The sequence below is a fragment of the Lentzea rhizosphaerae genome, assembly GCF_042649515.1.
Taxonomy (GTDB): Bacteria; Actinomycetota; Actinomycetes; order Mycobacteriales; family Pseudonocardiaceae; genus Lentzea; species Lentzea aerocolonigenes.
Genome location: NZ_JBHRZI010000024.1, coordinates 1 through 54,990 on the forward strand (window position 1 = coordinate 1; position 54,990 = coordinate 54,990).

A 54,990-nucleotide genomic window follows, 5' to 3' on the forward strand; every position below is an offset into this window, starting at 1 on the left:
TGGTGGTGCTCACGGTCCTGCTGGCCGCGGGATGTACCGGGCCGGCCGTCACGAACGCGCCCGAAAGCACCCGGACGCCGCTGGAACAGCTCGCGCCCGAAGATCCCAGGCAGAAGTCGGGGCCGAGCACCGCCACGGTGGCCGATCCGGACGTCGTGCCGATCAGCGACGCGGTCGTGCCGGACCTGCCGGCGACCGTCACCGACGCCCAGGGCACCGATGTCACGGTGACCAGCGTCGACCGGATCCTCGCCTTCGACCGGCACGGCACGCTCGGCGCGACGGTGTTCGGGCTGGGGCTCGGAGACCGGATGGCCGGACGCGACATCTCGACCGGATTTCCCGCCGCGGCACGGCTTCCGCTCATCACGGCGAGCGGGCACCAGCTCGACGCCGACGCGATCACGAGGCTGCGGCCGACGGTCGTGCTCACGGACACGTCGCTCGGGCCGTGGGACGTGGTGCAGCGGCTCCGGGACTCCGGCGTTCCCGTCGTCGTCACGGATTCCAGGCGTGCCATCAACAACGTCGCCACGCTGATCCACCAGGTCGCCGACGCGCTCGGTGTCCCGGCGGAGGGGAGGAAGCTCGCCGGTCGCACGAACCTGGAGATCGAGAAGACCAAGATCGCGGCGCAGAAGCTCTCGGACGACTCGGAGCCGCGGATCGTGTTCCTCTACCTGCGCGGCGGGGAAGGGGTCCACCAGATCCTGGGCGAGGGCACCGGCGCGGACGAGCTCATCACCGCGGTCGGCGGGGTGGACGCGGCGTCCGAGACAGGGCTGCGGGGAGCGGTGCCGATCGATCCGGAGGCGCTGGGGAAGGCGGCGCCGGACGTCATCCTGGTGATGTCCGGTGGGCTCCGGTCCGTCGGCGGGGTCGAGGGTCTGGAGGCAGTTCCCGGTGTCGCGCGGACGCCGGCCTGGCAGAAGCGCCGGGTCGTCGACATGGACGACCACCAGGTGCTGAGCTTCGGGCCGCTGACCGCCTCGGTGATCGACGGCCTCGCTCGGGCGCTGTACACGTGAGCTGCGGCGTTGTGCGTGCCACGGCGACTTCACCCGGACGGCGGACTTGATCACTATGATGGGTGAGTGCCCCTGAGTCGTCGCCCTCCCGCGTTACTCGCTGCGCTGGCGCTGGTCAGCGCCGTCACGGCGTGCACGAACGCGGCGGCCGGCGACCCGTCCGGGGTTCCTCCGGAGCAGGTGGCGCCCACCTCGACGAAGAAGACGCCGGCACCGGTACCGCCACGGGACAAGATCACTCTCGCCACCGAGAACGGGCGGCAGAGCTCCGGAACGGTGCTGGCGGGGGCGGGGGACGCGCCGTATAACTACGCGCCCGCCGTGATGCTCGACAACGGCCGTGTGCGCGCGTGGTGGTGCAGCCAGCTGAGCGCGGCGCCGCCCGGCGGTGACGACATCCTCTACAGCGAGGGTCCCAGCGCCGACGGGCCGTTCAGCACGGCCGTCCCGGTGTTCTCGGGCAGCGGGACCAGCTTCGACGCGATGCACACGTGCGACCCGTCGCTGATCAAGATCGGCGACACCTACTACATGTATTACACCGGCGCGTCGCGGGACAACCACGCGAACGGCAGCTCGGTCGGCGTCGCGTCCAGCAAGGACGGTATGAGCTGGACCAGGGAGAACGGCGGCCAGTCGATCGTCGCCCCCGCCGGTGACAACATCCGCGAGAACACCTACGGCGCAGGTCAGCAGTCGGCCGTCTACGTCGACGGCTGGGTGTACCTGATGTTCACCGACACCACCGGTCTCGCCTCGCACCAGAACGGCGCCGGCCAGTACGTGCTGCGCTCGAAGGACCCCGCGTTCACCAAGGGCGTCGAGGCGCTCGGCACGCAGGGTTTCAAGCCCGTGACCTCGAACAACCAGCCGCGCACCCGGTCGGTGGTCGAGGCGTTCAGCGCCGACTGGATGTGGATCGAGGCGGTGTCCTCGTTCGCCATCGCCCACGAGACCGACAACGGCACGACCATCACGTTCTGGAACAAGGACTTCACCCGCCACCCGTTCGAACCGGTGCTGATCCCCGGCAGCTGGAAGGAAGGCCCGGGCCTCGTGCGCACGCCGGAGGGGCACGCGGCCGTCGACCCCAAGGACCCGTGCGGCCGGGTGGCGCTGGACGTGCTGCGCGGCACGATCGAGGGGCCGGCGGGGCCGACGAACATCTCCCACTTCGGCCTCGACGCGGTCGGGATCAAGGGGTGCGCCACCGCGGCCGAGGCCAAGGCGCTCAACGGCTTCGCGGTGCCGTCGCCGGAACGCACGCTCGACGTCGTGGTGAACGGCACGGTGATGCGGTTCGAGCGCCGCTCGGTGGCCGCCAAGTTCGCGCGCGGTGTGCTCGGCACCCGGCCGCAGGGCGTCGACTCGCTGAAGCTCGCGGTCAGGGTCCCCGCCGGCGCCCCCGCCGTGATGAACCCGGACAACGTGGTCGGCCTGGTGCTCGACGACAAGCTCTGGGTGGTCGGATCAGCCGAGGTCGCGACGCTCAACTCCTCCACGATCACCCCGGTGTCCGCTGAGCAGTGGGCGCGCTACCAACGCCTGCCGGACCTCGCGAAACGCTGACCGGTACGTTCTCCCCCGAGTTCGACATCGGGGGGACGGACAGGTGACGGCGACGATCGAACGGCCGAAAGCGCTCGCGGAGAGCGTGATCCCGCTGCCCGCCGAGCCCCCGCACGAGCGGGCGTGGTTCGGCATGCTGGCCGGGTTCCTCGGCTCGGTGGCGTTCCTGCTGCTCATCCCGCCCGGCTGGGCCCGGCTCGACCACCTGTGGGCCGAGGACGGCGCCAGGTTCGCAGTCGACGCGATCCGCTCCCCCGCGCTCGGCAACCTCGTCGAGCCCTACGGCGGTTACCTGCACACGCTGCCGCGCCTGGTCGCGCAGGTCGTCGCGCTGCTGCCGATCGAGTGGACCGCCGCCGGGTTCGCGATCGCCGCGGCGGTCCTGCGGGCGCTGGTCGCGTTGATCACATTCGCGGCCTCCAAGGCCTACCTGCGGTCGACGCCCATGCGGTTCGCGCTGGCCTCGCTGGTCATCGTGCTGCCCGCGGGCAACTCCGAGACGTTGAACAACATGGCGAACCTGCACTGGTTCCTGCTCTACGGCGTCTTCTGGGCGTTGTTGTGGCGCAACGCCCCACGTGTGCCGGTCGCGTTGTTCGTGTTCCTCGCCGCCGTGTCCAGCCCGCTGGTGTTCGTGCTGGCGCCGATCGCGCTCGTGCGGCTCTTCCTGTCCCGCAGGGAGGTGCCGATCGCGTTCCTCGCCGGGCTGGTCGTCCAGGGCCTGGTCGTGCTGTTCGCGACGCGGACGCCGTACTCGCACGACGAGGTCGATCCCGTGCAGGTGCTGCTGGCGAGCCTGCTGCGGGTGCCGGTGGTGGCGTTCACCGGGTCCGAGCGGGTCAGCGAGTTCTACCCGGCCAACGGCAACCTGGTGATCCTGGCCGCCCTGCTGGTCGCGGCCCTGCCGATCGTGGCGGGCCTGCGGTTCGGCGACCGGGCCGAACGGACGCTGGCGCTGGCTGCGGCCGCGTACAGCGTGATCGTCATCGTGGCGTGCCTGGTGCTGAACTGGACGCAGGCCCTGCAGGTGCAGGCGCCCGAGATCGTGATGGCCGGGCAGCGCTACAGCATCGCGCCGTGCCTGTTCCTGTTCACGGCGATCTTCGTGGGCCTCGACGCGACCCCGTCGAAGACCTGGGAACGCGCGGTGGTGGGCGGCAGCCGCTACCTGATCGGGATGGCCGTGGTCGTGAGCGTCTTCACGCACCTGCAGGAGCCCAGGGCCGTGCTGAAGGGCGTTCCGTGGGACGAGAGCCTGGCGCGGGCCCGTGCGGCGTGTGCGGGCGGTGCACCTGAGGCCAGGCTGGAGCACGAGCCGAAGGACTGGTTCTTCGTCGTGCCGTGCGGTTCAGTCGGCCGGTGAGTGCCCGCTGTCGAAAACGGCCGTGCTCGTTCGACGTGTGTGCATGACGACGATTGAGACACGCAACCTCGACCAGTACGGCAACACCGCCCTGCCGTGGAGCCAGGCGCAGGACCTCCTCGCCACCGAGTCCGCGTCGAAGGACGTGCCGTTCTTCCTGAACACCGTGCGCCCGGACGGCCGGCCGCGCTCGGCAGGCATCGGCGCCGTCTGGTTCGAGGACGCCCTGCACTTCGTGAGCGGGCCGGGCACCCGCAAGTCGCGCAACCTCGCGGAGAACCCGGCCTGCACGGTGTCGGTGCGGCTGACCGGAATGGACCTCGTGCTGGAGGGTGACGCGCACCGGATCACCGACGAGTCCACTTTGGACAGGATCGCCGCGCGGTACCGGGAGTCCGGCTGGCCCGCCCAGCGCGACGGCCAGGCGTTCACCGCGCCCTACACCGCGCCGAGCGGTGGTCCTCCGCCCTGGCACGTCTACCGGATCACGTTGCGGGCCGCGCACGCCGTGGCCACTGTGGAACCGGGTGGCGCTACCCGATGGACGTTCGGCTGACGAAGTCCCGGAACGATCGCGCCGGCCTTCCCGTCACGTCCTCGACGGTGGAGGTCACGCGGTCCTCCGCGCCGCCGCGGATGTCCTCGTCGAGCCCGGCGAGGATCGCGGCGAACTCCCCCGGCAACGACGCGGCAAGCCGTTCGGCCAGCTCCCCGGTGCTGACCGAACGGTGCCGCACGGGCCTCCCGGTGACCTCGGTGATGATCGCGGCGGCATCGGCGTAACTCAGCGCCTGCGGGCCGGTGATCACGTGATCCGTGTTGTGCGGCACCGGATCCGTCAACGCCCGTGCCGCCACGGCGGCGATGTCGGCGGCGTCGACGAACGCCACGCGGCCGTCACCGGTGGCTGTGACGATCTCGCCGTCGCGAACGCCCGCCGCGACCACGTGGTCACCGGTGAAGTTCTGCATGAACCACGACGGCCGCAGCACCGCCCACCCCGGCATCGTCCGCACCAGCGCCGGGAGAGCGCCCATTCCCGTGGCGCTCTCCGGCACCGCGGACGAGCTCAGCAGCACCACCCGCCGCACCTGCCGCGCGCGAGCGAGAAACGACTCGACCACCGGCACGGGATCGACGACGCCGAGGGGCGGGATGAGGTAGACGCGGTCGACGCCTTCGAGGGCGCTCCCGTACGTCGCCAGGACCTCCCAGTCGAACCGGACGTGGTTGTCGCGCAACGGTTTCCTGGTGCCGATGCGAGCGTCGGGAAGCAGGTTCGCGAGCAGGCCACCCGTGGTGCCGGTGCCGCCGATGACCAGCGTGCTCACGCCCTCCACTCCTGCAGCTGCAGCGGGTTCCAGTAGTCGCGGTAGTTCACGATCTCGCCGTCGCGGGTCGCGATGACCACGATGTACGAGGACCGGTACGGCTCGCCGGTCGGCACCACGACGCCCTCGGCGTCGAATTCGACGATGGCGACGTCCGGGTCAGTGGTCCGGTGCACGACCTTCTTGGGGAAGGCCTTGATGTCGAGCGTCTTCGCGTAGTCGCGCACGTAGTCCTCGACCGCGGAACGGCCCTCCAGCCTGGAGGGCCAGCCGGGCGGGGCGAACGGGAACTCCGCCACACCGTCCTCCGCCCACAGGCCGGCGAACCCGATCATGTCCTTGTCCAACAGCAGTTGCAACGCCCTCTGGATGACATCCACGGATGTTCCTCCGATTGAAATGGACGAGACGGTCCCGTCCCGTCCACAACGTTAGGCGGGACGGGACCGTCTCGTCCAGTCCTATGATGTGCGTCATGACCAAGCGCACCCCGACCGGCGCCGCCGTCCTGCAGCCGCAGGTGACCCGGGCGATCACCGACGCCGTGCTGGACGAGCTCGCTCTGCACGGTTACGGCCGGCTGTCGATGGAGGCGGTGGCCAAACGCGCAGAGGTCGGCAAGAGCGCGCTGTACCGGCGCTGGCCGTCCAAACAGGACATGGTGGTCGCGGCGCTGTCGGAGTTCTCCGTGCCACTGGCAGAAGTTCCGGACACCGGGTCGTTGCGCGGCGATCTGCTCGCGACCGTGCGGGCCGTGCACGACTGGCTGACCCACCCCCGGTTCGCCACGATCCTGCCGGACCTCACCGCGGAGGCCGTCCGCACGCCCGCGCTGGCGGAGGCGATCGCGGCGACTATCGGGGAACCGCGCCGCGCACTGGGCGCCGCGACGCTCAAGCGAGCGGTCGAACGGGGCGAGCTACCGGCGGACTTCGACGTGGAGATCGCGCTCGACCTGGTCGCCGCGCCCGTCTACTGGCGACTGTCGGTGCGCCGCGCCGACGTCGAGCCCGACTACCTGGAACGGCTCGTCGACCACCTGATGCGTGCGCTTCAGTGCTGGTAGCTGGGGTAGTCGACGTAGCCGGCCTCGGTCTGGAACCACGTCTCGCGGTCGGTGCTCACGAGCGGCAGGCCCAGCCGGAACCGTTCGACGAGGTCGGGGTTGCCGAGGTACGCGCGGCCGTAGCTGATCAGGTCGGCGCCGTTGGCGAGCCAGCGTTCGCCCTGCTCGCGCGTGCTCTCGTGCGGCCCGATCTGGCCGCCCGGGTTGAGGATGAACGCCGTGGGCCACGCCTTGCGCAGTCCCATCAGGACTTCGTCGTCGGCCGTCGCGAGCACGTGGAGGTAAGCGATGTCCGGCAACGCTTTCAGCAACGCGTCGTAGAGCGCGGACATCTCGGATTCGACGATGTCCTGCACCTGACCGCCGGGTGAGAGCCGGATGCCGACGCGGTCCGCGCCGATGGCGTCGACCGCCGCCTCGACCGCCTCGACGGCGAACCGGATCCGGCCGGTGATCGAGCCGCCGTAGCCGTCGGTGCGCTGGTTCGCGTTGGAGGACAGGAACTGCTGGATGAGGTAGCCGTTCGCGCCGTGCAGCTCGACGCCGTCGAACCCGGCCTCGACCGCGCACCTCGCCGCGTCGCCGAACGCCCGGGCCTCGTCGCGGACCTCACCGGTCGCCAACGCGCGCGGCACCGGTGCGGGCGCCATGCCGGTGGACGTGAAGACCTCGCTGTCGGCCGCGATCGCCGACGGACCGACGGGCTGATGCCCCGCGACCGCGAAGTGCCCGATGCGGCCGCCGTGCATGAGCTGGGCGAAGATCCGGCCGCCGTTGGCGTGCACGGCGTCCGTGACGACTCGCCAGGCCGCGACCTGGTCGTCGGTGTGGATGCCGGGCATGGACGGACCGGCCTGGCCGACCGCGTTCGGGTGGACGCCTTCGGTGACGATGAGCCCGGCGGTGGCGCGTTGGGCGTAGTAGGTGGCCGTCGCTGCGGTCGGTTTGCCGTCCACGGCTCGTGCGCGGGTCATGGGCGCCATGACGAGACGGTTCGGGAGGGTCAGGTTTCCGAGCTGGTAGCTGGTGAGAAGCATGAGAGCTACGCTAGAAACCTGACGTTGACGTCAGAGGTAACTTTTGTGGCGGAGGTCTCATGCGCATCGGTGAGCTGGCGGAACGCACGGGCGTCAGCGTGCGCGCGTTGCGCTACTACGAGGAGCAGGGCCTTCTCACGTCCGAACGCAGCGAGAGCGGGCAACGCCACTACGGCGACAAGGCTGTCGACCGGGTGCGGCTGATCCAGCACCTCTACGCCGCGGGCATCTCCAGCGCGTCGATCCTGGAGATGCTGCCGTGCGTGGTCACCGGTGAGGCGTCCCCGCACGTCCTGACCAAGCTGCACGAACACCGGTCGTCGGTGGTGCGGCAGATCGAGGACCTGCGGGAGACGCTTCACCAGCTCGACTCGGTCATCGCCGGAGCCGTCAAGGCTCACGAGTCCGGCGTGCCGTGCCCACCGGCCTGAGGCTCAGATCGTGGCGGTGTCGATCACGAACCGGTACCGCACGTCGCTCGACTGCACGCGGTCGTAGGCGACGTTGATCTGGTCGGCGTCGATCAGCTCGATCTCCGCGCCCAGGCCGTGCTCGGCGCAGAAGTCCAGCATCTCCTGGGTCTCCGCGATGCCGCCGATCATCGAACCGGCGAGCGTCTTGCGGCCCACGATCAGGCTGAACAGGTTCACCGAGATGGACTCCTCGGGAGCGCCGACGTTGACCATCGCGCCCTCGGTCCTGAGCAACGACAGGTAGGCGCTGAAGTCCAGCGGCGCGGACACCGTGGAGACGATCACGTCGAACTTGCCCGCCAGCTCCCGGAACGTCTCCGGGTCGTTGGTGGCGCGGTAGTCGTGGGCGCCGAGCTTCAGGCCGTCGTCCTTCTTGCGCAACGACTGCGACAGCACGGTCACCTCGGCGCCGAGCGCGCGGGCGATCTTGACGCCCATGTGGCCGAGCCCGCCGAGGCCGACGATCGCGACCTTCTTGCCCGGTGCGACGCCCCAGTGCTTGAGCGGCGCGTACAGCGTGATGCCTGCGCACAGCAGCGGCGCCGCGACGTCCAGCGGCAGCGCGTCGGGGATCCGCACCACGTAGTTCTCGTCGACGACGATCTGCTTCGAGTAGCCGCCGTAGGTGACGTCACCGTTGTGGTCGACGGCGTTGTAGGTCTGGATGTTGCCCTTGGCGCAGTACTGCTCCAGCCCGCGCAGGCAGTACTCGCACTCGCGGCACGAGTCGACCATGCAGCCGACGCCGACCCGGTCGCCGACGGCGTACTTCGTCACCTCGGAACCGACCTCGGCGACCACACCCGCGATCTCGTGACCGGGGACCATCGGGAAGATGCCCTCGCCCCAGCCCTCGTTGACCTGGTGGATGTCGGAGTGGCAGATGCCCGCGAACTTGATGTCGATCAGAACGTCGTGCGCGCCGACCGCGCGACGCTCGATGGTGGTGCGCTCCAGCGGTGCCTTGGGTGCGGGAGCGGCGTAGGCAGCGACGGTGCTCATCAGGGTTTCTCCTCGTTCGTCGTGTCGCTTGACGACACTGCTCCTGATCGAGGGGTCTACCCAGACACCTGGTTTTCGTACGTCTGACGTGCCTACCACTGGCAGTAGCAGGCACGACGTGCCTGGTCAGGGGATACTCGGCCCCATGACCGATCCGCGCACCGAGCTGAGCGAGTTCCTGCGCAGCCGCCGGGCGCGGCTGTCCCCAGACGACGTCGGGCTGCCCCAGTACGGCCGCACTCGCCGTGTGCCAGGTCTGCGCCGTGAGGAGCTCGCGCAACTCGCGGGCGTGTCTGTGGCGTACTACACACGGCTGGAGCAGGGCAACGGTCGCAACGTCTCCACCGAGGTGCTCGACTCGATCGCGCGCGCGTTGCGACTCAACGACGCCGAGCGCGCGCACCTGCACAACCTCGCGCACAGCAAGCCCGGCAAGAAGAAAACCGTGCGGTCACAGATCCGGCCGGCGTTGAAGAACCTGCTCGACAACGTCGGCGTGCCCGCGTACATCGGTGGCCGCCGCTCGGACATCCACGCGTGGAACCCGATGGCCGCGGCGTTGTTCGGCGACTGGGGCGAACTGGAGCCGCGCGAACGGAACTGGGCCCGCCTGATCTTCCTGCGACCGTCCTACCAGGACCTCTTCGTGGACTGGCAGAGCAAGGCCGCGGACGTCGTCGCGTTCCTGCGGATGGACGCGGGCTGCTACCCCGACGACCCCGAGCTGGCCGCGCTGGTCGGCGAGCTGTCGGTGAAGAGCGAGATGTTCCGGCAGCTGTGGGCCAGGCACGACGTCAAGGAAAAGGCCTTCGGCACCAAGAAGGTGCGCCACCCGCTCGTCGGCGACATGACGTTGTCGTGGGAGACGCTGCGGATGCCCAGCGAGCCCGACCTGTTCTTCACCACCTACCACGCCGAACCCGGCACCGCGTCAGCCGAGGCGTTGCAGCTGCTGGCCAGCTGGGGCAAGGACGCGACCCGCGCGGGGTCCTCTGCTAGGACTCAGGCATGAGAACGCCGCGTCTGGAGATCGAGTACTGCACCCAGTGCCGGTGGCTGTTGCGTGCGGGGTGGACCGCGCAGGAGCTGCTGACCACGTTCACGACCGAGCTCGGTGAGGTCGCGCTGATCCCCGGCACCGGTGGCGTGTTCGACGTCCGGCTCGACGGCGAGACGGTGTGGTCGCGCAAGGAGCAGGAGGGGTTTCCCGACCTCGCGGTGCTCAAGCAGCTGGTGCGCGACCGGGTGGCGCCGGAGAAGTCGTTGGGCCACACCGACCGCAAGCACTCAGCCGACGCCTGAGGACGCTACCGCCGTGTGATCTCGGCGGCGAGGAAGTCGTGCAGCCCGGTGAGGAACTCCGGCAACGTCGCCGCCACGACCTGGGCGCGGGAATCGTGGTTGTCGTACACACCGGCGCGGTCGAGCGCGCTCGGCGGCAACCGGTACACCGGTGCCCCGTCCGGCAACCCGAGCGCGAACAACGTCCCACCGCCGTCCGCGGCGAACGTCACGACGTCGACGGCCTCCGGCCCGTCGATCCGGACCGGCTGCCTGCCGTCACGCCCGCTCACGGTGTGCCGCGCGCCGGTGATGAAGACACCGGTGTGCAGATCCGGCAGCGACACCTCCTCCACGTGCCGGAAGAACTCCACGAGCGGCGTCGGCAGGTCCTCCGCCCCCTCGGGGAGGGGGCCTGCCGCGGGCGTCACCTCGTTCTTGCCGGGCGGATAGCCGAACTTCTCCCGGAAACCGGAGGTCAGCGCGGCCGACAGCTCGTTCATCGACGTCAGCCAACGCTCGTGGTCGAAGCCGTTCACGACATGCACCTTGTTGTCAGCGCACCACGTCGTAGACCAGCTTCTGGATGCCGTTCGAGTAGGACTCGCTCTCGACGACCTTCAGCATCTGCTTGTCCTTGTCGGTCTCGCTGAACAGCCGCTTGCCCGCGCCGAGCAGCACCGGGAACACCAGCAGGTGGTAGCGGTCGATCAGGCCTGCGTCGGACAGGTTGCGGTTGAGCGTCGCGCTGCCGTGGATGGAGATCGGCCCGCCCTCGGTCTCCTTCAGGGCGGCCACGTCGTCGAGCGAGCGCAGGATCGTGATGTCGCCCCAGTTGTCGACGAGCTGGTCCTCCTTGAGCGTGCTGGAGACCACGTACTTCGGCATCACGTTGTAGCGCGGGAAGTAGTCGAGGGTCGGCCACACCGGGGAGAACGCCTCGTAGCTGACGCGGCCCATCATCATCGCCGCGGCTTCCTCCTGCTCACGGCCCTTGATCTCGTAGGCGGCCTCGTCGAACTCGATGTCCTTGAAGGTCCAGCCGGAGCTGCGGTGACCGGGCTCGCCGCCAGGGGCTTCGACGACGCCGTCGAGCGAGACGAACGCGGTGGCGATGAGGGTGCGCATCGGGGTTCTCCTTGGTTTCGCACTTGCTGTCATGAGTGCGTCGAACGGTAGATGCCGGGATCGACAACTCGCCCGGAGAAATTTTCCGACACGTGTGACGGCGGCGCTGAACACCCCACCGAGTCCAGCGCCGCCGGCGTGCTCGGGAGTCTTCCCGTCCGCGCGCCGCACTACATGGGGGCCGAGCCCCCAATTAACGGCCGGGCGTAGGAGATGAGGTCCGCACGGGTCGTTCTGCCGGTGCGGGCCTTGAGGCTCGCGACGTGACGTTCGACCGTTCGGGGGGACAGGAACAGCTGTTCGGCGATCTCGGCGTTGCCGTACCTGTCCACGACCAGCCGCAGCACCTCGTGCTCACGGACCGTGACGCCGAGTTTGCGCAGCTCGGCGGGCACGGTGTCGTGGTCGCGCCAGCGTCGCTGGCGGGGTGCGCCCGCCTCCCGCAGCACCGCGCGGCACGCGGCGGCGACGGCGGGCACGCCGAGCCGGTGGAAGTACTCCTCGGCCTCCCGCACCCACTCCAGCGGGTCGCCCCAGCCGTCGGCGAGCGCGGCCGGACCGGCGAGCCGGAGCCCGAGGTAGCGAGGAAGGCCGAGTCCGGTGCCCAGTTCCAGCGCTTCCGCCGCCGCCTCTCCCGCCTCGTCCGCGCGACCGTCGCGGCCGAGCAGGACGGCGCGGCTCCACGCCAGGTAGACGCGGTGCAGCAGCACCTGGGCGAGGTGGGACTCGGCGAGCCGCTCGTACTCGGGCCAGCCCGCGAGGCCGTGCGCGACCCGCACCAGCAGCCGCGGCCCCTGGTAGAAGGTGCCGCGCAGGATCCGCGGTTCCGTGACGGCCCGCTCGACCTCCTCGAACTCGGCGAGCGCGCGGTCGTACCGCTCCTCCATCAACGCGCAGACCGCCGAGCTGTACGACCAGATCTCCTCCGACCCGCCGTTCTCGCGCAGCCGGGCCAACGCCTGGTCGGTCTCCTTGCGCCGTCCGTGCATCGCGGCGATGCCCGCCTCGACGGCCACCGCGAGCAGCTGCAACGCGTCCAGGCCCAGCTTCCCGGCCGCTTCCGCCGCGCTGGCACCGCACCGGGCGGCCTCGTCGTACTCCCCGCGGACCAGGTAGGTCGACGCCAGGTGCAGATCGGCGGCGATGAGGATGACGATCGCACCGGCGTCGAGCGCCGCCCGTCTGGCGGCCAGCAGCGTCGTGACGTCGATGGACAGGTACTTGTCCGCGACGCCCAGCTCCAGCAACGCGCGCAGCCGCCAGGCCGCCAAGCCGTGCTGTTCGGCCACCTGCTGCCAGCGCCGGACGTGTTGCCGCGCCTCGGCCAGGTCCTGTCCCCTGGTGCACCGGGTGAGCACTTCCAGCGCCTCGCAGACGATCTCCGGGGTGCCGGTGGCGGCCGCGCGTTCGGCGAGCTCGCGCGCCTTGGGCAGGAGGTCGAGCTGGTTGAGCCCGAACAGCAACGTCGCCTTGACGACGTCGACCGCTGCGTCGGTCTCCTTGGCCGACGCGATCAGGTCGAGCCCGCGTTCCCACTGACCGGCGACGGCGGCGACGCGGGCCTGGGCGAGGCGGACCGCCGCCCGGCGTCCCGGCTCGGCTCCGGCCGCGGTGAGGGCCTGCTGAAGTCGTTCTCCCAGCGCGAAAGCACGGGCGCCGTTGTCCGCGGGCACGACGACCGCGGCGAGCGGGAGCACGGTGGCGAGCGCGTCGAGCAGGTCCGCGGTGAGGTCCGGGTCGCTGGTCATCGCCTGGCCGCGTTCGAGCAGCTCGACGGCGGTCTCGAACCGGCCGAGGGCGGCGGCGTGCTTTCCGGCGCGCACCAGCGAGTGCACGGCCCCGGCGGTGTCGCCGGCGGCCTCCCACAGCTCGGCGACGAGCTCCAGTTCGTTGGGCCGCAACACTTCCGTGGTTCGCGCGGCCTTCCTGGCGAGCGACGCACGTGCCGTCGGCGTCATCCGGCCTCTGATCGCGTCGGCGGTCAGCGCGTGCCGGAACCTGTCGCCGTGGACGAGCTGCGCGCGTTCGGCCTCCTGCAACAACTTCGTCGCGTCCGCGACCTCCGCGACCGCCGCCACGACGTCGAGCGGGAACACCGGTCCGAAGATCGCGGCGGCTTCGAGCAGCGCGACGCACGCGGGTCCCAGCGCGTCGACCCGGTGGAGGGTGGCCGCCGCGACGGTGGGAGGCACAGCCCGGAGGTCACCGTTGAGCAGCTCCTCCACGACGAACGGCACGCCGTCAGCGATCTTGGTGAGCTGGGCCAGCACGTCGGCGGGCAGCGGCTCGCCGAGGAGGCGGCAGGCCAGTTCGGCGACCTCGGCGTCCCGCAGTCCGGTGAGCCGCAACGCGAACGCCACCCTGCGCGCGACGGCCGAGTCCGCGAGTCGTTGCGCGCCATCGGGATGCGGCCGCAGCGTGGCGAGGAGAAGGACGGGTTCGCCCGCGAGGTTGTCGAGCAGGTAGTCCACGATCGCGAGCGTCTCGCCGTCCGCGTCGTGCAGGTCCTCAAGCACCACAACGGTTTTCTCGGCGGTGAACAGCCGCAGCACCGCCTCGGCCCTGACCACGGCCGGGTCCGGCACCCCGGCGGGCGCGTCCGGTGTCATCCTCAGCACCACGGGCAGGTACGCGCCGAGCTGCTGCTCGTCCGGAGCCTTGCGAAAGGCCGAGAGCACCGCCTCGCACAGCGCCCGCAACGGCACCGCGCGACTCGCCCGGCCCCTGAGCACGCGGAACCCGCGGTCCGCGGCGTGCGCGGCGAGCTCGGACGCCAGCCGCGACTTGCCGATCCCCGGCTCCCCCACCAGGAACACCGCGCCACCGCGACCCTGCCCGGCCCGTGCCACCGCGGCCCGCAGCGCTGAGGTCTCCTCGCTCCGGCCCACCAGCACCGGGGACTGGAACTGCATGGCGCAGGACAGTACCGGTCAGGAATCGAGAAGCACGGCCGAGCCTCCCGCTCCTACCGTTGTCCCCAACGCCAGCGAACAACCGGAAGGACAGGAAAGATGAGCAGCACCAAGGGGATCCGCCAGTTCCACCGCGTGGTCAGCATGGTCTTCATGGCCACCGTCGTGTTCACGGCGGTCGCGCTGACCGTGGACAACTCCGTGGTGTGGGTGTCGTACGTGCCGCTGCTGCCGTTGTTCGTGCTCATGGGCACCGGCGTCTACATGTGGTTCCTGCCGACCATCGCCCGGCGCCGTGCGGCCCGTCGCGCCGCCGCCTAACCGTTGAGCCGGTCCTCCAGGTGCGTCAGGGTGGCGTTCAACGCCACCCCGTACACCGCGATCCGGCACGCCAACCACCACAGCGTCGCGTCCGTCGGGGCGACGACCAGGCCGATCACCAGCTCCCGCACGAGCCGCCGGGTCTGCGCGACCAGCACCCCGACGCTCTGGACGATCTCCGCGAAACCCGCAGAGACCGAGCTCAGCCCTCTGATCGCCTCGATGTTGTGCCCCATCAACCGCACGTGCTCGCCGGCACCGTCCCAGCCCGGCACGTCGGACGCGATGAAGGCCTCGAGTTCCGCAGCCATGTCCCGCTGCTCGACCGCGATGTTGTACCAGGTCACGGCATGTGCGGCGATGACCTCCGGCAGCCCGGTGAGCTCGTCCAGCACCTCCTTGAGCGGCCCGATCTGCTCCATCGCCCCGCGCGCGGGCGGCTCGGCCGGTGCGACGAGCGAGGGCAGGGCGGCTTCGCGCACCGGGTCCGGCACCGGCCGTTTCTCGCCCGCGAGGTCGCACAACCCGGCCACGATCAGGCGCAGGTTCTCCTCGACGTACGCGACCAGCTCGTCCTGCCTCGCGTGCTTCTCCAGGACGGCGTCGACGACCCACCGGCACAGCCGCCCGTACACGGTCTCGTCGCCGACGACGACCGCGCTCGCCCGGTGGACGGCCGCGAACCGCACGCGCACCGCCTCGATCTGGTCGGCGTGACGGACGATCTGGCCGGGCACGTGCCCCATCGTAGATCGGGAGTCCGGGCTTGACCTTGCACCAACGTGCAGGGTCCATCGTGATCGCCATGCAGACCTCAGTGACCCGGTGGGGCAGAGCGGGCGCCCTCTACGACCTCGTGGCGAGCGCCGCCTTCCTCACGCCGTGGACCGCCGTGTTGATGCTCGACCTGATCGGCGCTCCCCGTCCCGATGTGATGGCTCTCCTCTTCGCGACGTTGTTCGGCACGGTGGTCGTGATGTGGTCCATCGCGCGGTGGCGTCGCCCCGAACCGTTGCTCATCGGCATCGACACGGTCGGCCGGGCGCTGTTCAGCCTGTGGTTCGTGTGGGCGTTGTGGCACGGGCAGACGCCGGTCCTGGCGGTGTTCCTGGTGCTGGAGCTGTTCTGGGGCGCGGCCCAGCTGCGCGCGCTGGTGCGGAGGTAGTTTCCGGTGGTGCGCATATCCGAACTGGCCCGCGCCGCCGGGGTGGGCATCAGCACCGTCCGGTTCTACGAGCGGCGCGGGCTCGTGCACCCGACCGCCCGCACCGGCGGCGGCTACCGGCACTACGACCAGGAAGCCCTGCGGCGCCTGAAGTTCATCCGCCGCGCCCAACGCCTCGGCTTCACCCTCACCGAGGTCGAGCAGATCCTGGCCCTCTCCGACGCGCCCGAGCTCGACGACCTGGGCGGCGTCATCGCGGAGAAGGTCGCCGAGATCGAGCAACGGCAGCGCGACCTCGACCGCGTTCGGCTGGCGTTGCTCGACGTCGCCGCGAACGGCGTGCGGGAGCAGTGCCCGGTGATCGCGGCCCTCAACTCGTAGGCTGTCACCGACGACGAACGGGAGGTCTGACGTGACGGTGGCCGAGGTCATGGCGGAGCTGGCCGCACTGGAGGACCCGAAGGCACGCGCGGTCAACGAGAAGCACGGCGACGACCACGGCGTGAACCTCGGCAAGCTGCGTGCCGTCGCCAAAAGGCTGAAGACGCAACAGGAACTGTCGGTACAGCTGTGGCGGACCGGCGACACCGCCGCCCGGCTGCTGGCGTTGCTGATCTGCCGCCCCAAGGCCTTCTCCCGCGACGAGCTCGACGCCATGCTGCGCGAGGCGCGGCGGCCCAAGGTGCACGACTGGCTCGTGAACTACGTCGTGAAGAAGAGCCCGCACGCCGAAGACCTGCGCGTCAGCTGGTTCGCCGACGCCGATCCCGTAGTCGCGAGTGCCGGCTGGGCGCTGACCACGGACCGCGTGGCCCGCAAGCCGGAGGGGCTCGACCTCGCCGGGCTGCTCGACGTGATCGAGAAGGAGATGAAGGACGCCCCGGAACGCCTGCAGTGGGCGATGAACCACTGCCTGGCGCAGATCGGGATCGAACACCCCTCGCTGCGGGCCCGTGCGATCGGCATCGGCGAGCGCCTGGAAGTGCTGAAGGACTACCCGACGCCGCCGAACTGCACGTCGCCGTTCGCACCGATCTGGATCACCGAGATGGTGCGCCGCCAGCCCGTCGGGTAGCTACTTCCGGTAGAAGTGCACGTTGCGCCACTGGTGTTCGGCGCTCGCGGTCTTCAACGTGCCGTAGACGCCGTACTTGAAGTAGTGGTCGCCCTTGGGGCCGTTGTTGGTGTGCACGAGCTTGCCGTTGATGAAGATGGAGTAGCTGCCGCCCGTGGCAGTGGCGTTGTGCGTGACGTTGATGCGCACCCACTTGCCGTAGATGTTGCTGACCAGGTCCTTGCCGCCACCGCGCAGCGTGCCGCCGTTCTTGGCGTACGACCTGATCATGAGGGTGGTGGCGCCGTCGCCGTCGTTGCCGAAGATCTGCATGGCGCTCTCGTCGTCGGTGCCCGCGGTGACCTTGAGCTCGCCCTCGAACTGCCGCTGACCCGTCCGGTAGTTGTCCTGGATCCGGGCCTCGACGCGGTTGGAGCCGTTGTTGAAGAGCCGGAACGTCTGCACCCCGCCGGAGCGCAGGTAGGAACCACCCGGCCCGGACGCGCTGGTGGTGCTGCTGGGGTAGCTCGTGATCTCGCCGCGGCTCTGGATCTGGATGTTCCACGCGGGTTTGTGTTCCTGCCACCCGCTCCCGACAGGCCCGGCGAAAGCAGTCGGCTGGACTGCGGTGAACGTGAGAACAGCGGTGCCGATGATTGCGGCAATTCGTCGCATGAGACGCAGTCTCATCTCTGCGGCACATTTCCGCGAGCACCGAAATTTCGACGCCGAAAAGGTGGGCAGCGTCGCCGCTGCCCACCCGGATCAAATCAGTTCAAGCGTTTCGATCAGTCGCCGTAGGGGTTCTGGATCGAGACGTGCACGTGGTCGTAGTGACCACCGGTGACACCGCTGCCCGAGTAGTTGCGCCAGCCCTCGGACGCGCGGGCGACGCTCCAGATCTTGCCCTGCCAGATCACGTACCGGACGTCGAGCTTGACCGCGTACTTCTGCAGCCAGTAGGCGAGCTTCCAGCCCTGGGCCTTCTGCGCGGGGGTCGGGTAACGACCGATCGCGTCGGAGATCGTGCAGTCCAGCGCGTTGCCGGTGTTGTGGTTGCTGGTCGACGGCTCGCCCGGACGGTAGTCGCCGACGTAGCACTGACGCTCACCGGTCAGCGAGGAGATCTGGCCGCGCACGAACGCCGTGCGCTTGGAGGCCTGCGGCGCGCGAACGGCCTGGGACGGCTCGTTGTTGGTGGCCGGGGCCGGGTACGGGGCGCCGGGGCTCGGGTCCGGGTCGCCACCGGCGTCACCGATGCGGTGCGAGGCGTTCTCGTTCTTGAGCTCGGCCTTCAGGTTGCCTTTGGCCCCGGCCGCGAACGTCTGCTTCGCGCCGCCGTAGTTGCTGTTGTAGAAGACCGTGACCGACTTGCTGGTGCGGTTCCAGACGGAGGCGGCGTTGTTCTTCACGCACAGGCCCTTGCCGTTGCCCTCGCCCTTGAACTCGTAGCAGCCCGGCTGGTCGTCGCCGTAGTCCGCGACCGACTCGGCGAAGTCGGACACCGAGCCCGCCTCGTCGCTGTTGTAGTACAGGCAGAACTCGCCCGACTCGCACGTACCGTTGCGGTCGGTCGCCGCGTTGGCGACACCGGCACCGAAGGACGCGCTCACCAGCGCACCCATCAATGCCACGAAAATCGTTTTCTTCAACACGTTATGCCCTTTTCGTTTCCGCGGATCCGACATGGCACGCCGTCCCCCGATCGGCGCTGTCAGAACCGCGCTAACGCAGGGGAAGCAATGTTGCGCCGGAAGCATCTCGGCCGCCGCTGACATTCCACTGACACCAGCAGCAACCGATTTGTCAGGGCCGTGGAAACTCGTCGAGGCGCACCGACTGGGCCCTCGGGTACTTCCTTCCCGGCATCGGAGCCGGTGATCCGGTGAAAGAAACGGGCGTGCCCGCCAGCAACAGGGTCAGCCCGTCCGGCAGGTCGTCTCGGGAGACGAACCACGACCCGCCGCGGGTGTCGGTGATGAACCCGTGCGACTGCCCGGACTTCCAGGTCGTCACGGTCCCCCGCCTGCGGCCGCGAGGCGAGCCCACCGGTGAGGCGACGGCCTCCGACGAACGCACGAACGGGCTGTGCAACGGGTAGTCCGGCTGGTCGGCCGGGGCGAACAGCGCGTCGAAGCCGGGCGTGAACGGGGTCGCGGCCCGCAACGGCGCCGCGGTGCGCGGGGTCCAGGCGGGTGCCTTGTCGATCGTCCGCACGTCGACGACCGGCACGACCACGTGCACGCCCCGTGCGGCCAGCCTCGTGACGAGCGGGGCGAAGTCGGCGTCACCGGTGAGCAGCACTACCCACTGCAACGGCGCGGAGACCGCGCGGTCCCACGCCTCCAGTGCGAGGTGGACGTCGACGCCCTTCTCCTTGCCACCGTGCAGAGGCAGGTCGTGCCGGGTGATGCCGGCGGCGGTCAGGGCCGCGTCGAACGAGACGGCCGGGGTGTCGATGCGGCCGCGGGCGTAGTGCGCCTCCGCGACCACGCACTCGTCGAGCGAACGGCCGGTCTCCGCGTGGACGAACCAGCGCAGCGCGTCGTGCAGGCCGTCGAGCGAGATCCGCGCGGCCCTCCGGTGCGCGGTCGCGTAGAAGTCGCTCAGGTACGCGAACCACGTGCCGTCGTAGAACACTCCGATGCGGACGATCTTCCCCACCGCGCGGACACTACCCGGTGGACTCGGGGAAGTCGCAGCTCACGGCACGTCGCAGCGCCCAAAACCGGTGGCGCGGGTGCGCGATGATGGTGTCGATGTCGATCCAACTGGCTTTCGGGGTGACCGCCGGACCGGGGTTGAGCTGCTGGCTCCCCTCGTCGGGCGGTGCTGCCGCGCCCGGACTCGCCGAGGCGCGGGTCGGCGCGCACCCGCCGGGGTCGCCCGTGGCCGTGGGACCGGCCGACGCGGACCCGGCGGAGGCGACCCGGCAGCTCACCCTGCTGGTCGCCGGCGGACCGGAGGCGGCCGGCGCGGGCGTCGACCTCGGCGGCGGCTTCACCTCGGCGCGACTGTCCGGCGCCCGCGGTGACCGGCGGGACGCGGTGCTCGCCGCGCTGCGGGTCCTCGGCGCCGACGGTGCGCACCGGCTGGGCGACCGGACCGCCGTCCTGGTGGCGCTGTTCGGGCCGGCGGCGACCAAGCGGGTCGGCGCCGCCACGAACACGGCCGTCGCAGAACGGCGCTGGGCCGCACTGGAACTGGCCTCGGCCGCCTCGGAGCTCCTCGGGCCGGAGCAGCTGGAACGCGTGCTCGACCTCCGCACGCCGGAGGGCATCGACCCGTTCCCGCGCGGTGCGGCGTCCACGCTCGCCGACCACCTGTCCCGCGTGCTGTCGCGCTACCAGCGGCCGCGCCGGCTGTCGTTGATCATCAGCCTGTGGGACCACGTGTGCGCCGAGCTGGCCGCACGGCGGCGCGTGGCACGACGGGCCGCGACGCAGACCCGCGCGGACCGGGTGGACAAGCTCCGCGAACGTCACCGCGTCCACTTCGACGAGACGGTGCTGCAACAGCTGAGGTGGGCGGTCGGCGAGACACCGACGCTCGCCGAGGCCGCCCGCTGGCGTCCGCCGCCGTACTGGACCTCGTGGGAGCTCGGGCGTCTGCTGCGCGACGCGATCGCGGCGACCGCGCTGCTGCGGTTCGCCAGGACGTTGTCCGACGAAGGCATCGCGGTCGCCGCGGAGAGGCACCGCGCCGAGCTGGTCGCGGCCGACGAGTGCCTCACCGAGGAACAGCGGGCCGACGCCGCGCGCCGTCCCGAAGGCGCCTACAGCCATCCGGCGCGGCCCGGTTGCTACGTCCACCACCTGGTGCAGTCGCTGAGCCCGGACCGGCCGATCAGCGCGAAGACCGAGAACCAGGTGAAGACCCGCGTCGCCATGGCCCGCAACTACGGCGTGGTCGTCTTCGACGCCGTGACGCACCTGCTCGGCGAGCTCGGCGAGCCGCTGCAGAACTGCTGGGACGCCTGCAAACCGTGGCACGTGCCGGCGCTGCGGCAGTGGCGCACCGCGGTCGGGTACGTGCGGCCGCCGCAGAGCTGGGAACAGCCGCCGCTGTCCGACGCGCACGCGGACAGCCCGGACCTGCCGCTGGCGCAACGGATCGGCACCGCGGACCCGGCCGAGGTCGAAGCACCGCACGACCTGCTCTGGCTCGCCGACCTCGCCGACGCCCTGGCACCGTTCCACGGCAGCGACACCGCCACCGTTCGCCACGAACGCCCCCACCCGGCCCTGACCTACGACGCGCCGCCACGTCCGGTGCCGGGCAGGCCGCGCGCCGACTCCGTCCCCCTCGCGGCCGCCGCGGTCGCGCAGCTCGTGATGTTCGGCGCCACACCGCCACCTCGGTGCGGCAGCTGGGCTGAGCTGGTGGCCGGGGTCAGCGCGGACGCCGTGGTCGCGGAGGCGAGTGTCGGCGTCTTCCCGATCCCGCCGGAACTGTCCGCAATGGACGGACAGGTCGTCGCGGGGCTGACCGTGGAACTGGGCCACGAGCCGAGGCAGCTCGCCGGCTGGTCGAGCTACATGGGCAACTGCATCGGTGAGTCCTGGTACGCGGACAAGGCGCGCCGCGGCCTGTGCGTGCTGATGGCGTTGCGCGACCCCGCCGACGGTCGCGTCGCCGCGAACCTCGACATCCGCCGGCACACCGGCGGCTGGCACGTCTACGAACTGCGCGCCCGGTTCAACGACGACGTCACCCCGGCGCTGGAAAAGCACGTCAAGCGGTGGGTGGACGGCATCCCGGTCCCCGCGCCGCCCGAGCCGGAACCGCTCGTGCCCGTGCCCCCGGTGCGCGCGCGAGGCGGACGCCGTCCCGCGGCAACGCGCCTGCCGTCCGAACTCGTCACCGCACTGACGAAGGCGGTCGAACGAGAACTGTCGTCGCCCCCGGCCGTGTCCGCGCGGCGGACCTACGCCGCGCTGGCGAGCGCACTGGGACGACCGGGCAGGCCTGCCGACTTCGAACCCGACGCGGCGGTGATCGCGTTGAAGCGCCGGCCCGGCCACACCGACCTGGTCCGCACCGCCCTCGACACGGGCCTGAGCGCCCAAGCCCTGTGGCAGGCGACCCGAGTCCGCCCGCTCACCGCCGCGGTGGAGAGCCTGCGCGAGAACGAACGACTCGGCGCTCTCACGAACGGCTCACCGCTGCCGCGAACGTTGCGCGCGCTCACCCGCCTGCCGGACATCGCACCGGCCCACGCGATGGACGTGGTGGCCAGGGCAGTCCGCGCGGCCATGGGCGACCTGGTCGGCGACGACGCACTGGCGCGGTCGGTGGCACGCCGCCCGTCGACCGAACTGGTGTGCGCGCTGGCGATCGCGACCACCTGCACGGCAGGCTCCCACGGCACGGTTCAGGTGGCGGGAGCTCGAAGGACCGCGGTTCCGGGCTTTCCCGCCAGCGATCTGTCCGGTGAGGGCGGTCCGTGGCGGGCAGCGATGACCGCCGCCGCCGAGCTCGGGGCCCCCGTGGACGTGTTCTGGGAGCGCATCGCCGAACACGGCCTGGTGGTACCCGCCGCGCTGGTGGGTGACAGCGGGTGGCCGGCGCTCTGGAGCCGGGCCCACCGCTGAGCGGAGCCCACCGGGCACGCGTCTGACCTGGGTGCTCGCACATTCCGCCGCCGCGTGGGAAAATGGCCGCCCCAGAACGCGGCACCGCGCCCAGGAGGCCTCGCGAACCGGACGCCCGGCTGCTTCGATGTTTCGAACCTGCTCCATCCCGTGTAGCCCCTGGCCACTGGACGGACCTGCCGTGAGCTCGGTGCTCAGGCCCACGAGCCCCGCATGGAGGCATAACCGCATGACGAAGACCGCGAAGAAGAAGAACGAAGTCGAGGTCCGCGAGCCTCGGCCCAAGCCGCGCCGGGACGTCTCCCACGTGCCGTGGCGGGTCTGGGTCGTCGTGTGGAGCGCCATCTCCGCGGTCACGAGCCTGGCGGGCCGGGGCAAGAAGCACTGACAGCGGTCATTCAGCGGGCAGCGCCGCGGCCAGCCAGGCCACGGACGCGCCCGCGACGACGTGGATCGCGCTGGTGAGCCAGGAGTCCGGCAACGGCGCCGCCAGCGCGAGCACGGGCAGTGCGACCGCGTACGCCACCGCGGGCACCACGGGATGCGTCCGCGCCCTCACCATCGCGATCCCGAACAGCACCGCACCGACGGCGAACACCACCGCGCTGCCCAGCAACGCGAACCTCGTCGGCCCGGCGAGCACCGGCTGGTCGACGTAGAACAACGCCACGTTGAGCGTGAACGCGGCGCCACCGAACAGGCCGAGCCCGATGACGTTCGCGGTGAAGGCCAGGGCGCCGAACCCGCCACCGCCCTGCCGCAGGTGCAACGCGGTGAGCAGCGGGAGCGCCAGCGCGGGAGCGATGCCGAGCACGAAGCTCGTGGCCGCGATCTCGCCCGTGACGACCTCGACCGCGGCGGGCAGGCTGATGCACAGCCCGGCGAGCACACCGGTCCACCGCGCCAAACCATCCAGTCTCATGCGTGTTCTCCTTGTGCGACAACGGGTTCGCGACGGACGCTACGAGCGCGGGTGATCACGCCGGAAGTGCCGTGCGGCCAGGACCGGGCGGCCGGAGGTCATGTGCCTTCCGGCTCATGACACGGAGACCGCACGCGCCGTAGCCTCGGCGGCGTGACGAGCATCAGGTCCGGCGTGCCGTGGGTGTCCGGTGCGGTCTACGGGATCGTGTTGCTGGCCGGGCTGTACTACGCGCTCGCCGGCCTGGGCGACGGTGACGTGGCGAGGCTCGCCGGGTTCGTCGCCGGGCTCGCGGCGGTCGCGGCGCTGGACGAGGTGGAACGGCGGCTCGGCCGTGCGCCGGCGGCGTTCCTCGTGGCACGGCTGGCGTTGTTCTTCGCGGTGGCGGCGCTGGACGAGTCGGGGTTGTCGCGGGTTTTGTTCGTGCTGGTGCCGTTCACGGCGTACCTCACGTTCGGCAGGAGGGCAGGCCTGGTCCTCGGCGGGCTGTGCCTGGCGCTGCTCGTCGCGGGCTTCGCCGTGCGGGTGCCGGACTGGTACCGGGACGTGGAGTACCTGTCGGACCTGCTGATGTTCGGCACGGGACTCGTGCTCGCGATCGCGATGGCGGAGGTGGCGACGAGGGAACGCCGCGCGTCGGCCAAGGTCGCGGAGCTCTCGGCGGCGACCGAGCGCAACCGGCTGGCGCGCGACATCCACGACGGCCTCGGGCACCACCTGACGGCGATCGCGATCCAGCTGGAGAAGGCCACCGCGTTCCGCGACCGCGACCCGCAGGCCGCCGAGCAGGCGCTGACAGACGCCCGCGAGTCCGCCGCCCGCGCGCTGCGGGACGTCCGCACGTCGGTCGGAACCCTGCGCGCGGCACCGGTCTCGCTGCGGGCCGCGCTCACCGAACTGGCCGAGCGGGACGACGTGGTCACGGTCCGGATCGACGGCGACGAACCCGACCTCGACCAGGCCGCGGTCACCACGTTGCACCGCGCCGCGCAGGAGGCGGTCACGAACGCCCGCAGGCACGGCCGCGCCACGTCGGTGCGGGTCGCGGTGACGTTCGGCGCGACCGGCACCCGCCTGGTCGTGACCGACGACGGCCGGGGCTTCGACCTCACGGCCTGCCGCACCGGCTTCGGCCTGCTGGGCCTGCGCGAACGAGCCGCGCTGGTCGGCGGCGAGTGCACTGTGGACAGCGAGCCCGGCGCGGGCACGTCGGTGACGGTGACGGTCCCGTGACGGCGGTGCGCGTGCTGGTGGTCGACGACCAGCGGCTGGTCAGGGAAGGAATCGCGTCCCTGCTGGACATCCAGCCGGGCGTCGAGGTGATCGGAACCGCGGCGGACGGCCGGGAGGCGGTCGAGCAGACGCTCGCGCTGTCCCCCGACGTGGTGTTGATGGACGTGCGCATGCCCGGAATGGACGGCGTGGACGCGATGGCGGTGCTCGCGAAACGCGCCCCCGGCTGCCGGGTGGTCATGCTGACCACGTTCGACGACGAGGAGTACGTGGTGCAGGCGTTGCGCGCGGGCGCGGCGGGCTACCTGCTCAAGGACCTGCCCGCGGCCGAGCTGGCGGAGGCGGTCCGCCTGGCGCACGCGGGCGTGACCCAGCTCGACGACGCGGCGGCCAGGCACGTGGCGGCGGCGCTGAAGCCGCGGTCCACCGGCACGCTCACCGACCGCGAGACCGAGGTGCTGCGCCTGATCGCGGCCGGCGCCACGAACCGGGAGATCGCCGGCCGGCTGTTCCTGAGCGAGGGCACGGTGAAGAACCACATCTCCCGCATCCTGAGTCGCCTGGGCCTGCGCGACCGCACCCAGGCCGCGTTGTACGCGCGCGACCACGGCGTGCTCTGAACCTCACCGCCCCAGGCCACCGTCAGGTCCCGGTGGCCACCAGCACGAGGGCGCGGCGATCCGGGACGAGGTAGGCCTTCGCGCCCCACTCGTCGTGGCCGAACGCCCGATCGAGGCGTTCGCCGGTCAGGAACGGCCCGCCGGGCAGCTCGGCGCGCAGCCCGTCGACGACCTCAGGGGTCTTGCCGGCGGACTCGGGGACGTGGGCGGTCCTGAGTTCGTCGATCTTGCTCTCGGGCAGCGTGATCACGGCGTCGATCCAGTAGGTCGACGGGCCGGGTGCCCGATCAGAGCCGAAGGTGCCCGACATCCACCGGGCCTGCTCGGCGTCGGCCAGCGCCGGAAACCGCTTGGTGAGCGGTTCGAGGTCGGTGCGCAGCTCGCCGGTACCGGACTTCTCCGCGGGTGCGGCGGTGTGTCCGTCACCCCACGCCTGACAGCCGGCGGTCAACACCGCGGCCATCAGCACGGCGATCAGCCTGGTGAACCTCACCGACGCTCCCTGAAGTCAGCCGGGACGGGTTCCCGGTCGCGGCTCGTTCCGCGAGCGTCACGATTCTCGCCCAGCGGCCCGGCTTCCCTGGCACGCAACGCCAAAACGGTCAGCGCCACCGTGACGGCGACCACCGCCGCGGCTGCCAGCAACGTCCGGACGTCCGGGTTCACCACGGACTGCCCGCGCATCGCCTGCCAGGTCAGGATCGCGAACACGCCCGTGTACCCGAACACCGCGATCCGGACCACCCAGCGCCGCCGCACGTCGGAGCGCAGCAGCGGATACCGGCGTGCCAGCACGATCAGACCGAGCGCGATCAACGGCAGCACCTGGATGGCGTGGATTCCCACGAAGTGCGGGATGCGGAGGTCCCCGCCCTGAGTGCTCCAGCCGAGCAGCGGCAGGCCCGGCCCGCCGTCGGACGCGCCGACCGAGTGCGCCCCGAACGTCGGCGGCTTCTTCCCCTCCTGCAACACCGCGTGCTGCTCGGGCGTCGGGCTGAACATCAGCATCGCCACGGCCATGCCCGCCAGCGACAGGCCGGTCCCCCACCGCAGCGCCGAGTTCAGCGCGCGGTCCGGCATCCGCTGGAACAGCAGCAGTACCACGACGGCGGCGATGGAGAGCCAGGCGAGGTACGCGCCGCCGGCGACGACGTTGTTGATCGCGATGTCCGCCGGCGTCGCCTTGTTGAAGTGCAGCTGCCGGCCGCGGAAGATCATCTGGAAGACGATGAGCGCCATGTCGGTGCCGATCCCGACGGTGAACAGCGTCCCGAGCCACCAGCCGACCCGGCTTCCCCGTCGCACCCTGGTCAGCAGCAGCGCCAACGTGATCGCGTACGACCCGATCGAGACCGTGAACTTGAACGGCTTGAGCCAGATCGGCGCGTTGACGATCGTGCGGCCGTCGACGAGCAGACCTACCAGCGCCACCACGCAGAGCACTGCCATCGCACCGGTGAGCACCACGAGCGGGCGGTGCAGGGACCGCAGGCTGATTCCGTTGTCCGACATGGCGTCGAGCCTGGCCGAGCGACCCGCGCCGGACACTGGTGCGAGCAGTGGTCTCCGGGGTGGGGACAGCCCTACCGCGTCACGGCCGGCTCTGCAGCCCGATCCGGTAGCGGTGGTGGTAATGCCTGCCGGTGACCCACAACTCGCCCGCCGTGTCCGGCACCGCCGCGATGCCCCCGATCACCTGGTCGCGGCCCGTCGGCACTTCGGCGATGGTGATGGCGGTGAGGTCGGCGTCCGCGACGACGGCGCCGGTGGCGAGGTCCACGCGGATCATCCAGTCCGTGCCGGTGACCGCCGCCCACACCTGCGGGCGGCCGTCGACGCTCACGCAGTGGAGCTCACCGAGCCGTGCGGTGGACCATTCACGGGTGACGACAGGCAGCTCGCGGACCAACGCGGCGGTGTCGCGATCGCGCAGCAGCAGTCTGGTGGTGCCGTCCGACTGGACGAGATTCGTCCCGTCGTAGCACAGTCCCCCGCTCTCGTCCTCGATCGTCACACGGCGTCGTTCCGCCAGTGACCGCGGATCCAGCAGCACCGCGGCACCTGCGCCGGTGCGCCACAGGCCGGCCGGTGTGAGTGCGATTCCGTTGCCCGGCGGCACGTTCCGCTGGGCTTGGACCTCACCGGTGAGAGGTGCCACCGCGCGGATCACCGGCCCCGTGTCCTCCACCAGGAGATCACCCACCAGTTCCAGGCCGCGTGCATCGGCCCGGTCGGTGGGGACGCGCGCGAGCACCTGGGCGCGGAAATGTCTTGAGGCAGAACGCAGGGCGGGCGGCGCGGGACTGGCCGTGGTCGCCGGTGCCGGGCTCACGTGGGCGACCCGCTGAGGAGCCGAACAGGCGGTGAGAGCCAGCAGTGCCGCAGCCACCGGGCAGAGAATTCTGTTGATGCGCAACGGTTTCACCGCGCCGATCATCGTGCCGCGCCGGCCGCCGTGCTTCCGCCGTCGCAGGTGAGCCCGCTGGGCCCGTTCACCCGCCAGGGGTGAGGCCGCCCTTGCCGTGTGCGGCCAAGCTGGGCGGACGATCCACTTTGGAGGCTGCCGTGACCGATGTGACAGTGCCGGCGGGACAACGACTGCTGGCCCGGCTCGCCTTCGTGACGGCGGGAACGGCCGTCGTGGTCGTGCTGGTCGCGGCAGGGGTGCGCGCCGGTCTCGGGCTGGTGCTGGTCGGTGGCGCGGGAACGGTGGTCGCACTGGTGGCCACCTGGTGGTTCCTCGCCCACCGCAGCCCGGTGCGCTGGCTGGCGGGGATCCTGATGCTGCTCGCACCCCTGACCGTGATCGTCCTGTACGTGCAGGCTCGCTTGGCTTGGGTGGTCGTGGTGTGTGCTCTGCTGTGGTCGGCGGCGCTGGCTTGTGGACGGCGCGCGCTCGCTCTGAGCGGTGGGCCGGGCCGTCCGGTCGAACTCGAGGTACCACCTCCCCGGCGGCCGTACCTGATCATGAACCCGAAGTCGGGCGGCGGGAAGGTCGGGCGGTTCGGTCTCGCACAACTGGCCAGGGGGCTCGGGGCGGAGGTCTGTGTGCTCGACGGACCACAGGACGTCTCCGTGCTCGCCCATCGGGCCGTCGACAACGGTGCCGACCTGCTCGGAGTGGCCGGGGGTGACGGCACCCAGGCGATCGTGGCGGGCATCGCGGCGGAACGCGGGGTGCCCTTCATGGTCATCTCCGCGGGCACCCGCAACCACTTCGCACTCGACCTCGGCCTGGACCGGAACGATCCCCGCCGCTGTCTCGACGCGCTCACCGACGGCACCGAGGTGCGGGTGGATCTCGGTGTGGCCGGGGACCGCGTCTTCGTCAACAACGCGTCGTTCGGCGCGTACGCCGAGGTTGTGCAGGACCCCGCCTACCGCGACGGCAAGACCCGGACGACGCTCAACCTGTTGCCCGGCCTGTTGACGGGGCCGCGGGCGGCGGTGCTGCGGGTGCAGGCGGACGAGGCCGGGCTCGCCGGGGCGCAGGCGGTGCTGGTCAGCAACAACCCGTACGGGTCGAGCGACTTGGCCGGGCTGGGACGCAGGCCGCGGTTGGACGGCGGCGTGCTGGGCGTGCTCGCGGTGACGGTGCGCAACGCGGCCGAAGCCGCCGGCCTGGTGCGCGGCCGGCGGCGGTCGAGTGCCGTGTTCCAGCGGACTGCGACGGAGGTCGTCATCACGGCGGACACACCGTCGTTGCCGGTCGGGCTGGACGGCGAGGCGGTCACGCTGCCGGCTCCCGTGCGGTGTGTGGTCAGGCCGGGTGCGCTGCGGGTGCGGGTGCCGCGCCACCGGCCCGGGGTGCCGTCGCACCGGCCGGAGCTGGACTGGGCGCGGCTGCGCGAACTGGCCCTGTCCTAGAGGTCTTGTCAGCGCCAGGACACTCGCCGAGCCGTGCGCCGGGCTACCCGGCGTGTTCCGAACATCCCGGGAACTGCCTCTGCTCGCCGTGCCGTGCGTCGTGCGGTGCGGCGGGCCACGCGGCGTGATCCGAACACGTCTGCCTCCTCATGAAGTCGATCCTGCTGTTTCCAGGTCGTGCAGTTGCCTGGCCTCCTCCGCGTTCACCAACCCGATCGCGATCAGGTCGAAGGGGCTGATGAAGCCGTCGGAGATGCGGAAGCCCCCGGCACGGGCGACGGCGTCGCGCAACGGCACGGCCCAGTGGTGTTCGATGAGCAGAAGCGCCGCCGCGCTGTCGTTGGGAATGTCGGCGAGCACGTCCCACGCGTCCGCGTCGTCGAACGGGTGCACGCCGCCTTTCTCTGCCGCAGACTCGGCTCCCACGACCGCACCGGCCTCCGCACCCGCCTCCCCCGCGGCGCCGAGACCGATCAGCGCGCCGATCTTGCCGCCCAGCTCGACCGCTTCCGCGGGCGACAGGGTGCTCAGGCGCTCGACCGCGATGTTGCCTCGCGGGTCCTTGTGGACGGCGAGAGCGTCGATCACCCGGATGGAGTCGGTCTTGCGCAGCTTCTCCAGTTCGGCGATCACCTCACCGCGGAAGTCCGGGTGTGTGAAGCCCAGCACGATCAGTTGGATCGGCCCGATGGCCATGCGACCCCTCCTCGACTCGATCAGTTGTCTCATCGTCGGGGCGCCCAGGCCTCGGTCACCTCATCCGCTGCGGGTGGAACGCACGGCGAACACGGTCACCGCACCGGGCTCGGCCGGGTCCGCGGCAGGAACGCGGCCGCCACCACGCCGCCCAGTGCGATCACCGCCAGCACGATCAGCGCCAGCGCGTACGAGCGTTCGGGTGTTCTGGTGATGCCGGCGACGAGGATGGTGCCCGCGATCGCGGCGCCGAGTGAGGACCCGAGGTTCGACACACTGCGGGACAGACCGGAGATCTCGCCCTGCAGTGCGTCCGGGAAGCTCGACTGCACGACGTTCACCGACGGGGTCAGCATCGCGCCGATGCCGAGCCCGATCAGGAAGAGGCCCGGCAGGAACGTCCACACCTGCGGCGAGATCGCGAGCAGGGCGAGGAAGAGCCCGATGCCCGCGACCGTGACGGCGAACCCGGTCAGGACGAGGCTGCGCTGCGTGTGCCGTTCCGCGAGGCGCTCGGCCAGCAACGACGCGAGCAGCACGCCCACCGTCGCCGCCGTGAGGATCAGGCCGGTCTGGATCGCGTTGTAGCCGCGCACCACCTGGAGGTAGGCCGAGACCACGAACGAGATGCCCATGAGCACGAGCCACTGCACGTTCTGGGTGACCAGGCCGAGGTTGGAGGTGCGGCTGCGGAACAACGCGGTCGACAGCAACGGCTCGACGCCCGCGCGTTCCTTGGCGCGCACCGAGTGGAAGAACCACACCAGGGTGAGAGAGCCGGCGACGAGCAACCCGGCCATCAGCCAGAGGTTGTCGTCCGCCGCCAGCACACCGGACACGACCAGGACGAGCCCCGTCGACGACAGCACGGCGCCGCGCACGTCGAACGGACGGGCCGGGTCCGGCGGCCCGGGATCCCTGACGTACCTGCGGCTCAGCACGAAGATCACCACGATCACCAGCGCCTGGAACAGGAACGCGACCCGCCAGCTGAGTGCCGTCGTGATGAGCCCGCCGATCAACGGTCCGGTGGCCGCGCCGATGCCCGCCATGCCGTTGATCGCACCGAACGCGCGGGCCCGCGCGGTGACGCCGCTGAACAGCATCGTCGCCAGGATGTAGACGGGCGGGATCAGCAGCGCGGTGCCGACACCTTCGAAGATCGAGTTGCCGAGGACGAGGACCGGCAGACCGGGTGCGAGCGCGCTCAACACGGCGCCGACACCGTACACGGCGAGGCCGGCGGTGAGACATCGCTTGCGGCCGTACCGGTCGGTGAGTTTGCCGCCGGGGATCATCAGCGCCGCCATGACCAGCAGGAAGATCGTGATCGCGAGTTGAACGCCGTGGACGGTGGTGTCCAGGTCACTGCTGATGTCGTTGATCATCACGTTCATGTTGGAGCCGGCGAAGCTGCAGATGAACTGGGCGAGGGCGAGAGGGACGAGCGCTTTGCGCAAGGCCTTGGAGTCCACCTGCGCAGACTCCAACGGCCACGTCCTGGCCGCTTCACCCGCCGCGAATGAGGCACCTCACCGGTGCTCCACCGCGGCGGGTGGTGTGCCGCCGGCCGCAAAGCTGTTGCGTCACAGGTGAACCGGAGCCACCGGTTCCGGTACGGCCGGATGCCGGCCTCGCCGTTCGCGTTCTTCCGCGGCGCGGCAGCGGTGATGGCCGGCGACCTCGCGAAGATCCCGTTCTCCGGTCTGACCTGCCAGCTCAGCGGAGACGCACACGTGAGCAACTTCGGGGTCTTCGCCTCCCCGGAGCGGCAACTGGTGTTCGACCTCGACGACTTCGACGAGACATCTCCCGGCCCGTGGGAGTGGGACGTCAAGCGCCTCGCGGCCAGCCTCGCCGTCGGCCGGTACCGCTCGGCGATGATCCGCTTCGCCGAGCAGGGTCATCTCGAGGTGTGGTACGCGCACGCCGGTGTCGACGAGGTGGAGATCCTCCTCGAGGAACACGGAGACAAGGCCAAGAAGCGCCGTTTCGCGCAGGAGCAAGCGAAAGCCCGCGCGCGGGTCAGCCTGCAGGCCTGCCGCAAGCTGACCTCCGTTGTCGACGGACGTCGGCGCATCGCCGCGGACCCGCCGCTCCTGGTGCCGCTGGGCCACCTGCTTCCCGACACCGACCGGGCGGATCTGGAGCTCCTGGTCCAGGACCTCCTCGCCGGCTACACCGCCACTCTGTCCGTCGATCGGCGTCATCTGATGAACGGGTTCCAGTTCGTCGACATGGCGCGCAAGGTCGTCGGAGTCGGCAGTGTCGGGACCCGGTGCTGGGTCGTGCTGCTGCACGGGCGTGACGAGAACGATCCGCTTTTCCTGCAGGTGAAAGAGGCGTCGCGATCAGTTCTCGCGGACCACCTGCCCACCGTCGCGAGCGCGAACCACTCCAGCGACGGCGAGCGGGTCGTGACCGGGCAGCGGCTGATGCAGGCCGTCAGCGACATCTTCCTGGGCTGGCGGACCGCCGCAGGCATCGACGGACTCACCAGGGACTTCTACGTCCGGCAGTTGCGCGACTGGAAGGGCTCGGCCTCGGTCGAGACCATGGACGCGGCCGGTCTGCGGCTGTACGGCGCGCTGTGCGGGTGGACGTTGGCCAGAGCGCACGCGCGCACCGGCGACCGGATCGCGATGGCCGCGTACCTCGACGACGGCAAGGCCTTCGACATCGCGCTGGCCGAGTTCGCCGAGAGCTACGCGGATCGCAACGAGCAGGACTACCGGCTGCTGGTGCAGGCAGCGAAGTCAGGACGCACAACTGTACGAAGTGGACTGTGATGATCCCCGCCAGGAACCGCACTCCGTCCTAGGAGACCAAGAATGTGCCGATGGCTCGCGTACTCCGGTCCCCCTGTCCTGCTGGAGGAGCTCCTCTACGTTCCGGCGAACTCGCTCGTCGCGCAGAGCAAGCACTCCCGGCTGGGAGTGGAGACCACCAACGGTGACGGCTTCGGCGTCGGCTGGTACGCGACCGCGCCGGCGCCGGGTCTGTTCCTCAGCACGGAACCCGCTTGGAACAACCGCAACCTGCGCGAGCTCGCGGCGCAGATCACGGCGGGTGTCGTCTTCGCGCACATCCGCGCGTCCACCGGCACAGCGATCCAGCAGACGAACTGCCACCCCTTCCGGCACGGTCGCCGGCTGTGGATGCACAACGGCCTCATCGCCGAGTTCCCCTTGGTGCGCAGGGAACTCGCGTTGGTGGTCGATCCCTCGCTCTACGCCGGGACAGCACCGACATCACGACGCTGCAACAGCAGTACCCGGACAACCCCGCACTGCACTCGCTCTCCGCCGACACGCGGCTCGTGGTGTCCGAGCCGCTGGGCGATCTGCACGGCGTCTGGCGCGAGATGCCCGAGTCGACCTGCGTCGTCACGCGCGACGGCGTCCAGGAACTCCTCGAGTTCCGGCCTCGCCACTGACCTGATCACCGCACCCGCTAGTTGGCTCTCACACGTCTGGTGTCGTACGCCCACATCGCGATCTCCACGCGGTTGCGTGCGCCGAGCTTGGTCATCAACGACGCGACGTGGTACTTGACCGTGCTCAGGCCGACGAAGAGCTCGGTGGCGATCTCGGCGTTGGTCCGGCCCCGTGCCACCAGCGCGAGCACCTCCTCCTCGCGCTCGGTGAGCGGGTCGACGGGCTGGACCGGTACCGCCGGCGCCTGGTCGGCGAAGATCGCCAGCAACCGACCGGTGACGTTGGGGGCGATCAACGCGTCCCCGTTGGCCGCCGCGTGGATGGCCTGCACGAGCAGCGCCGGACCGGCGTCCTTGAGCAGGAAGCCGCGGGCGCCGGCGCGCAGGGCGCCGAGGACGTACTCGTCGAGGTCGAAGGTGGTGATCACGACGACCGCCATCGGGTCCGTCACGGCCGATCCGGCCAGGCGCCGCGTCACTTCGACGCCGTCGAGCCCAGGCATCCGGATGTCGATGAGGAGGACGTCGGGACGCAGCCGGGTCGCCAGGTCGAGCGCTGCGAGTCCGTCCGCCGCCTCCCCCACGACCTCGATGTCGGGTTGCGCGCCGAGGATCATCACCAGCCCGGTCCGGACCAGGTCCTGGTCGTCGGCCACGACAACACGGATGCTCACGCCACCACCTCCGCCGGCAGCACGGCCTCGACCACCCAGCCACCCTCGGACCCCGGCCCGGCAGAAAGCGATCCGCCGAGGAGCTGGGCGCGCTCGGCCATGCCCAGCAAGCCGAACCCGGCCTCCGGAGCCGGCCCCGGCTCGGTCCGTCCGTCGTCGCTGACACGCAGCCTGACGGCGTCACCCTCCCTGAGCACGTCGATCTCGACGCGGGTCGCGCTCCGGGCGTGCCGCACGGCGTTGGTCAGCGACTCCTGCGCGAGCCGGTACAGCGCGGCGTCCACGGGTCGTGCCAGCCGGGTCAGCGAACCGTGCAGCGAGACCTCGACGGTGAGCGTCGCGTCGGCGCGCGCCAGAGCAGGCAGATCCGCCACCCCCAGCTGCGGCGAGTAGGCGACGGTTTCCTCGTCCCGCAGCACCCGCACCATGGATCTCATCTCCGCCAGAGTCCGCGACGCCTCGGACTCGATCGCGGCCAGGACCTCGGCAGCCTTCTCGGGCTGAATGCCGGCGACCACGCCACCCGCCTGCGCCTGCACCGCGATGGCCGACACGTGGTGGGCGACTGTGTCGTGCAGCTCCCGCGCCAGCGCCACCCGCTCCTGATTGCGGATCTCGCGCTGTTGGCGGTGCCAGAGGTCCGCGCGGTAGCGGAACACCGCCGCGAGGGCGACGACCAACAGCAAGAGGACACACCCGCCGAAGAAGTCGGCCCAGCCCGCGGAGGAGACGTACATCCCCAGCGCGACGACGACTGTCACGAACGCCGTCCCCCAGACCATCTCCCGTCCCGAGCCCCACCGCACCAGGGAGTAGAGCAGGATCAGGACGGCCGTCGTGGAGTAGAGGCCGAGATCCCCGGTGCGCGCAGCCAGCTGGAGAACCGAGAGCAGCCCGACGACGCCCCACCCGACCACAGCGGCCACCAGAGGACGACCCCGCCGCCAGAGCAGCGCAGGCGTCAGCGTCAGGGCGAGCACCGTGACGAGGGGTTGCCAGGCCAACCCCGGCCGAGCGATGCCCTCGACCAGGGTGGCAGCCACGAACACGCCCACCAGCAGCCAGTCGAGCCGACCGACGGGTGGCGCGTCAGCAGGCCGCGGCTCACGAGAGATGGAGCGCCAGACAGTGACCACCGCTCCAGCCTAGGGATCTGCGCGCCTCGGCGGACCAGCCGAAAGAACAGGACGGAGACCGTGCCATCGGCCAGGCGAACCCAAGCCTCCGGGCCGGGGTGCCCGCCGCCGGGCTCAGCGATCGTGAACCCACCGATCTTCACCACAACAACGGAGCCCACGATGAGAACACGACCCAACGCCACACTGGAAGACCAGCGGATCCCGGTGAGAGCCAAGCTCGCCGCAACGTGGACCAGCTTCATGTTCCTGTACGCCTACGTGGACATTCTCAACTTCTACACGCCCGGCGTCATCGAAGACATCCTCAACGGCAAGGTCTTCAAGTTCGACCTCTCCCAGACCTTCTCGACCACGGCGCTGACCCTCATGGCCATCCCGATCCTCATGGTCGTCCTGTCGATGACGCTGCCCGCCCGGGCGAACCGCATCACCAACCTCACCGTCGCCTCGCTCTACGCCCCCGTCACGGCGTTCAACGCGACGGGCGAATCCTGGCTGTACTTCTACGGCCTCGGCGTCGCCCTGGAACTGGCCCTTCTCGCCCTCATCGTGCGGTATGCCTGGACCTGGCCCCGCACCACACCGTCGGCGACTGGCCCGGACCGTGAAACCGTTCGCGCTCAACAACAAGCGTGAACCCAAGCGCGGCAACGTCCTGACCCCGCCGGAACCTGCAGCACGCCGCATCTCCGGACCACTTGCGGCGTAACAAATCCACCGCCCCTCGCACCATCGGAGGGAGGGGCGCGACGGCCGCCGAAGGTCAACCCCAGAACAGCAAGAAACCCGCCTGACCAGCGGAATTCGCTCGGTCAGACGGGTTCTACCTACAAGTGGAGCTGAGGGGACTCGAACCCCTGACCCTCACACTGCCAGTGTGATGCGCTACCAGCTGCGCCACAGCCCCTTGAAGGTCCACGTTTCCGGGAGGTTTCCCTCTCGTTCTCGTGTGGCAATACCGTACATCACCCGTGCCACAAGATAAAAATCGGGGGTACCCGAACCGCATTCGGCCTGGTAGGGCCGGGTGATACCCACCGGAGCCCCGCCGACCCGAAGATCGAGTGCATGGACCCCGAGGCCCGTCGCGAGCTGCGCAAACGCCGCCGCAGAGACCTTGCAGGCCGCCTCTTGAGCACCAACAGCTTCCGGGCGCCAGGCGGAGAGAAGTTGGAGTGACGCGCGGCACAGCCGTCGAGTCCACACAGGACATCACGAAGAACACAGCGCCTGGCCCAATACGAACAGGGCCAGGCGCTGATCGACAGGCTTACTTGGTCAGGTCGGACAGCCAGTTCTTGTTGTCCAGGTCGACGAGCTTGCCGTTCGCGGCAACGCTCGGCGTCCCGCGGAAGCGACCGGTGTCCGCGTCCTTCAGCACAGGATCGTTGCTGGTCTTGGACATCAGCTCGTCGAGCTGCGCCTTGTAGGTCTGGTTCTGCACGCAGGACTCGAAGCCGGCCGACGTGACGCCGAGGTCCTTGCCCAGCTTGATGAGCTGGTCCTTGGTGTAGCCGGCTTCGCCTTCCTCCGGCTGCGCGCCGAACAGCGCCGCGTGGAACTCGTTGAACTTGCCGCCGTCGGCCACGCACAGCGCGGCGTTGGCCGACTCGGTCGAGTAGCCCTCGGGCTTCGAGAGGCGGTTCAGCATCGGCAGGATGTTGTAGCGGACCTTGACCTTGCCGTCCTCGACCGCCTTCTTGATGTCCGAGCCGTAGGTCTTCTCGAACGTGCCGCAGATCGGGCAGAGGAAGTCCTCGTACACGTCGATCGTCACGGTCGCGGTGTCCTTGCCGACCAGCACGGAGCTGCCGTCGCGGACCGCGGGCGCCGAGATGATGTGGTCCGGGGACGTCTGCGGGATCGCGCCGTCGGACGCTGGGTTCGAGGACTTCGTCGACTGGAACACGACGTAGCCGATGACGGCGATGGCCAGCACCGCTACGACGGCCACGCCTGCGATGATCTTGGTTCGGTCCGAACCGCCCGTCGAACGGGCCTGGGCCACCGCACGCGCGGCCTGCTTCTTCTTCCGCGCACTGCGCTCTGCTCCACCCACGGCGACGAGGGTAGCGACACAAACTAAAGGAAAGCTGAGTACCCGATCACGCTTCCGGGTGGCGTGGCTTGCCGCCGACCCGTTCGCCGGTCGGGATCTCGGCGCTCTCGTCGAGGCAGCCGCACTCGGGAGCAACGGCCTCGGCCGTGTGCTCCTCCTCGTGCGTGGGCAGGGTCTCGGGGGCGACGAACCAGAAGCCGACGGCCAGCAGGAGCGACGCGCCGGTGATGGCGAACGAGGCTTCGAAGCCGAACGAGTCGGCCAGCAGACCGGCGCACATCGGGCCGATGATCGCGCCCAGGTCGGTCACCATCTGGAAGCCCGCCAGGACCGGGCCGCCCTTGCCCTTGGCGCCGATCACGTCGGCGACCACGGCGTTCTGCGGCGGGTTCAGCAGGCCGGCGCCCATACCCGCGATCAGCGACGCGGCCATGAACATCCACATGTCACCGGTGAAGCCCATCCAGATCGTCGCGAGGCCGCTCACCACCAGGCCGGCGACGGCGACGGGTTTGCGGCCGCGGGTGTCGGCGATCTTGCCGGACAGGAACAGCATCGACGCGTTGCCGGCGGCGAACACCGACATCGAGATGCCCGCCACGGCCGCGCTGTGGTGCAACGCCTCGATGACGAACACCGGCACCAACGAGATCCGCACGCCGAACACGGCCCAGCCGTTCGCGAACCCGGACGCGAGCGCCGCCCGGTACGCCCGGTGCCGCACCGCCTCGCGGACCGTCATCGGGACGTCTTTGTTGGTCTTGTCGAGAGCGGCGAGAGTCGAACGGCGCAGGAAGAACCAGACCACGAACGCAGCGAGGCACAGCAACAGGCCGTACGACACGAACGGCACCCACACGCCGAACGGCACGAGGCCGGCACCGACGATCGGGCCGCACACGTTGCCGACGAGGAAGCCCGCCGCCCACAGCCCGGACGCCCGCCCCCGCATCGGCGCCGGCGTGATGCGGATCAACAGGCCCAGCGCGGCCACCGTGAACATCGTCGACCCGATGCCGGCCAGCGCGCGCCACCCCAGCATCTCGGGATAGCTCGACGAGAAGCCCGACAGCGCGGTGCCGACGGCCACGATGAGGATGCCGACGATGTAGACGTGCGGTTCGCCGAACTTGTTGACGAGTCGGCCGCTCATCGGCGCGAACGCCAGTCGCACGAACGCGAACGTGCTGATCAGAGCCGCGACAGCGGTGTGACCGACGCCGAACGACGCGGCGTACACCGGCAGCACCGGTGCCACGATCCCGAACCCGATGGCGATGATGAAGCTCGCCGCGACCAGAACCCACACCTCGACCGGTAACCGCTCGCGCACACAGCCTCCTTTAGCCCTGCTAAGGATATGTCACGCGGCAACTAAATAACTCAGTCGAGCAGCTCATCCACTCTGCGTACATATGCCGTCACGGGATAGGCGGCCATGAACCCGCACGCCTCGGCGAACCGCTCCCCCGGACCCTCGTCCACCTGCGACGCGACCAGATGAGCACCAGCCGAACGCAGCGCCGCAGCAGCAGACACCACCAACGAGCGCCCAACGCCACGCCGCCGCCGTGCCGGACGCACGACGCACTGCTCGACCAACCCCACACCGCGTTCGGCGAACCCCGACACGAACCCGCCGATCCGGTCGCCGTCGTCCACCACCAACAACGAACAACGCGGATCGTCCAATCGATGCCCGAGCCACCGCGTCAACCTGTCCCGGTTGCCGACCAGCTCGTCCGACAGCAGCTCGACGATCCCCGGCAGGTCCCCGTCGACAGCCCGCCTGACCTCGGACGCCACCGAAGCAGGCCCGCGATGAACCACGGTCAACAACTCCTCGACCGCGTACCAGCCGGAGTCGTCGGCGATCCCCTCGATCTCGTCCACGGTCGTCGGCGACGCGTACACCACCGCCTCGGCACGTCCCACGTCCGCGAACGTCTGCTCCAGCTGCAACAACGTGGACGCGACCTCGACCGACGAGCCGTCCAGCGCGCAGCCGAAGTTCCCGGACGGCAGCGGGTTCTCGCGGTTGATCACGACCGCCGCGCACCCGACCCTGCCGACCTTGCCGTAGCGCACCGCACCGGACGCGAGCCGCGCTCCCTCCACCAGGATCGCGAGCGACCGCGCCTGGTACGGGTCCAGCAGCTCCGGGTCGTCGGGATCGCGCAACGGGTCAACCATGGCTTCACCCTGACACACTCAACGATGTGCACCTGCCTGATCTCCCGGTGAAGTCGGTCCTGCCCGAACTCCTCAAAACGCTCGACGACCACGGAGCAGCCGTGCTCGTCGCCCCACCGGGCACCGGCAAGACCACGCTCGTCCCGCTCGCCCTCGAAGGCAAGATCGTCGTCGCCGAGCCGCGCAGAATCGCCGCGAGAGCAGCCGCCGCACGCATGGCGAGCCTCCTCGGCGAACCCGTGGGCCACACCGTCGGCTACTCGGTCCGCGGCGACCGCAAGACCAGCAGGCACACCCGGATCGAGGTCGTGACCAGCGGGCTTCTCGTCCGCAGGCTCCAGCACGACCAGGAGCTCGAGGGCGTGGGCACCGTCCTGCTCGACGAGTGCCACGAACGCCACCTCGACGCCGACCTGCTCCTCACGCTCCTCCTGGACGCCAAGGCGGGCCTGCGCCCTGACCTCAAGCTCCTGGCCACGAGCGCGACCGTTGCCGCGCAGCGGCTCTCCGACCTGCTCAACGCACCGGTCCTGCACAGCGAGTCGCGCATGTACCCGACGGAGATGACCTACGTCCCGCCGGCGCGCAACGAGCACATCGAGAACACCGTCGCCAGGGCCATCAACAGGGCCCTGTCCGAAGTGGACGGCGACGTCCTCGCGTTCCTGCCCGGTGTGAGAGAAATCAACCGGACGGCGAGCCTGCTCAACGCCGACACCGTGATCCTGCACGGCCAGCTCAACGCCCAGACGCAGGACGCCGCCCTGAAACCCGGCAGCCGCCAACGGGTCGTGCTCGCCACGAGCATCGCCGAGTCGAGCCTCACCGTCCCCGGCGTGCGCGCGGTCGTCGACGCCGGCCTCGCCCGCGTGCCCAGGGTCGACCACCGGCGGGGTCTCGCCGGGCTCACCACGATCCGCGTCTCCCAGGCCGTGGCCGACCAGCGCGCTGGACGAGCGGGACGTGAAGCCCCCGGCCGCGTCTACCGCTGCTGGCCCGAGCACGAGCACTCGACGCTGCCCCGCTACCCGGAGCCGGAGATCCGCACGGCCGACCTGACCAGGCTCGCCCTGGAACTCGCGGTGTGGGGCACGCCGGACGGCACCGGTCTGAACTGGTGGGACGCCCCGCCGGAGGGTGCGCTCAAGGCCGCGCAGGAGACCCTGAACGCGCTCGGCGCACTCGAACCGGACCGCCGTGACCGCATCGCGAACGTCGGCCTGCACCCCCGGCTCGGCCGCGCGCTCATCGACGGCAGCGCGCTGGCGGGCAACCGCACGGCAGCCGAGGTCGTGGCCCTGCTCGACGACAGCACCCACCCCGGTACGACGGACCTGGCGACCGCGTTGAAAGCCCCCGGCAAGTGGCGCAAGGAAGCCAAGAAGCTCGAGAAGCTCGGCAGCAACCCGGCGGGCAACGGCGACCCGGCGCTCGTCGTGGCACTCGCCTACCCGGAACGGCTGGCGAAACGCCGGTCCAAGAACAGCACCGTCTACCTGATGGCCAACGGCACGGCCGTCGAGCACACCGACTCGCACGCCAAGTGGCTGGCCGTCGCGATCGCCGACCGCGAACCGGGCAGCAAGCACGGCCGCATCCGGCTCGCCGCCCCCGCCGACGAAGAGCTCGCCGTCACCGCCGCCGCGGCCCTGGTGCACACCGAAGACGACATCCGGTGGAACGGCGACGTGATCGCGAACAGCGTCCGCAAGCTCGGCGCGATCACGCTCGACGAACGCAAGCTCACCGACCTCGCCAAGTCCCAGCAGGCACTCCGCATGGGCCTCGAAGCCGAAGGCCTGGGCCTGCTCAAGTGGACCGACGCCGCCAAACGCTTGCGCGAGCGCATGGCGTTCCTGCACCGCACCCGCGACTGGCCGAGCGTCGACGACGAGAGCCTGATCAAAGCGATCGACCTAGGCCAGGCGAAGAAGCGCTCCGACCTGGCCAAGATCGACACCACCGGGTTGCTGCGCAGCCTGCTGCCGTGGCCGGAGGCGGCCGAGTTCGACCAGCTCGCCCCGGAACGCATCGGCCAGGGCAAGGTCGACTACACCCAGGACCAGCCCGCACTGCACGTCCGCATCCAGGACGCCATGAAGTGGGCCGACACACCGCAGATCGCGGGCGTTCCCGTCGTGGTGCACCTGCTCTCCCCCGCGGGCCGTCCCACCGCCGTGACCAGCGATCTCAGGACCTTCTGGCGCAACGGCTACCTGCGGGTGCGCAGTGAGCTCAAGGGCAGGTATCCCAAGCACCACTGGCCCGAGCGGCCCTACGACAGGAGCAGATGAGCGACCGCCTTGAACCATTAGGAATCGAACAACGTTATTGTTGTCTATGGCGCACATCGCGATCTTCCTCATGCCCGAGCGCGGACACGTCCTGCCCGTGCTCGGGATGATCGCCGAGCTCGTGCGTCGCGGTCACCGCGTGAGCTGCCCGGTCCCCGCCCAGTTCGCCGCGGCCGTCACCGAGAGCGGCGCGAACGCGATCCCCTGCACCACGACGCTTCCGGCCGAGCTGCCCGAGTCGCTCTACGACGCGGCACGGCTCGCGCTCACCGAGGCGGAGTCGGCGTTGCCGCAGCTGGAGGGCAGGTTCCGAGACGACCGCCCCGACATCGTGCTGTGGGACATCGCGGCCTGGGCGGGCGGGGTGATCGCCCGCAGGCTCGGCGTGCCACACCTCCTGCTGGACAGCTTTCTGACCAGCAACGCGCACTGGTCGCTCGGCGCCGCGGTCCTGCCGGCGCGGACGTTCGACCGCGAGGCGATCAGGTTCTTCACCAACGTCCAGGACTTCGTCGGCTGCTCACTGCCCGAGTTCGTCGCGGGCGCCCAGCGCCGGATCGCCTTGTTCCCCAGGGAGTTCCAGCCCGAGGGCGACACGTTCGACGAGCGGTTCGTCTTCGCCGGGCCCGCTCTGACCGAGCGGACGTTCCAGGGCACTTGGCAGCCACCGAACGGAAAGCCGGTGGTGCTCGCGACGACCGGCACGCAGATCTGCGCCGACGCGGCGCGCGGAATGCCGTGGCACCTCGTCACCAAAGGCAAGATCCGCACCTGGGCGCCGAACGTCGAGGTGCACGACGAGGTGCCGCAGCTCGCCGTGTTGAGGCACGCGAGCGTGTTCATCACCCGCGGCGGCATCAGCGGCGTGATGGAGGCGCTGCACCACGGCGTTCCCATGATCGTCGTCCCGCGCATGACCGACCAGCGGTTCAACGGCCAGCGCGTCGAGGAGCTCGGGCTCGGCGTGCTGCTCGACGCCGTGACCGAGGAGAGCGTGCGCTCGCTGGTCGACCAGCTGACGTCGGATTCCTCGATCGCCGCACGGGTGAAGGACATGCAGCGGATGATTCAGCGTGCAGGCGGCGGCACGGCCGCGGCGGACGTCGTCGAGGAGGAGCTCGCGCGGTGAGACGGTTCTGGGACGACGCGGTCCGCACGCTCGGCGGCACACCGGACGCAGGCGATCTCGTCGAGCGCTACGCCGAACCGCATCGGGCGTACCACAACGCCGTTCACGTGGCGTGCGTCGTGCGTGACTCGGCGAAGCTGGCCGACGCGTTCGCGTTCACCGCGGAGGAACGCGCGATCCTGACGCTCGCCGCCTGCGCCCACGACGTGATCTACGACGGCAAACCGGGCGACGACGAACGCGCGTCGGCGGCGTGGGCGCGGGAACACCTGGCAGGGCTGGAAGAAGAGCACGTCGCGCGGGTGGAGTCGCTGGTTCTAGCCACGATCACGCACTCGTCCGACGATCCGCTCGCGCACGTGCTGCTCGACGCCGACCTCGCGATCCTCGGCTCGGACCCGGAGCAGTACGAACGCTACAGCCGGGCGGTGCGCCAGGAGTACGCGCAGTACGACGACGCCACGTGGCGCTTCGGACGCGCCAGGGTGCTGAAGACCTTGCTGGACCGCGAGGTCCTGTTCGTGACCGAACCCGCACGGCAGCTGTGGGACGCCACCGCGCGGATGAACCTCGCGCGTGAACTTCAGTCGCTGGAGTAGAGCACTCGGGTCGCGGTGGTGAAGCGCCGCAACGTCTCCCGAATCGGCTCGACACCGATGCCCGGCCCCGTCGGCACGTGCATGACACCGTCCTTCAGCTCGAACGGCTCGGTGACGTCCTCCGCGAAGTACCGGCGCGACGCCGAAACGTCGCCCGGCAGCACGAATCCGGGCAACGCCGCCAGCGCGAGGTTCGGCCCGCGCCCGATGCCGGTCTCGAGCATTCCGCCGCACCACACCGGAATCCCGTGCGCGACCGCGACGTCGTGGATCCGCCGCGCCTCCAGGTACCCGCCGACGCGCGCGGGCTTGATGTTGATGACCCGGCACGCGTCCAGCGCGATCGCCGTCGCCGCGTCCTTGGCGGAGGTGATCGACTCGTCGAGACAGATCGGCGTGCGGATCCGTTGCGCGAGCAGCGAATGGCCGCGGATGTCGTCCTCCGCCAACGGCTGTTCCATCAGCAGAAGACCGAACTCGTCGAGGCGGCGCAGGTGTTCCGCGTCCGCCAGCGTGTACGCGGTGTTCGCGTCGACCTGCAGCAGCACGTCCCCGAACCGTTCACGCACGGCTCGCACCGGTTCGACGTCCCAGCCCGGCTCGATCTTGAGCTTGATCCTGGCGTAGCCCTCGGCGAGATAGGCCTCGACGTCCGCGAGCAGCTCGGGGATCGAGTTCTTGATCCCGACCGACACCCCCGCGGGCACGCGATCGGCCGTGGCGCCCAGGTACGTCCCGATCGACATCCCGTACGACCGCAGCTCGGCGTCCAGGACCGCGGTCTCCAGCGCGGCCTTGGCGAGCTTGTGGCCCTTGACCGCCTCGGTTCTACGGCCAACCTCTGCGGCGGTGACTTCGGGCGTCACCCGCGGCACGAGGTGCTGGGACAGCACGAGCTCCGCGGCGCCGACGAACTCCGAGCAGTACAACGGTTCCGGGTCGGCGGCGAACTCCGACCAGCCCTCGGCGGAGTCCGTGACCACGCGCAGCAGGAACGTGTCCTTCGTCGTCATCGTCCCGAACGACGTGCGAAACGGCGACACCAGCGGAATCGCGACGTGCAGCAGCTCTACCCGTTCGATCTTCACAGACGCTCCAACCCGTACCAGCCGTCACGGGACATCGACGTCGCCACGTAGCCCTGCGCGCAGGCCTCGACGAACACGCCGCGCACCGCCTCGCGCCACTGCCGGGCGAGCTCCGCGGACTCCTTGCGCACCCGCACGACGTCGTGCGGCACCCGGCACCAGATCCGCTCGCCGTCCGTGCGCGCCAACGGTTCTCCGTCTGGCGCAGTACGAACGACCTCACCGGCGGGCAACGACTCGCGCGGCTCGCGGGCACCGGTGAGATCCCACCGCACGGTCAGCCGGTCGCTCTCGTCACCGTCGTTCACGCCGTCACGCATCGGCCCGTAGAAGTCCACTGTGTACTCGACGGCGACGGCGCCGAGCTTGACCAGGTTGAACCGGGCGTTGCGCGCCACCAGAGGATCGTAGGTCCACCGCATCGACCTGGCGCCGAGCTCGACCGCCCAGTCCTTCTGCGCGAGCTTCAACGGGTGCCCGACGCCGGACCGCGCCGCCGCGATCATCGAGTACACCGACCCGTCCGGGCAGAAGAGCCCGGTCGTGGCGCCGACCAGCTCGTCACCGTCGAAGGCTCCGATCGTCGCGCCGCCCGCGTGCCGGATGCAGTGCAACGTCTCCGTCGACAGGACGTCCTGGGTCGTCTCCCAGACCTCGGCGTAGTAGGCGGCGACGCGAGCGATGCCGGGAACGTCAGAAATCACTCGGAACCGCAAGGCGGGCCTTCCTCACGCTGTACCCGAAGTAGATGACGAACCCCAGGACCATCCACGCCAGGAACGCGATCCACGTGTCCAGCCCGAGACTGAACATCATGTAGACGCAGAAACCGAGTCCCAGCAACGGCGTGACCGGTGAGAACGGCACCCGGAAGGTGCGCTGGCGGTCCGGCTCGGTGCGGCGCAGGATGATCACCGCGATGTTGACCAGCGCGAACGCGAACAGAGTGCCGATGCTGGTCGCGTCGGCCAGCGAACCCAGCGGCACCAGCGCGGCGAGCACCGCGATGAACAGGCCGACGACGACCGTGTTCACGAACGGCACACCGGTCTTCGGGCTGAGCTTCGCGAAGATCGACGGCACGAGTCCGTCGCGGGACATCGCGTAAAGGATCCGCGTCTGTCCGTAGAGGACGGTCAGCACGACGGACGTGGTCGCGACCACAGCGCCGATGGACAGCAGGATCGGCCAGATCGCGCCGCTCACGTTGTCGGTCAGCACCCGGCTCAGCGCGGCCTCGGTGCCCTCGAACGTCTGCCACGGCATGGCACCGACCGCGGCCAGGGCCACCGCGCAGTACAGCGCGGTGATCACGACCAGGGAGAGGATGATCGCGCGCGGCAGGTCGCGCTGCGGGTTCTTCGCCTCCTCACCGGCGGTCGACGCGGCGTCGAATCCGATGTAGGAGAAGAACAAGGTGGCCGCGCCGGCGCTCATGCCCGCCAGGCCGAGCGGGAACAGCGGCTGCAGGTTGCCGGCCTTGAACGCGGTGAACGCGACCGCGCAGAACATCAGCAGCGCGCCGACCTTCACCCACACCAGGATCGTGTTCGTGCGCGCGCTGCCCTTGGCACCGCCCAGCAACACGAGCATCGAGATGACCACGACCAGCACGGCGGGGACGTTCACGATCCCGCCCGCACCGGGCGGCTGGCTCAGCACGTCGGGAATGCGCAGCCCTGTCACCAGATCCAGCAGCTCGTTGACGTACTGGCCCCACCCGACCGCAACCGCCGCGACCGAGACGCCGTACTCCAGCACCAGACACCAGCCGCACACCCACGCGACGATCTCGCCGAGCGTGGCGTAGGTGTAGGAGTACGAGGAGCCCGACGCCGGAATGAGGCCCGCCAGTTCGGCGTAGGACAGCGCGGAGAACAACGCGGTGATGCCTGCCAGCACGAACGACACCACGACGGCGGGACCGGCGAGCGGCACCGCCTGCCCCAGCACGACGAAGATGCCGGTGCCGAGCGTGGCGCCGATGCTGATCATCGTGAGGTGGCCGACGCCCATGGTGCGCTTCATCTCGCTGCCAGGGTGAGTCAGCTGGTCGATCGGCTTGCGCCGCAACACTCGCGCCCCGACGCGCTGTTCGTTGCTCATCCGGACAACCTAACCGGTGAGTCAGTTATTGGCGGCCACCAACCGGGCGGAACGTGCGGCGGTACGTGTCCGGTGGCACACCGACCGTCCGGTGGAAGTGCCTGCGCAACGTCGTGGCGGTGCCCATCCCGGAGACCTCCGCGATCAGGTCGACGCTGTCGTCCGTCATCTCCAGCAGCTCCTGGGCGCGCCTGATCCGCTGGGTGTGCAGCCACTGCAACGGCGTGGTGCCCGTCACGGCCTTGAAGAGCCGGGCGAGGTGGCGCGAGCTCATGTTCGCCTGCCGCGCCAGGTCCTCGACCGTCAGCGCCTGGTCGAGCCGGGTGAGCGCCCAGCCGAACAGTTCCGTGAGCGGGTGACCTTCGTCGGACGGCACGGGCGCGAGCACGAACTGGGCCTGCCCGCCGTCCCGGTGCGGTGACACGACGAGCCTCCTGGCCGCCGTGTTGGCCGTGGCGGTGCCGTGGTCAGCGCGGATCAGGTACAGGCTGAGGTCGATCGCCGCCGCCTTGCCCGCGCTCGTCATCACCTGGCCGTTGTCGACGTACAGCACGTCCGGGTCGACCTCCACGCGCGGATACCGCTGCGCCAGCACGTCGGTGTGCGCCCAGTGCGTCGTCGCCCTGAGCCCGTCGAGCAGCCCCGCCTCGGCCAGCACGAACGCGCCCGTGCACAACGACACGATCCGCGCGCCCGCGTCGTGGGCGGCCCGCACGGCTTGGACGAGCTCCAAGTCGATCGGCTCGTCCACGTCCGCGATGGCGGGCACGATCACCGTGTCCGCGCGGCCGAGCTGGTCGAGCGGCAGGTCCGGCTCGAGCGTGAACCGGCCGACGCGCACCGGCCCGTTGCCGCAGACCTTGACGTCGTAGTCGAGCTGAGGCGCGGTGAAGATCTCGTAGGTGGCGGTCAGCTCGAAGTGCAGCATCCCGTGGGTCACGGCGAACGCAAGCATGTCCGAAATTGTACGCATCGCGTCGTTCCGGACACTAGTTCGTTCTCGTCTCCCCCAGTTGAATGATTCGCATGGGACACAAGATCGCGGTCTACGGCGCTTCAGGTACCACCGGGCGTTTCGTGTTGGCAGAACTGGAAAAGCGTGGCTTCGAGCCGCTCCCCTTCGGGCGTGCGCAGGCAACGGCCGACGACCCCGAGGCTCTCGACCGCGCACTGGAAGGTGCCGCCGCAGTGATCAACACCGCCGGCCCGTTCGCGGTGACGGCGGCTCCGCTGATCTCCGCGGCCGAGCGCGCGGGCATCCCGTACGTCGACGTGGCGGCCGAGATCGAGGCGAACGCCGACACCGTCGCCCGCGGCGCCTCGGTGCCCGTGGTGCCCGCGATGGCGTTCTTCGGCGGCCTGGCGGACCTGCTGGTCACGGCCGCGATGGGTGACTGGACCGACGCGGACTCCGCCCACATCGCCTACGGCCTGAGCGGCTGGCAGCCCACCCCTGGCACGCTCGCCGCCGGCGCCGTCTCCCGCGACCGCAGGAACGGCCAGCGCGTCCGCTTCCGCGACGGCGAGCTCCAGTACCACGACGACACCCCGCCGACGCTGGAGTGGGACTTCCCGAGCGGCCCGCGCCCGGTGATCGCCGAGTTCTCGATGGCCGACGTCGTCACGGTGCCGAGCCACCTCGCGATCCCGTCGGTGACCTCGTACATGTCGGCCACCGCGGCCCAGGGCCTGCACGACGCCCAGGCACGCCAGGAGCCCGAAACGTTCGAGGTGGACGTGCGCGTCCGCCGAGGCACCGAAGAACGCCGCCTGACCGTCGCCGGCCGTGACATCTACGCCGTGAGCGCCCCACTGGCCGTAGAGGCAACAGAACGCCTGCTAACCGGCCGCTTCAACGCCACCGGCGTCGCCTCAGCAGGCGCAATGTTCGACCCGACAGACTTCCTGAAGTCCCTAGAACCGCACATCACCCTGCAATGAAGGATGCCCGCCAACGTTGCGAAGCAACGAGGCGGCCGGGGGTCCGGGGGCGGAGCCCCCGGCTGGGGTCTGGGGGCGGAGCCCCCGGCTGGGGTCTGGGGGCTTGGCCCCCAGAAAACACGCGGAACGAGCCGGCGAAGGTGGCCCAAAGGGCCACCGAGCAGCGTTCGGCCGAGTGGAGGTGCCGGGAATCGAACCCGGGTCCTGTGGCGGCTCATCAGGGCTTCTCCGTGCGCAGTTCGCTCTGCCTCTGCTTGACCCCATCAGTCACGCGAACGAGCTGATGTGACAGGCCCAGTCGCTGTGAGTTTCCCGAACAGTCCCCGCGACCGGGACTGCTGGTAAGCCCTCTAGCTGATGCCGGAAACTAGGCCGAAGGCACTCCTAGGCCGACAGCGTTGCTACTCGCCTCAGGCGGCGAGAGCGAACGCGCGCTTGTCGTTAGACGTGGCGCTTATTGGTTTGCGATGACGCTTGCGGTGGTCTCTCGCCTGCACCGGCACGCTTCCCCTGAATCAACGTCCACAGTCGAAACCGTTCACCCCCTTGTAGTGGTACGCATAGCATAACGATGACGGCCACCGAGTTCTTCCCGAGGCAGGTAGGGCTGTCCCCACCCCGGACCGCATAGCTAGCCACATGGTCTCTGACCAGCAAGAACTACAACATGGACGTCATGAGGAAACCGAACGCGCTCGCAGCCGGGTTCTACCTGCTGACCCACCTGGTGACCGGCCTCTTCTGGTTCACCCTCACCCTCGTGCTGACCGTGGTCGGGTTCGCGACATCCGTTCTGTGGGTCGGTCTGCCGATCCTGTGGCTCGCGATGAACGCCGGGCGCGCGGGGGCATCGATCGAGCGGTCGTGGGTTCGGGTCGCGTTGCGCACGGACATCCCCAGCCCGTACCGCGAGAGCGTCCAGGGGTCGGTGTGGCAGAAGTGGAAGCAACAGTTCACGGACCCGGCCACCTGGCGTGACCTCGGTTACCTCGCGCTGGCCGTGCCGGTGGGTGCGGTCGAGTTCTCCGCGCTGATCGCGATGTGGACGGTCGTGGGGGCGCTGGCCGCCGTGCCGTTCTGGATCAGCGACGCGCCGTTCGCCGTGGTCGTGGGCGAGGTCTGGACGATCAACTCGTTCTACTCGGCGCTGCCGGTCGCGGCGGTCGGGCTGGCGCTGATCCCGTTCGCGCTGTGGGGCACGCGGTGGATGGGTGCGCTGCACGGCGGGCTCGCGCGCGCCATGCTGGGGCCGACGCGCGCCGACCAGCTGGCCGTCGAGGCCGAGCGGCTGCAGTCGAGTCGTGCCCGCGGGGTCGAGGCGGCCGAGGCGGAGCGCCGGCGCATCGAACGCGACCTGCACGACGGCGCACAGCAGCGGCTCGTGGCGGTGGCGATGGGGCTGGGCCGCGCGAAGTCCAAAATGGATTCCGATCCGGAGGCGGCGGCCGCGCTCATCGCGGAGGCGCACGCGGACGCGAAGCTCGCCATCAAGGAGCTGCGCGACCTGGCGCGCGGGATCTACCCGTCCGTGCTGGGCGACCGCGGACTCGACGCGGCGCTGTCCGCGCTGGCCGCGCGCGTGCCGATCGAGGTCGACCTCCAGGTCGACGTGGACCCGCGCCCGCCGACAGCGGTGGAGAGCGCCGCGTACTTCACCGTCGGCGAGGCGCTCACGAACATCACCAAGCACTCCAACGGCACCAAGGCGACCGTGCGGGTCAACAGGGTGGAGACCGGGGTGCTGGTCGAGGTCACCGACAACGGTCAGGGCGGCGCCGAGCTGAAGCCGGGCGGCGGTCTCGCCGGCCTGGCCGACCGGGCCGCCACGATCGACGGTGTGGTTGTCGTCGTCAGCCCCGTTGGTGGGCCGACCGTGATTCGAGCGGAGTTGCCGTGCGCGTGGTGATCGCCGAGGACTCGGTGCTGCTGAGGGAGGGCGTGCAGCGGCTGCTCGCCGACGAGGGCATCGAAACCGTTGCGGCCGTGGAGAACGGCGACGGGCTGCTCGACGCCGTGACCGAGCACAAGCCGGACCTGTGCGTGGTGGACGTGCGGATGCCGCCGACGTTCACGGACGAGGGCCTGCGCGCCGCCATCGAGTGCCGACGGCGCTATCCGGGGCTGCCTGTGCTGGTGCTGTCGCAGTACGTGGAGGAGCGCTACGCCGTGGAGCTCCTCGCGGGCGGTGCGAGCGGGGTCGGTTATTTGCTCAAGGAACGGGTCGCGGACGTGAAGGAGTTCGTCGACGCGGTGCGGCGGGTCGCCGACGGCGGCACGAGCATCGACCACGAGGTGATCACGCAGCTCATGGTGCGCAGCAGGAAGAGCCCCGTCGACTCGTTGACGCCCCGCGAACGCGAGGTGCTCGGGCTGATGGCACAGGGACTGTCCAACACCGCCATCGCCGCGACGCTCGTGGTGTCCGACGGCGCCGTGGAGAAGCACGTCGGCAACATCTTCGCGAAGCTCGGCCTGGAACCGTCGAACTCGGAGCACCGCCGCGTGCGGGCCGTCCTGGCCTACCTGGACAGCTGAAGCAGACGGACGCCGTTGTCGTGCAGAACCGCCTGTTCGGCCGCGGCGTCCAGGCCCCACGACCTGATGGCGTCGAGCTGAACCTCGTACGGGTACGGGATGTTCGGGAAGTCGCTGCCCAGCACGACCCTGTCCGCGAGCCCGGCGATCCTGGACGTCCAGCCGACGGGCAGCGGCACCATCCGCTCGGTGAACGCCACGCCCACCATGGTCGTGTCGACGTGCACGTTCCGGTAGCGCTCCACCAGGTCCAACGCGCCCGAGTAGTCCGGCATCCCGGCGTGCGCGATCACCGCGGTCATCGCCGGGTGCCTGCGCAGCACCCCTTCGAAGACGCCGAGACCGGTGAACTCACCTGGGATCGGCCCGTCGCCGCAGTGCACGACGACCGGCACACCGGCCTCCGCGAGCTGGCCCCAGACGCCGTCCAGCAGCTCGTCGCGCGGGTCGTAGCCGCCGACCTGGACGTGCGACTTGAAGCACCGCGCACCGGTCTCCAGTGCCTTGCGCACGTACGCCTCGGCACCCGGCTCCGCGTAGAAGGTGCCCGTCGGCACAGCCTCCGGGACGCGCACGGCGAAGTCGGCCGCCCACTCGTTCAGCCACTCCGCCATGCCCGGCCGGTGCGGGTAGACCAGAGGTGCGAACGCGACGACGCCCAGCTCCCGCAGTGCGGTGAGCCGGGCGTTCTCGTCTGTGCGGTACTGGATGAACCAGTCGACACCGGATTCGCGCACGCGGTCGAAGTACGCCCAGACCTTGTCGAGGACGTTCTGAGGCATTCCCGGGGTGCGGGGTGTCCCCGCAAGACACTGAGCGAGGCGTGGTCCGCGCTTTCCGCGGACACACCTCTACCCGAGCGAGTGGACATGGATGTCCACCAGTGCCATCAGTAGCGGCCCTTCAGGGCCCGTCCGTGCGCCTTGGCGATCTCGCGGTTGGCGTCGCGCTTCGCGATGTCCTGCCGCTTGTCGTAGGCCTTCTTGCCCTTCGCGAGGGCGATCTCGACCTTGACGTAGCCGTCCTTGAAGTACATCTGCAGCGGGATCAGCGACAGACCGGACTCCTTGGTCTTGCCGATCAGCCGTTCGATCTCCGCCTTGTGCAGCAAGAGCTTGCGCTTGCGCCGGACCTCGTGGTTCGTCCAAGTCCCCGCGACGTACTCCGGGATGTGCAGCGCGTGCAGCCAGATCTCGCCGTCGTCGACCTGGGCGAAGGCGTCCACGAGGGACGCCCGTCCCATGCGCAGGCTCTTCACCTCGGTGCCGACGAGCTGAATGCCGGCCTCGTAGGTGTCGAGAATGGTCCAGTCGTGCCGAGCCTTGCGGTTCGACGCGATGACCTTCTGCCCGCGTTCCTTGACCATGGCGACAACTCTACGTGGTCGGTAAAACCGTTAAAGCCGCACGTAGAGCCGCAGAGTGACGTAGCCCGTCGTGGCCGAGATGACGATCGCGACGAGGAACAGCCACGGCGACACGATCAGGATGTCCAGGTACCCCGTGGGCGGGATGATGCCCGACTCCGTGAGGTTCCTGGTGATCCGGTCGAGGAAGAACGCCTTGAACAGCACCAGGCCGGCGACCGCGGTGACCGAGCCGATGATGCCCGCGACGACCGCCTCGATGAGGAACGGCAGCTGCGTGTACCACCGGGTCGCGCCGACCAGGCGCATGATGCCGACCTCGACGCGGCGGGTGAACGCCGACACCTGGATGGTGTTCGAGATGAGCAGCAACGCGGCGAACGCCTGGATGAGCGCGAGGATCAGGGCGACGTCGCGCAGGCCGTTGAGGCCCTCGAAGAACCGGTCCAGGAACTTGCCCTGGTCGTCGACGCCCTTCACACCGGGCTTGCCCTCGAAGGCCTGCTTGATCACGTCGGTGCGTTCCGGGTCCTCCAGCTTGACGCGGAACGTCGCAGGAATGGCCTCGGGCCGCGCGAGCTTGAGGAGCTCGGGCTGCGCTTCGAAGATCTTCTTGAAGCGCTCGAAGCCCTCGTCGCGGTTCTGGAACACCACGGTCTCGACGCCGGAGGTCTGCTCGAGCTGGGAACGCAGACCCGCGCAGGGCTGCTGCGTGCAGTCCTTGTCGTTGGCGCTGACGTCGTTGGTCAGCAGCACGGAGACCTCGAGCTTGCCCGCGTAGTTGGCCTGCATCTTGTCGACCATGCGGACGACGAGCAGGCCACCGCCGAGCAGCCCGAGCGAGATGGCGGTCGTGAGGATCATCGCGATCGTCATCGTGACGTTCCGGCGAAGTCCGGTGATGACCTCGCTGAACACGAAGCTGGTACGCATCGGGGGCGGGGTTCCTTGGGGGTCGGGGATCTAGGAGTGCTCAGCGGCCAACGCCGTAAACACCGCGCGCGTCATCGCGGACGACCTTGCCGTACGACAGCTCCACGACGCGGCGGCGCATCGAGTCGACGATGCCGTGGTCGTGGGTGGCCATGATGACGGTCGTGCCGGTGCGGTTGATCCGCTCCAGCAGCAACATGATGTCCTGGCTCGTGTCGGGGTCCAGGTTTCCGGTCGGCTCGTCGGCGATCAGCACCAGCGGGCGGTTCACGAACGCACGGGCGATCGCGACGCGCTGCTGCTCACCACCGGACAGCTCGGTCGGGAACCGGTCCTCCTTGCCGTCGAGGCCAACCAGCTGCAGCACCTCGGGCACCACCTTGACGATGGTGTTGCGAGGCTTGCCGATGACCTCCAGGGCGAACGCGACGTTCTCGGCGACCGTCTTCGTGGGCAGAAGGCGGAAGTCCTGGAACACGCAGCCGATGGACTGACGCAGACGGGGGACCCTGCGCCGCGACATCTTGGCGACGTCGAAGTTGGACACGTAGACGCGTCCCCTGGTCGGCACCTCTTCGCGCAGCAGCAGGCGCAGGAACGTCGACTTGCCGGACCCGGAGGGCCCGATCAGGAAGACGAACTCACCCTTTTCCATCTCGACGGACACGTCGTCGAGCGCGGGACGCGTGGAGGTCTTGTAGACCTTGGAAACGTGTTCGAGACGAATCACGAGGCGCGAGTCTACCCATGGCCGGGGTAAAGCCCCCGTTCCGGTTAACTTCCGACCCCGGAAAGGCGGTCCTGACCCCCCACACGGCGTGGTCGACCTGGCACAACGGGTTGAAAAAGGAGCACGTTCGGACCACTCCGGGAGACCGGACGTGCTCTTCGACTCAGCAGCCGAACAGCTGTGTTTCCCAGTGGTTGAAGAGTGCGTCGCCGACCCGTTGCGGGCGGTAGTGGCGCACGACGTCGGGGTCGAGGTGCGGCCAGAGCGCCGGGTCGAACGGCCGTTCCAGCTCGTCCTTCCGCCAGACCCGGTAGTGGCTCGACAGCCCGGCGAACACGCCCATGAGCGCCACGTCGTCGACGAACTCGACCGGCGGCAGCGGCTCGGGCGACCTGGACAGCGCCAGATCGCCCATCTCCGCCCACAGCACCGCGATCGTGCCTCGCTGATCGCGGTAGGTGATCGCGACGACGTGGTAGGTGTCGAACGGCTGCCACCAGTTCCCGACTTCGCCGTCCGTGCGCCGCGCCGCCTCGAAACAGCAGGTCAGGAACTCTTTCGGCGTCGTGACCGCTAGGCCTGGGACTGCTTCCGCCACCGGATGCCCGCCTCCAGGAAGTCGTCGATCTCCCCGTCCAGCACCGCCGACGGGTTGCCGACCTCGTGGTTGTTCCGCAGGTCCTTGACCATCTGGTACGGGTGCAGCACGTAGGAGCGCATCTGGTTGCCCCAGCTGGAACCGGAGTCCTTCAGCGCGTCCATCTTCGCCTGTTCCTCCTGCCGGCGGCGCTCGAGCAGCTTGGCCTGCAGGACGTTCATGGCCGTGGCCTTGTTCTGCAGCTGCGAGCGCTCGTTCTGGCAGGACACCACGATGCCGGTCGGGATGTGCGTGAGGCGCACCGCCGAGTCGGTCGTGTTGACGCCCTGGCCGCCGGGGCCGGACGAGCGGTAGACGTCGACGCGCAGGTCCTTCTCGTCGATCTCGACGTGGTCGGTCTGCTCGACGACGGGCACGACCTCGACGCCGGCGAACGACGTCTGGCGGCGGCCCTGGTTGTCGAACGGCGAGATGCGCACGAGACGGTGCGTGCCCTGCTCGACGCTCA

Annotated in this window: 59 protein-coding genes, 1 tRNA gene, 1 other RNA gene and 1 pseudogene (1 of these 62 only partly in view); 27 read left to right on the forward strand and 35 right to left on the reverse strand. The window is 69.9% G+C overall.

The window, feature by feature from the left end; translation table 11 throughout:
• The coding region (locus ACFOWZ_RS28495; RefSeq protein ID WP_382376992.1) for a hypothetical protein at positions 1–226 on the reverse strand (226 nt) is incomplete at its 3' end.
• A gap of 1 nt (position 227) precedes the next feature.
• On the opposite strand from ACFOWZ_RS28495, the gene ACFOWZ_RS28500 reads away from it, so the two are divergent.
• The 4 genes from ACFOWZ_RS28500 (at position 228) to ACFOWZ_RS28515 (ending at position 4,516) form a co-directional block, all read left to right on the forward strand.
• A complete protein-coding gene (locus ACFOWZ_RS28500; protein ID WP_382376993.1) occupies positions 228–1,028 on the forward strand; it encodes a heme/hemin ABC transporter substrate-binding protein in 801 nt (266 codons plus the stop codon).
• 66 nt (positions 1,029–1,094) lie between these two features.
• Positions 1,095–2,597: a beta-xylosidase gene (locus ACFOWZ_RS28505; protein ID WP_382376994.1), complete on the forward strand. Its 1,503-nt coding sequence runs from the start codon at positions 1,095–1,097 to the stop codon at positions 2,595–2,597.
• Positions 2,598–2,640: 43 nt separating this feature from the next.
• On the forward strand, positions 2,641–3,960 hold the full coding sequence (locus ACFOWZ_RS28510) for a hypothetical protein (protein ID WP_382376995.1): 1,320 nt from the start codon (positions 2,641–2,643) through the stop codon (positions 3,958–3,960).
• Positions 3,961–4,003: 43 nt separating this feature from the next.
• Positions 4,004–4,516 carry a pyridoxamine 5'-phosphate oxidase family protein gene (locus ACFOWZ_RS28515; protein WP_382376996.1) on the forward strand — a complete coding sequence of 171 codons (513 nt, stop codon included), beginning with the start codon at positions 4,004–4,006 and terminating at the stop codon, positions 4,514–4,516.
• On the opposite strand, the gene ACFOWZ_RS28520 is transcribed toward ACFOWZ_RS28515, so the two are convergent.
• The gene (locus ACFOWZ_RS28520) at positions 4,494–5,291 is read right to left on the reverse strand and encodes an NmrA family NAD(P)-binding protein (RefSeq protein ID WP_382376997.1); all 798 of its coding nucleotides are present in this window, start codon (positions 5,289–5,291) and stop codon (positions 4,494–4,496) included. The genes ACFOWZ_RS28515 and ACFOWZ_RS28520 overlap by 23 nt on opposite strands.
• On the reverse strand, positions 5,288–5,671 hold the full coding sequence (locus ACFOWZ_RS28525) for a nuclear transport factor 2 family protein (RefSeq protein ID WP_201780144.1): 384 nt from the start codon (positions 5,669–5,671) through the stop codon (positions 5,288–5,290). Before ACFOWZ_RS28525 ends, ACFOWZ_RS28520 begins: the two co-directional genes overlap by 4 nt.
• A gap of 95 nt (positions 5,672–5,766) precedes the next feature.
• Between ACFOWZ_RS28525 and ACFOWZ_RS28530 the strand changes: the two genes are divergently transcribed.
• The gene (locus ACFOWZ_RS28530; RefSeq protein ID WP_382376998.1) at positions 5,767–6,357 is read left to right on the forward strand and encodes a TetR/AcrR family transcriptional regulator; all 591 of its coding nucleotides are present in this window, start codon (positions 5,767–5,769) and stop codon (positions 6,355–6,357) included.
• Here the strand turns inward: ACFOWZ_RS28530 and ACFOWZ_RS28535 are convergent.
• Positions 6,345–7,394, reverse strand: coding sequence for an alkene reductase (locus ACFOWZ_RS28535; protein ID WP_382376999.1), 1,050 nt, complete (start codon positions 7,392–7,394; stop codon positions 6,345–6,347). The two genes, ACFOWZ_RS28530 and ACFOWZ_RS28535, sit on opposite strands and share 13 nt — an antisense overlap.
• A 59-nt stretch (positions 7,395–7,453) precedes the next feature.
• On the opposite strand from ACFOWZ_RS28535, the gene ACFOWZ_RS28540 reads away from it, so the two are divergent.
• Positions 7,454–7,825, forward strand: a complete 372-nt coding sequence (locus ACFOWZ_RS28540) for a MerR family transcriptional regulator (protein ID WP_382377000.1) — start codon at positions 7,454–7,456, stop codon at positions 7,823–7,825.
• A gap of 3 nt (positions 7,826–7,828) precedes the next feature.
• Here the strand turns inward: ACFOWZ_RS28540 and ACFOWZ_RS28545 are convergent, their stop codons facing one another.
• Positions 7,829–8,869 carry an NAD(P)-dependent alcohol dehydrogenase gene (locus tag ACFOWZ_RS28545; protein ID WP_382377001.1) on the reverse strand — a complete coding sequence of 347 codons (1,041 nt, stop codon included), beginning with the start codon at positions 8,867–8,869 and terminating at the stop codon, positions 7,829–7,831.
• Positions 8,870–9,014: 145 nt separating this feature from the next.
• Between ACFOWZ_RS28545 and ACFOWZ_RS28550 the strand changes: the two genes are divergently transcribed.
• Positions 9,015–9,881 (forward strand): helix-turn-helix transcriptional regulator, encoded by an 867-nt coding sequence (locus tag ACFOWZ_RS28550; protein ID WP_382377002.1) that lies wholly within the window; start codon positions 9,015–9,017, stop codon positions 9,879–9,881.
• Positions 9,878–10,171 carry a SelT/SelW/SelH family protein gene (locus ACFOWZ_RS28555; RefSeq protein ID WP_382377003.1) on the forward strand — a complete coding sequence of 98 codons (294 nt, stop codon included), beginning with the start codon at positions 9,878–9,880 and terminating at the stop codon, positions 10,169–10,171. The genes ACFOWZ_RS28550 and ACFOWZ_RS28555 overlap by 4 nt, the downstream gene beginning before the upstream one ends.
• Positions 10,172–10,176: 5 nt before the next feature.
• Here the strand turns inward: ACFOWZ_RS28555 and ACFOWZ_RS28560 are convergent, their stop codons facing one another.
• From ACFOWZ_RS28560 to ACFOWZ_RS28570, 3 genes are all read right to left on the reverse strand, one after another.
• Complete coding sequence (locus ACFOWZ_RS28560; RefSeq protein ID WP_382377004.1) at positions 10,177–10,689, reverse strand: hypothetical protein; 513 nt, start codon at positions 10,687–10,689, stop codon at positions 10,177–10,179.
• Between the two features lie 16 nt (positions 10,690–10,705).
• Positions 10,706–11,278: a dihydrofolate reductase family protein gene (locus ACFOWZ_RS28565; RefSeq protein ID WP_382377005.1), complete on the reverse strand. Its 573-nt coding sequence runs from the start codon at positions 11,276–11,278 to the stop codon at positions 10,706–10,708.
• Positions 11,279–11,448: 170 nt separating this feature from the next.
• The gene (locus tag ACFOWZ_RS28570; protein WP_382377006.1) at positions 11,449–14,190 is read right to left on the reverse strand and encodes an ATP-binding protein; all 2,742 of its coding nucleotides are present in this window, start codon (positions 14,188–14,190) and stop codon (positions 11,449–11,451) included.
• Between the two features lie 99 nt (positions 14,191–14,289).
• On the opposite strand from ACFOWZ_RS28570, the gene ACFOWZ_RS28575 reads away from it, so the two are divergent.
• Positions 14,290–14,511 carry a hypothetical protein gene (locus ACFOWZ_RS28575; RefSeq protein WP_382377007.1) on the forward strand — a complete coding sequence of 74 codons (222 nt, stop codon included), beginning with the start codon at positions 14,290–14,292 and terminating at the stop codon, positions 14,509–14,511.
• On the opposite strand, the gene ACFOWZ_RS28580 is transcribed toward ACFOWZ_RS28575, so the two are convergent.
• Complete coding sequence (locus tag ACFOWZ_RS28580) at positions 14,508–15,248, reverse strand: hypothetical protein (protein WP_382377008.1); 741 nt, start codon at positions 15,246–15,248, stop codon at positions 14,508–14,510. The two genes, ACFOWZ_RS28575 and ACFOWZ_RS28580, sit on opposite strands and share 4 nt — an antisense overlap.
• 68 nt (positions 15,249–15,316) lie before the next feature.
• Here ACFOWZ_RS28580 and ACFOWZ_RS28585 point away from each other — a divergent pair, with 68 nt between their 5' ends.
• From ACFOWZ_RS28585 to ACFOWZ_RS28595, 3 genes are read left to right on the forward strand one after another with little or no spacing between them, the layout of a single operon-like run.
• Positions 15,317–15,676 (forward strand): hypothetical protein, encoded by a 360-nt coding sequence (locus ACFOWZ_RS28585; protein ID WP_382377009.1) that lies wholly within the window; start codon positions 15,317–15,319, stop codon positions 15,674–15,676.
• A 9-nt stretch (positions 15,677–15,685) separates the two neighbouring features.
• Positions 15,686–16,057 (forward strand): MerR family transcriptional regulator, encoded by a 372-nt coding sequence (locus ACFOWZ_RS28590; protein WP_382377010.1) that lies wholly within the window; start codon positions 15,686–15,688, stop codon positions 16,055–16,057.
• Positions 16,058–16,106: 49 nt separating this feature from the next.
• Positions 16,107–16,751, forward strand: coding sequence for a DNA alkylation repair protein (locus ACFOWZ_RS28595; protein ID WP_382377068.1), 645 nt, complete (start codon positions 16,107–16,109; stop codon positions 16,749–16,751).
• On the opposite strand, the gene ACFOWZ_RS28600 is transcribed toward ACFOWZ_RS28595, so the two are convergent.
• The 3 genes from ACFOWZ_RS28600 to ACFOWZ_RS28610 all read right to left on the reverse strand — a co-directional run bounded on the left by ACFOWZ_RS28600 (position 16,752) and on the right by ACFOWZ_RS28610 (position 19,394).
• Positions 16,752–17,405 (reverse strand): polysaccharide lyase family 7 protein, encoded by a 654-nt coding sequence (locus tag ACFOWZ_RS28600; protein WP_382377011.1) that lies wholly within the window; start codon positions 17,403–17,405, stop codon positions 16,752–16,754.
• 113 nt (positions 17,406–17,518) lie between these two features.
• A complete protein-coding gene (locus tag ACFOWZ_RS28605) occupies positions 17,519–18,355 on the reverse strand; it encodes a peptidase inhibitor family I36 protein (protein ID WP_382377012.1) in 837 nt (278 codons plus the stop codon).
• 181 nt (positions 18,356–18,536) lie between these two features.
• Positions 18,537–19,394, reverse strand: coding sequence for an NYN domain-containing protein (locus ACFOWZ_RS28610; RefSeq protein WP_382377013.1), 858 nt, complete (start codon positions 19,392–19,394; stop codon positions 18,537–18,539).
• A 95-nt stretch (positions 19,395–19,489) separates the two neighbouring features.
• Here ACFOWZ_RS28610 and ACFOWZ_RS28615 point away from each other — a divergent pair, with 95 nt between their 5' ends.
• The gene (locus ACFOWZ_RS28615) at positions 19,490–22,324 is read left to right on the forward strand and encodes a hypothetical protein (protein WP_382377014.1); all 2,835 of its coding nucleotides are present in this window, start codon (positions 19,490–19,492) and stop codon (positions 22,322–22,324) included.
• A 229-nt stretch (positions 22,325–22,553) separates the two neighbouring features.
• Positions 22,554–22,712 carry a hypothetical protein gene (locus ACFOWZ_RS28620; protein ID WP_156094127.1) on the forward strand — a complete coding sequence of 53 codons (159 nt, stop codon included), beginning with the start codon at positions 22,554–22,556 and terminating at the stop codon, positions 22,710–22,712.
• A 6-nt stretch (positions 22,713–22,718) separates the two neighbouring features.
• On the opposite strand, the gene ACFOWZ_RS28625 is transcribed toward ACFOWZ_RS28620, so the two are convergent.
• Positions 22,719–23,246 carry a hypothetical protein gene (locus ACFOWZ_RS28625; protein ID WP_382377015.1) on the reverse strand — a complete coding sequence of 176 codons (528 nt, stop codon included), beginning with the start codon at positions 23,244–23,246 and terminating at the stop codon, positions 22,719–22,721.
• A gap of 153 nt (positions 23,247–23,399) precedes the next feature.
• Here ACFOWZ_RS28625 and ACFOWZ_RS28630 point away from each other — a divergent pair, with 153 nt between their 5' ends.
• Positions 23,400–24,479 carry a sensor histidine kinase gene (locus tag ACFOWZ_RS28630; protein WP_382377016.1) on the forward strand — a complete coding sequence of 360 codons (1,080 nt, stop codon included), beginning with the start codon at positions 23,400–23,402 and terminating at the stop codon, positions 24,477–24,479.
• Entirely contained in the window at positions 24,476–25,099 is a 624-nt protein-coding gene (locus ACFOWZ_RS28635; protein ID WP_382377017.1) for a response regulator, read from the forward strand. The genes ACFOWZ_RS28630 and ACFOWZ_RS28635 overlap by 4 nt, the downstream gene beginning before the upstream one ends.
• A 22-nt stretch (positions 25,100–25,121) precedes the next feature.
• On the opposite strand, the gene ACFOWZ_RS28640 is transcribed toward ACFOWZ_RS28635, so the two are convergent.
• From ACFOWZ_RS28640 to ACFOWZ_RS28650, 3 genes are all read right to left on the reverse strand, one after another.
• Positions 25,122–25,592 (reverse strand): hypothetical protein, encoded by a 471-nt coding sequence (locus ACFOWZ_RS28640; RefSeq protein WP_382377018.1) that lies wholly within the window; start codon positions 25,590–25,592, stop codon positions 25,122–25,124.
• Positions 25,589–26,611, reverse strand: coding sequence for a hypothetical protein (locus ACFOWZ_RS28645; RefSeq protein WP_382377019.1), 1,023 nt, complete (start codon positions 26,609–26,611; stop codon positions 25,589–25,591). Before ACFOWZ_RS28645 ends, ACFOWZ_RS28640 begins: the two co-directional genes overlap by 4 nt.
• A 79-nt stretch (positions 26,612–26,690) precedes the next feature.
• The gene (locus ACFOWZ_RS28650; protein ID WP_382377020.1) at positions 26,691–27,488 is read right to left on the reverse strand and encodes a glutaminyl-peptide cyclotransferase; all 798 of its coding nucleotides are present in this window, start codon (positions 27,486–27,488) and stop codon (positions 26,691–26,693) included.
• A gap of 176 nt (positions 27,489–27,664) precedes the next feature.
• Here ACFOWZ_RS28650 and ACFOWZ_RS28655 point away from each other — a divergent pair, with 176 nt between their 5' ends.
• Complete coding sequence (locus tag ACFOWZ_RS28655; RefSeq protein WP_382377021.1) at positions 27,665–28,966, forward strand: diacylglycerol/lipid kinase family protein; 1,302 nt, start codon at positions 27,665–27,667, stop codon at positions 28,964–28,966.
• Between the two features lie 147 nt (positions 28,967–29,113).
• Here ACFOWZ_RS28655 and ACFOWZ_RS28660 read toward each other — a convergent pair whose 3' ends face one another.
• On the reverse strand, positions 29,114–29,662 hold the full coding sequence (locus tag ACFOWZ_RS28660) for a hypothetical protein (protein WP_382377022.1): 549 nt from the start codon (positions 29,660–29,662) through the stop codon (positions 29,114–29,116).
• A 95-nt stretch (positions 29,663–29,757) separates the two neighbouring features.
• Positions 29,758–31,137, reverse strand: coding sequence for an MFS transporter (locus ACFOWZ_RS28665; RefSeq protein ID WP_382377023.1), 1,380 nt, complete (start codon positions 31,135–31,137; stop codon positions 29,758–29,760).
• A gap of 117 nt (positions 31,138–31,254) precedes the next feature.
• Between ACFOWZ_RS28665 and ACFOWZ_RS28670 the strand changes: the two genes are divergently transcribed.
• The 3 genes and pseudogenes from ACFOWZ_RS28670 (at position 31,255) to ACFOWZ_RS28680 (ending at position 33,098) form a co-directional block, all read left to right on the forward strand.
• A complete protein-coding gene (locus tag ACFOWZ_RS28670) occupies positions 31,255–32,451 on the forward strand; it encodes a DUF2252 domain-containing protein (protein WP_382377025.1) in 1,197 nt (398 codons plus the stop codon).
• Between the two features lie 42 nt (positions 32,452–32,493).
• A pseudogene (locus tag ACFOWZ_RS28675) lies at positions 32,494–32,784 on the forward strand (class II glutamine amidotransferase); the annotation flags it as partial.
• A gap of 32 nt (positions 32,785–32,816) precedes the next feature.
• Entirely contained in the window at positions 32,817–33,098 is a 282-nt protein-coding gene (locus ACFOWZ_RS28680) for a hypothetical protein (RefSeq protein WP_382377070.1), read from the forward strand.
• 17 nt (positions 33,099–33,115) lie between these two features.
• On the opposite strand, the gene ACFOWZ_RS28685 is transcribed toward ACFOWZ_RS28680, so the two are convergent.
• A complete protein-coding gene (locus tag ACFOWZ_RS28685) occupies positions 33,116–33,772 on the reverse strand; it encodes a response regulator (RefSeq protein ID WP_382377026.1) in 657 nt (218 codons plus the stop codon).
• The gene (locus ACFOWZ_RS28690; protein ID WP_382377027.1) at positions 33,769–34,908 is read right to left on the reverse strand and encodes a sensor histidine kinase; all 1,140 of its coding nucleotides are present in this window, start codon (positions 34,906–34,908) and stop codon (positions 33,769–33,771) included. The genes ACFOWZ_RS28685 and ACFOWZ_RS28690 overlap by 4 nt, the downstream gene beginning before the upstream one ends.
• A gap of 162 nt (positions 34,909–35,070) precedes the next feature.
• Between ACFOWZ_RS28690 and ACFOWZ_RS28695 the strand changes: the two genes are divergently transcribed.
• The gene (locus ACFOWZ_RS28695) at positions 35,071–35,547 is read left to right on the forward strand and encodes a DUF6326 family protein (protein ID WP_382377028.1); all 477 of its coding nucleotides are present in this window, start codon (positions 35,071–35,073) and stop codon (positions 35,545–35,547) included.
• A gap of 198 nt (positions 35,548–35,745) precedes the next feature.
• On the opposite strand, the gene ACFOWZ_RS28700 is transcribed toward ACFOWZ_RS28695, so the two are convergent.
• The 4 genes from ACFOWZ_RS28700 to ACFOWZ_RS28715 all read right to left on the reverse strand — a co-directional run bounded on the left by ACFOWZ_RS28700 (position 35,746) and on the right by ACFOWZ_RS28715 (position 39,163).
• A tRNA-Ala gene (locus ACFOWZ_RS28700) sits at positions 35,746–35,818 on the reverse strand.
• A gap of 363 nt (positions 35,819–36,181) precedes the next feature.
• Positions 36,182–36,970, reverse strand: coding sequence for a DsbA family protein (locus ACFOWZ_RS28705; protein WP_382377029.1), 789 nt, complete (start codon positions 36,968–36,970; stop codon positions 36,182–36,184).
• 46 nt (positions 36,971–37,016) lie between these two features.
• Positions 37,017–38,303, reverse strand: coding sequence for an MFS transporter (locus ACFOWZ_RS28710; protein WP_382377030.1), 1,287 nt, complete (start codon positions 38,301–38,303; stop codon positions 37,017–37,019).
• Positions 38,304–38,353: 50 nt separating this feature from the next.
• The gene (locus ACFOWZ_RS28715) at positions 38,354–39,163 is read right to left on the reverse strand and encodes a GNAT family N-acetyltransferase (RefSeq protein ID WP_382377031.1); all 810 of its coding nucleotides are present in this window, start codon (positions 39,161–39,163) and stop codon (positions 38,354–38,356) included.
• Positions 39,164–39,189: 26 nt separating this feature from the next.
• Between ACFOWZ_RS28715 and hrpB the strand changes: the two genes are divergently transcribed.
• Genes hrpB through ACFOWZ_RS28730 form a run of 3 tightly spaced genes read left to right on the forward strand, consistent with a single transcriptional unit; the run spans position 39,190 to position 43,185 of the window.
• Entirely contained in the window at positions 39,190–41,457 is a 2,268-nt protein-coding gene (gene hrpB, locus ACFOWZ_RS28720) for an ATP-dependent helicase HrpB (protein ID WP_382377032.1), read from the forward strand.
• Positions 41,458–41,503: 46 nt separating this feature from the next.
• The gene (locus ACFOWZ_RS28725) at positions 41,504–42,586 is read left to right on the forward strand and encodes a macrolide family glycosyltransferase (RefSeq protein ID WP_382377033.1); all 1,083 of its coding nucleotides are present in this window, start codon (positions 41,504–41,506) and stop codon (positions 42,584–42,586) included.
• On the forward strand, positions 42,583–43,185 hold the full coding sequence (locus ACFOWZ_RS28730; RefSeq protein ID WP_382377034.1) for an HD domain-containing protein: 603 nt from the start codon (positions 42,583–42,585) through the stop codon (positions 43,183–43,185). Before ACFOWZ_RS28725 ends, ACFOWZ_RS28730 begins: the two co-directional genes overlap by 4 nt.
• Here the strand turns inward: ACFOWZ_RS28730 and menC are convergent.
• The 4 genes from menC to ACFOWZ_RS28750 are packed head-to-tail and all read right to left on the reverse strand — an operon-like array spanning position 43,170 to position 47,352.
• The gene (gene menC, locus ACFOWZ_RS28735) at positions 43,170–44,273 is read right to left on the reverse strand and encodes an o-succinylbenzoate synthase (RefSeq protein WP_382377035.1); all 1,104 of its coding nucleotides are present in this window, start codon (positions 44,271–44,273) and stop codon (positions 43,170–43,172) included. The genes ACFOWZ_RS28730 and menC overlap by 16 nt on opposite strands.
• A complete protein-coding gene (locus tag ACFOWZ_RS28740; RefSeq protein ID WP_382377036.1) occupies positions 44,270–44,977 on the reverse strand; it encodes a hypothetical protein in 708 nt (235 codons plus the stop codon). Before ACFOWZ_RS28740 ends, menC begins: the two co-directional genes overlap by 4 nt.
• Positions 44,967–46,379, reverse strand: a complete 1,413-nt coding sequence (locus tag ACFOWZ_RS28745) for an amino acid permease (protein ID WP_382377037.1) — start codon at positions 46,377–46,379, stop codon at positions 44,967–44,969. Before ACFOWZ_RS28745 ends, ACFOWZ_RS28740 begins: the two co-directional genes overlap by 11 nt.
• Positions 46,380–46,404: 25 nt before the next feature.
• Positions 46,405–47,352: a GlxA family transcriptional regulator gene (locus ACFOWZ_RS28750; RefSeq protein ID WP_449280286.1), complete on the reverse strand. Its 948-nt coding sequence runs from the start codon at positions 47,350–47,352 to the stop codon at positions 46,405–46,407.
• A 53-nt stretch (positions 47,353–47,405) separates the two neighbouring features.
• On the opposite strand from ACFOWZ_RS28750, the gene ACFOWZ_RS28755 reads away from it, so the two are divergent.
• Positions 47,406–48,320 carry a saccharopine dehydrogenase NADP-binding domain-containing protein gene (locus ACFOWZ_RS28755; RefSeq protein WP_382377039.1) on the forward strand — a complete coding sequence of 305 codons (915 nt, stop codon included), beginning with the start codon at positions 47,406–47,408 and terminating at the stop codon, positions 48,318–48,320.
• Between the two features lie 173 nt (positions 48,321–48,493).
• Here the strand turns inward: ACFOWZ_RS28755 and ssrA are convergent.
• Positions 48,494–48,866, reverse strand: a transfer-messenger RNA (tmRNA) gene (gene ssrA / locus ACFOWZ_RS28760).
• A gap of 121 nt (positions 48,867–48,987) precedes the next feature.
• Here ssrA and ACFOWZ_RS28765 point away from each other — a divergent pair.
• Complete coding sequence (locus tag ACFOWZ_RS28765; RefSeq protein WP_382377040.1) at positions 48,988–50,226, forward strand: sensor histidine kinase; 1,239 nt, start codon at positions 48,988–48,990, stop codon at positions 50,224–50,226.
• Positions 50,214–50,855: a response regulator transcription factor gene (locus ACFOWZ_RS28770; RefSeq protein ID WP_382377041.1), complete on the forward strand. Its 642-nt coding sequence runs from the start codon at positions 50,214–50,216 to the stop codon at positions 50,853–50,855. Before ACFOWZ_RS28765 ends, ACFOWZ_RS28770 begins: the two co-directional genes overlap by 13 nt.
• On the opposite strand, the gene ACFOWZ_RS28775 is transcribed toward ACFOWZ_RS28770, so the two are convergent.
• From ACFOWZ_RS28775 to prfB, 6 genes are all read right to left on the reverse strand, one after another.
• Positions 50,840–51,637, reverse strand: a complete 798-nt coding sequence (locus ACFOWZ_RS28775) for an amidohydrolase family protein (RefSeq protein ID WP_382377043.1) — start codon at positions 51,635–51,637, stop codon at positions 50,840–50,842. The two genes, ACFOWZ_RS28770 and ACFOWZ_RS28775, sit on opposite strands and share 16 nt — an antisense overlap.
• Positions 51,638–51,744: 107 nt before the next feature.
• Positions 51,745–52,221, reverse strand: coding sequence for an SsrA-binding protein SmpB (smpB, locus tag ACFOWZ_RS28780; RefSeq protein ID WP_030470387.1), 477 nt, complete (start codon positions 52,219–52,221; stop codon positions 51,745–51,747).
• Between the two features lie 30 nt (positions 52,222–52,251).
• The gene (gene ftsX / locus ACFOWZ_RS28785; RefSeq protein WP_030470386.1) at positions 52,252–53,154 is read right to left on the reverse strand and encodes a permease-like cell division protein FtsX; all 903 of its coding nucleotides are present in this window, start codon (positions 53,152–53,154) and stop codon (positions 52,252–52,254) included.
• Between the two features lie 40 nt (positions 53,155–53,194).
• Complete coding sequence (ftsE, locus tag ACFOWZ_RS28790; RefSeq protein WP_030470385.1) at positions 53,195–53,884, reverse strand: cell division ATP-binding protein FtsE; 690 nt, start codon at positions 53,882–53,884, stop codon at positions 53,195–53,197.
• A 163-nt stretch (positions 53,885–54,047) separates the two neighbouring features.
• Positions 54,048–54,482, reverse strand: coding sequence for a hypothetical protein (locus ACFOWZ_RS28795; protein ID WP_382377044.1), 435 nt, complete (start codon positions 54,480–54,482; stop codon positions 54,048–54,050).
• Positions 54,458–54,990 carry the end of a peptide chain release factor 2 gene (gene prfB / locus ACFOWZ_RS28800; protein WP_030470383.1) on the reverse strand. 568 nt of this gene lie beyond the right edge of the window, so only the last 533 of its 1,101 coding nucleotides appear in the window; its start codon lies off the right edge, out of view — the gene reads right to left on this strand; it ends in the stop codon at positions 54,458–54,460. The genes ACFOWZ_RS28795 and prfB overlap by 25 nt, the downstream gene beginning before the upstream one ends.

Excerpts from the sequence above, each read along its gene's own strand:
- ACFOWZ_RS28750 (WP_449280286.1), bottom strand. The coding sequence starts at position 47,352 with ATGCGTACAATTTCGGACATGCTTGCGTTCGCCGTGACCCACGGGATG.
- ACFOWZ_RS28575 (WP_382377007.1), top strand. The coding sequence starts at position 14,290 with ATGAGCAGCACCAAGGGGATCCGCCAGTTCCACCGCGTGGTCAGCATG.
- ACFOWZ_RS28715 (WP_382377031.1), bottom strand. The coding sequence starts at position 39,163 with ATGGTTGACCCGTTGCGCGATCCCGACGACCCGGAGCTGCTGGACCCG.
- ACFOWZ_RS28615 (WP_382377014.1), top strand. The coding sequence starts at position 19,490 with ATGTCGATCCAACTGGCTTTCGGGGTGACCGCCGGACCGGGGTTGAGC.
- ACFOWZ_RS28775 (WP_382377043.1), bottom strand. The coding sequence starts at position 51,637 with ATGCCTCAGAACGTCCTCGACAAGGTCTGGGCGTACTTCGACCGCGTG.
- ACFOWZ_RS28660 (WP_382377022.1), bottom strand. The coding sequence starts at position 29,662 with ATGGCCATCGGGCCGATCCAACTGATCGTGCTGGGCTTCACACACCCG.
- ACFOWZ_RS28515 (WP_382376996.1), top strand. The coding sequence starts at position 4,004 with ATGACGACGATTGAGACACGCAACCTCGACCAGTACGGCAACACCGCC.
- ACFOWZ_RS28695 (WP_382377028.1), top strand. The coding sequence starts at position 35,071 with ATGAGAACACGACCCAACGCCACACTGGAAGACCAGCGGATCCCGGTG.
- ACFOWZ_RS28605 (WP_382377012.1), bottom strand. The coding sequence starts at position 18,355 with ATGGGTGCGCTGGTGAGCGCGTCCTTCGGTGCCGGTGTCGCCAACGCG.
- ACFOWZ_RS28555 (WP_382377003.1), top strand. The coding sequence starts at position 9,878 with ATGAGAACGCCGCGTCTGGAGATCGAGTACTGCACCCAGTGCCGGTGG.
- ACFOWZ_RS28765 (WP_382377040.1), top strand. The coding sequence starts at position 48,988 with ATGGACGTCATGAGGAAACCGAACGCGCTCGCAGCCGGGTTCTACCTG.
- ACFOWZ_RS28535 (WP_382376999.1), bottom strand. The coding sequence starts at position 7,394 with ATGCTTCTCACCAGCTACCAGCTCGGAAACCTGACCCTCCCGAACCGT.
- ACFOWZ_RS28645 (WP_382377019.1), bottom strand. The coding sequence starts at position 26,611 with ATGTCGGACAACGGAATCAGCCTGCGGTCCCTGCACCGCCCGCTCGTG.
- ACFOWZ_RS28565 (WP_382377005.1), bottom strand. The coding sequence starts at position 11,278 with ATGCGCACCCTCATCGCCACCGCGTTCGTCTCGCTCGACGGCGTCGTC.
- ACFOWZ_RS28755 (WP_382377039.1), top strand. The coding sequence starts at position 47,406 with ATGGGACACAAGATCGCGGTCTACGGCGCTTCAGGTACCACCGGGCGT.
- ACFOWZ_RS28585 (WP_382377009.1), top strand. The coding sequence starts at position 15,317 with ATGCAGACCTCAGTGACCCGGTGGGGCAGAGCGGGCGCCCTCTACGAC.
- ACFOWZ_RS28600 (WP_382377011.1), bottom strand. The coding sequence starts at position 17,405 with ATGCGACGAATTGCCGCAATCATCGGCACCGCTGTTCTCACGTTCACC.
- ACFOWZ_RS28595 (WP_382377068.1), top strand. The coding sequence starts at position 16,107 with ATGGCGGAGCTGGCCGCACTGGAGGACCCGAAGGCACGCGCGGTCAAC.
- ACFOWZ_RS28530 (WP_382376998.1), top strand. The coding sequence starts at position 5,767 with ATGACCAAGCGCACCCCGACCGGCGCCGCCGTCCTGCAGCCGCAGGTG.
- ACFOWZ_RS28620 (WP_156094127.1), top strand. The coding sequence starts at position 22,554 with ATGACGAAGACCGCGAAGAAGAAGAACGAAGTCGAGGTCCGCGAGCCT.
- ACFOWZ_RS28540 (WP_382377000.1), top strand. The coding sequence starts at position 7,454 with ATGCGCATCGGTGAGCTGGCGGAACGCACGGGCGTCAGCGTGCGCGCG.
- ACFOWZ_RS28550 (WP_382377002.1), top strand. The coding sequence starts at position 9,015 with ATGACCGATCCGCGCACCGAGCTGAGCGAGTTCCTGCGCAGCCGCCGG.
- ACFOWZ_RS28725 (WP_382377033.1), top strand. The coding sequence starts at position 41,504 with ATGGCGCACATCGCGATCTTCCTCATGCCCGAGCGCGGACACGTCCTG.
- ACFOWZ_RS28745 (WP_382377037.1), bottom strand. The coding sequence starts at position 46,379 with ATGAGCAACGAACAGCGCGTCGGGGCGCGAGTGTTGCGGCGCAAGCCG.
- ACFOWZ_RS28625 (WP_382377015.1), bottom strand. The coding sequence starts at position 23,246 with ATGAGACTGGATGGTTTGGCGCGGTGGACCGGTGTGCTCGCCGGGCTG.
- smpB (WP_030470387.1), bottom strand. The coding sequence starts at position 52,221 with ATGGTCAAGGAACGCGGGCAGAAGGTCATCGCGTCGAACCGCAAGGCT.
- ACFOWZ_RS28545 (WP_382377001.1), bottom strand. The coding sequence starts at position 8,869 with ATGAGCACCGTCGCTGCCTACGCCGCTCCCGCACCCAAGGCACCGCTG.
- ACFOWZ_RS28570 (WP_382377006.1), bottom strand. The coding sequence starts at position 14,190 with ATGCAGTTCCAGTCCCCGGTGCTGGTGGGCCGGAGCGAGGAGACCTCA.
- ftsX (WP_030470386.1), bottom strand. The coding sequence starts at position 53,154 with ATGCGTACCAGCTTCGTGTTCAGCGAGGTCATCACCGGACTTCGCCGG.